The 57,450-nt window shown below is 59.9% G+C and carries 51 protein-coding genes and 2 pseudogenes (2 of these 53 running past the window's edge); 15 read left to right on the top strand and 38 right to left on the bottom strand.

The genetic code is table 11. The features are described from left to right. From tssI (AACY18_RS13915) to tssA, 21 genes are all read right to left on the bottom strand, one after another. Positions 1-784, bottom strand: part of the annotated coding region (gene tssI, locus AACY18_RS13915; RefSeq protein ID WP_339465181.1) for a type VI secretion system tip protein TssI/VgrG (this coding region is incomplete at its 3' end). 279 nt of the annotated region lie to the left of the window's left edge; 784 of its 1,063 annotated nt are in view. A 28-nt stretch (positions 785-812) separates the two neighbouring features. After that, complete coding sequence (locus AACY18_RS13910; RefSeq protein ID WP_339431530.1) at positions 813-1,814, bottom strand: serine/threonine-protein kinase; 1,002 nt, start codon at positions 1,812-1,814, stop codon at positions 813-815. After that, positions 1,811-2,539 carry a PP2C family protein-serine/threonine phosphatase gene (locus tag AACY18_RS13905; protein WP_339431529.1) on the bottom strand — a complete coding sequence of 243 codons (729 nt, stop codon included), beginning with the start codon at positions 2,537-2,539 and terminating at the stop codon, positions 1,811-1,813. The genes AACY18_RS13910 and AACY18_RS13905 overlap by 4 nt, the downstream gene beginning before the upstream one ends. After that, complete coding sequence (gene tssM / locus AACY18_RS13900; RefSeq protein ID WP_339465180.1) at positions 2,539-6,078, bottom strand: type VI secretion system membrane subunit TssM; 3,540 nt, start codon at positions 6,076-6,078, stop codon at positions 2,539-2,541. Before tssM ends, AACY18_RS13905 begins: the two co-directional genes overlap by 1 nt. A 13-nt stretch (positions 6,079-6,091) precedes the next feature. After that, a complete protein-coding gene (gene icmH, locus AACY18_RS13895; RefSeq protein ID WP_221734220.1) occupies positions 6,092-6,967 on the bottom strand; it encodes a type IVB secretion system protein IcmH/DotU in 876 nt (291 codons plus the stop codon). A gap of 5 nt (positions 6,968-6,972) precedes the next feature. Continuing rightward, the gene (tssK, locus tag AACY18_RS13890) at positions 6,973-8,304 is read right to left on the bottom strand and encodes a type VI secretion system baseplate subunit TssK (RefSeq protein WP_221734221.1); all 1,332 of its coding nucleotides are present in this window, start codon (positions 8,302-8,304) and stop codon (positions 6,973-6,975) included. A 2-nt stretch (positions 8,305-8,306) separates the two neighbouring features. Further along, positions 8,307-8,807, bottom strand: a complete 501-nt coding sequence (gene tssJ, locus AACY18_RS13885) for a type VI secretion system lipoprotein TssJ (protein WP_221734222.1) — start codon at positions 8,805-8,807, stop codon at positions 8,307-8,309. 5 nt (positions 8,808-8,812) lie between these two features. Then, positions 8,813-10,009 (bottom strand): type VI secretion system-associated FHA domain protein TagH, encoded by a 1,197-nt coding sequence (gene tagH / locus AACY18_RS13880; RefSeq protein WP_221734223.1) that lies wholly within the window; start codon positions 10,007-10,009, stop codon positions 8,813-8,815. An 18-nt stretch (positions 10,010-10,027) separates the two neighbouring features. Further along, complete coding sequence (locus AACY18_RS13875) at positions 10,028-10,168, bottom strand: hypothetical protein (protein WP_003229566.1); 141 nt, start codon at positions 10,166-10,168, stop codon at positions 10,028-10,030. Between the two features lie 93 nt (positions 10,169-10,261). Beyond that, positions 10,262-11,782 carry a sigma-54 interaction domain-containing protein gene (locus tag AACY18_RS13870; protein ID WP_339465179.1) on the bottom strand — a complete coding sequence of 507 codons (1,521 nt, stop codon included), beginning with the start codon at positions 11,780-11,782 and terminating at the stop codon, positions 10,262-10,264. Between the two features lie 10 nt (positions 11,783-11,792). Next, positions 11,793-14,450: a type VI secretion system ATPase TssH gene (gene tssH, locus AACY18_RS13865; RefSeq protein WP_339465178.1), complete on the bottom strand. Its 2,658-nt coding sequence runs from the start codon at positions 14,448-14,450 to the stop codon at positions 11,793-11,795. An 11-nt stretch (positions 14,451-14,461) separates the two neighbouring features. Next, entirely contained in the window at positions 14,462-15,469 is a 1,008-nt protein-coding gene (gene tssG, locus AACY18_RS13860; RefSeq protein WP_221734226.1) for a type VI secretion system baseplate subunit TssG, read from the bottom strand. After that, positions 15,433-17,220, bottom strand: a complete 1,788-nt coding sequence (gene tssF / locus AACY18_RS13855) for a type VI secretion system baseplate subunit TssF (protein ID WP_339465177.1) — start codon at positions 17,218-17,220, stop codon at positions 15,433-15,435. The genes tssG and tssF overlap by 37 nt, the downstream gene beginning before the upstream one ends. Before the next feature lie 144 nt (positions 17,221-17,364). After that, on the bottom strand, positions 17,365-17,742 hold the full coding sequence (locus tag AACY18_RS13850; RefSeq protein WP_336347569.1) for a hypothetical protein: 378 nt from the start codon (positions 17,740-17,742) through the stop codon (positions 17,365-17,367). A gap of 100 nt (positions 17,743-17,842) precedes the next feature. Further along, complete coding sequence (locus tag AACY18_RS13845) at positions 17,843-18,220, bottom strand: hypothetical protein (protein ID WP_336347657.1); 378 nt, start codon at positions 18,218-18,220, stop codon at positions 17,843-17,845. Then, complete coding sequence (locus AACY18_RS13840) at positions 18,217-19,068, bottom strand: hypothetical protein (protein ID WP_339465176.1); 852 nt, start codon at positions 19,066-19,068, stop codon at positions 18,217-18,219. The genes AACY18_RS13845 and AACY18_RS13840 overlap by 4 nt, the downstream gene beginning before the upstream one ends. A 4-nt stretch (positions 19,069-19,072) precedes the next feature. After that, complete coding sequence (locus AACY18_RS13835; RefSeq protein WP_095137725.1) at positions 19,073-19,579, bottom strand: PAAR domain-containing protein; 507 nt, start codon at positions 19,577-19,579, stop codon at positions 19,073-19,075. An 11-nt stretch (positions 19,580-19,590) separates the two neighbouring features. Further along, positions 19,591-19,998, bottom strand: coding sequence for a type VI secretion system baseplate subunit TssE (gene tssE / locus AACY18_RS13830; protein ID WP_339431523.1), 408 nt, complete (start codon positions 19,996-19,998; stop codon positions 19,591-19,593). A gap of 9 nt (positions 19,999-20,007) precedes the next feature. Then, positions 20,008-21,483 (bottom strand): type VI secretion system contractile sheath large subunit, encoded by a 1,476-nt coding sequence (gene tssC / locus AACY18_RS13825; RefSeq protein ID WP_025112673.1) that lies wholly within the window; start codon positions 21,481-21,483, stop codon positions 20,008-20,010. Between the two features lie 25 nt (positions 21,484-21,508). Beyond that, entirely contained in the window at positions 21,509-22,012 is a 504-nt protein-coding gene (gene tssB, locus AACY18_RS13820; RefSeq protein ID WP_003229587.1) for a type VI secretion system contractile sheath small subunit, read from the bottom strand. A 32-nt stretch (positions 22,013-22,044) separates the two neighbouring features. Next, entirely contained in the window at positions 22,045-23,607 is a 1,563-nt protein-coding gene (gene tssA, locus AACY18_RS13815) for a type VI secretion system protein TssA (RefSeq protein ID WP_339431522.1), read from the bottom strand. Between the two features lie 713 nt (positions 23,608-24,320). Between tssA and tssI (AACY18_RS13810) the strand changes: the two are divergent. The 3 genes and pseudogenes from tssI (AACY18_RS13810) to AACY18_RS13800 all read left to right on the top strand — a co-directional run. Beyond that, a pseudogene (gene tssI, locus AACY18_RS13810) lies at positions 24,321-25,063 on the top strand (type VI secretion system tip protein TssI/VgrG); the annotation flags it as partial. Further along, positions 25,054-25,419 (top strand): annotated as a pseudogene (locus tag AACY18_RS13805) (DUF2931 family protein); the annotation flags it as partial. The pseudogenes tssI (AACY18_RS13810) and AACY18_RS13805, both read left to right, overlap by 10 nt. Positions 25,420-25,432: 13 nt before the next feature. Then, on the top strand, positions 25,433-26,512 hold the full coding sequence (locus AACY18_RS13800; protein WP_339465174.1) for a hypothetical protein: 1,080 nt from the start codon (positions 25,433-25,435) through the stop codon (positions 26,510-26,512). Between the two features lie 94 nt (positions 26,513-26,606). Here the strand turns inward: AACY18_RS13800 and AACY18_RS13795 are convergent, their stop codons facing one another. The 3 genes from AACY18_RS13795 to AACY18_RS13785 form a co-directional block, all read right to left on the bottom strand. Next, positions 26,607-26,882 carry an HU family DNA-binding protein gene (locus AACY18_RS13795; RefSeq protein ID WP_003213368.1) on the bottom strand — a complete coding sequence of 92 codons (276 nt, stop codon included), beginning with the start codon at positions 26,880-26,882 and terminating at the stop codon, positions 26,607-26,609. 189 nt (positions 26,883-27,071) lie between these two features. Further along, a complete protein-coding gene (locus AACY18_RS13790) occupies positions 27,072-28,220 on the bottom strand; it encodes an NAD(P)/FAD-dependent oxidoreductase (protein WP_339431520.1) in 1,149 nt (382 codons plus the stop codon). 21 nt (positions 28,221-28,241) lie between these two features. Beyond that, the gene (locus tag AACY18_RS13785) at positions 28,242-28,409 is read right to left on the bottom strand and encodes a rubredoxin (protein ID WP_339431519.1); all 168 of its coding nucleotides are present in this window, start codon (positions 28,407-28,409) and stop codon (positions 28,242-28,244) included. A 201-nt stretch (positions 28,410-28,610) separates the two neighbouring features. On the opposite strand from AACY18_RS13785, the gene AACY18_RS13780 reads away from it, so the two are divergent. Beyond that, positions 28,611-29,171, top strand: a complete 561-nt coding sequence (locus AACY18_RS13780) for a chorismate--pyruvate lyase family protein (protein ID WP_339431518.1) — start codon at positions 28,611-28,613, stop codon at positions 29,169-29,171. After that, the gene (ubiA, locus tag AACY18_RS13775) at positions 29,171-30,061 is read left to right on the top strand and encodes a 4-hydroxybenzoate octaprenyltransferase (RefSeq protein ID WP_339431517.1); all 891 of its coding nucleotides are present in this window, start codon (positions 29,171-29,173) and stop codon (positions 30,059-30,061) included. Before AACY18_RS13780 ends, ubiA begins: the two co-directional genes overlap by 1 nt. A gap of 49 nt (positions 30,062-30,110) precedes the next feature. On the opposite strand, the gene AACY18_RS13770 is transcribed toward ubiA, so the two are convergent. Further along, positions 30,111-30,497: a COG4315 family predicted lipoprotein gene (locus tag AACY18_RS13770; RefSeq protein WP_339431516.1), complete on the bottom strand. Its 387-nt coding sequence runs from the start codon at positions 30,495-30,497 to the stop codon at positions 30,111-30,113. A 151-nt stretch (positions 30,498-30,648) separates the two neighbouring features. Here AACY18_RS13770 and phoB point away from each other — a divergent pair, with 151 nt between their 5' ends. From phoB to AACY18_RS13755, 3 genes are all read left to right on the top strand, one after another. Further along, a complete protein-coding gene (gene phoB / locus AACY18_RS13765) occupies positions 30,649-31,338 on the top strand; it encodes a phosphate regulon transcriptional regulator PhoB (RefSeq protein ID WP_007896474.1) in 690 nt (229 codons plus the stop codon). A gap of 74 nt (positions 31,339-31,412) precedes the next feature. Beyond that, positions 31,413-32,699 carry a phosphate regulon sensor histidine kinase PhoR gene (gene phoR / locus AACY18_RS13760; protein ID WP_260455826.1) on the top strand — a complete coding sequence of 429 codons (1,287 nt, stop codon included), beginning with the start codon at positions 31,413-31,415 and terminating at the stop codon, positions 32,697-32,699. A gap of 111 nt (positions 32,700-32,810) precedes the next feature. Further along, positions 32,811-34,151, top strand: coding sequence for a hemolysin family protein (locus AACY18_RS13755; RefSeq protein ID WP_339431515.1), 1,341 nt, complete (start codon positions 32,811-32,813; stop codon positions 34,149-34,151). Positions 34,152-34,187: 36 nt separating this feature from the next. Here AACY18_RS13755 and AACY18_RS13750 read toward each other — a convergent pair whose 3' ends face one another. From AACY18_RS13750 to AACY18_RS13715, 8 genes are all read right to left on the bottom strand, one after another. Continuing rightward, positions 34,188-35,084 carry a M23 family metallopeptidase gene (locus AACY18_RS13750; protein ID WP_339431514.1) on the bottom strand — a complete coding sequence of 299 codons (897 nt, stop codon included), beginning with the start codon at positions 35,082-35,084 and terminating at the stop codon, positions 34,188-34,190. A gap of 203 nt (positions 35,085-35,287) precedes the next feature. Next, the gene (locus AACY18_RS13745) at positions 35,288-36,244 is read right to left on the bottom strand and encodes a response regulator (RefSeq protein ID WP_339465173.1); all 957 of its coding nucleotides are present in this window, start codon (positions 36,242-36,244) and stop codon (positions 35,288-35,290) included. 164 nt (positions 36,245-36,408) lie between these two features. Beyond that, positions 36,409-37,170 carry a phosphate signaling complex protein PhoU gene (phoU, locus tag AACY18_RS13740; RefSeq protein WP_221731907.1) on the bottom strand — a complete coding sequence of 254 codons (762 nt, stop codon included), beginning with the start codon at positions 37,168-37,170 and terminating at the stop codon, positions 36,409-36,411. A 120-nt stretch (positions 37,171-37,290) separates the two neighbouring features. Then, a complete protein-coding gene (gene pstB / locus AACY18_RS13735) occupies positions 37,291-38,124 on the bottom strand; it encodes a phosphate ABC transporter ATP-binding protein PstB (protein ID WP_221731906.1) in 834 nt (277 codons plus the stop codon). Between the two features lie 161 nt (positions 38,125-38,285). Beyond that, complete coding sequence (pstA, locus tag AACY18_RS13730) at positions 38,286-39,956, bottom strand: phosphate ABC transporter permease PstA (protein WP_339431512.1); 1,671 nt, start codon at positions 39,954-39,956, stop codon at positions 38,286-38,288. Positions 39,957-39,972: 16 nt separating this feature from the next. Then, positions 39,973-42,258: an ABC transporter permease subunit gene (locus AACY18_RS13725; protein WP_339465172.1), complete on the bottom strand. Its 2,286-nt coding sequence runs from the start codon at positions 42,256-42,258 to the stop codon at positions 39,973-39,975. A gap of 174 nt (positions 42,259-42,432) precedes the next feature. Continuing rightward, positions 42,433-43,434 (bottom strand): phosphate ABC transporter substrate-binding protein PstS, encoded by a 1,002-nt coding sequence (locus tag AACY18_RS13720; RefSeq protein ID WP_221731903.1) that lies wholly within the window; start codon positions 43,432-43,434, stop codon positions 42,433-42,435. A gap of 240 nt (positions 43,435-43,674) precedes the next feature. Further along, positions 43,675-44,973, bottom strand: a complete 1,299-nt coding sequence (locus AACY18_RS13715; protein WP_339431511.1) for an MFS transporter — start codon at positions 44,971-44,973, stop codon at positions 43,675-43,677. Between the two features lie 378 nt (positions 44,974-45,351). Between AACY18_RS13715 and AACY18_RS13710 the strand changes: the two genes are divergently transcribed. Continuing rightward, entirely contained in the window at positions 45,352-45,756 is a 405-nt protein-coding gene (locus AACY18_RS13710) for an acyl-CoA thioesterase (RefSeq protein WP_003229628.1), read from the top strand. Positions 45,757-45,813: 57 nt separating this feature from the next. Beyond that, entirely contained in the window at positions 45,814-46,713 is a 900-nt protein-coding gene (locus AACY18_RS13705; RefSeq protein WP_339431510.1) for a D-hexose-6-phosphate mutarotase, read from the top strand. 111 nt (positions 46,714-46,824) lie between these two features. On the opposite strand, the gene AACY18_RS13700 is transcribed toward AACY18_RS13705, so the two are convergent. The 5 genes from AACY18_RS13700 to AACY18_RS13680 all read right to left on the bottom strand — a co-directional run bounded on the left by AACY18_RS13700 (position 46,825) and on the right by AACY18_RS13680 (position 50,544). After that, positions 46,825-47,361, bottom strand: a complete 537-nt coding sequence (locus tag AACY18_RS13700) for a DUF3299 domain-containing protein (RefSeq protein WP_221731900.1) — start codon at positions 47,359-47,361, stop codon at positions 46,825-46,827. An 86-nt stretch (positions 47,362-47,447) separates the two neighbouring features. Next, positions 47,448-47,693 (bottom strand): GlsB/YeaQ/YmgE family stress response membrane protein, encoded by a 246-nt coding sequence (locus AACY18_RS13695; RefSeq protein ID WP_217829170.1) that lies wholly within the window; start codon positions 47,691-47,693, stop codon positions 47,448-47,450. Positions 47,694-47,802: 109 nt separating this feature from the next. Next, positions 47,803-48,885, bottom strand: a complete 1,083-nt coding sequence (locus AACY18_RS13690) for a 5-(carboxyamino)imidazole ribonucleotide synthase (RefSeq protein ID WP_221731899.1) — start codon at positions 48,883-48,885, stop codon at positions 47,803-47,805. A gap of 10 nt (positions 48,886-48,895) precedes the next feature. Further along, positions 48,896-49,387, bottom strand: coding sequence for a 5-(carboxyamino)imidazole ribonucleotide mutase (gene purE / locus AACY18_RS13685; RefSeq protein WP_007920220.1), 492 nt, complete (start codon positions 49,385-49,387; stop codon positions 48,896-48,898). Between the two features lie 248 nt (positions 49,388-49,635). Next, positions 49,636-50,544: a LysR substrate-binding domain-containing protein gene (locus tag AACY18_RS13680; RefSeq protein ID WP_305440537.1), complete on the bottom strand. Its 909-nt coding sequence runs from the start codon at positions 50,542-50,544 to the stop codon at positions 49,636-49,638. 180 nt (positions 50,545-50,724) lie between these two features. On the opposite strand from AACY18_RS13680, the gene aspA reads away from it, so the two are divergent. The 5 genes from aspA to AACY18_RS13655 all read left to right on the top strand — a co-directional run. Next, positions 50,725-52,149: an aspartate ammonia-lyase gene (gene aspA / locus AACY18_RS13675; RefSeq protein ID WP_221731897.1), complete on the top strand. Its 1,425-nt coding sequence runs from the start codon at positions 50,725-50,727 to the stop codon at positions 52,147-52,149. Between the two features lie 531 nt (positions 52,150-52,680). Next, positions 52,681-54,132: an alanine/glycine:cation symporter family protein gene (locus tag AACY18_RS13670; RefSeq protein ID WP_339431509.1), complete on the top strand. Its 1,452-nt coding sequence runs from the start codon at positions 52,681-52,683 to the stop codon at positions 54,130-54,132. A 90-nt stretch (positions 54,133-54,222) separates the two neighbouring features. After that, a complete protein-coding gene (locus tag AACY18_RS13665; RefSeq protein WP_339465171.1) occupies positions 54,223-55,227 on the top strand; it encodes an asparaginase in 1,005 nt (334 codons plus the stop codon). Between the two features lie 122 nt (positions 55,228-55,349). Next, the gene (locus AACY18_RS13660; protein ID WP_339431507.1) at positions 55,350-56,345 is read left to right on the top strand and encodes an AraC family transcriptional regulator; all 996 of its coding nucleotides are present in this window, start codon (positions 55,350-55,352) and stop codon (positions 56,343-56,345) included. A 328-nt stretch (positions 56,346-56,673) separates the two neighbouring features. Next, a protein-coding gene (locus AACY18_RS13655) for a histone deacetylase family protein (RefSeq protein ID WP_339465170.1) crosses the window boundary here: on the top strand, positions 56,674-57,450 show its 5' portion. 249 nt of this gene lie beyond the right edge of the window; 777 of the gene's 1,026 nt are visible here — the first part of the coding sequence; it begins with the start codon at positions 56,674-56,676; its stop codon lies beyond the right edge, outside the window.

Below are 57,450 nucleotides of genomic sequence, written 5' to 3'. Positions count from 1 at the left end.
AGCGGCCGGGGTAGTCGTAGTCTTCCAGATCCGGCTCAGTGCTGTCGCCTTCAGGCTTATAAGCAGCTTCCATTTGCAGGCGCGGTTTTTCGAAGTCGTAGTCGCGGCGGGTGACGCGGCGGGTGCGGGTTTCCAGGCGCAGTTTGAAGCCTTTGATCACCGGTTCTTCGGCGACCATGCCGCTGCCCTGCACGTACGCCGTTGGCTGACCGAGTTTGCGGAACACGGTCTGGTCGTCGCCGAACACCAGCAGGTGGCCTCTGTCGCTGTGCTGGAAGTGGTAGTGAATGCCCTCCTCCTCGCACAGGCGCTGGACGAAGTGCAGGTCGGTTTCGTCGTACTGCACGCAATAGTCGCGATCCGGGCACGGCTGGCTCAGCTGGAAGCTGTAGGCGTTGCCCTTGATGCCGTGTTCTTCGAGGATCAGCGCGATGATTTTCGGCGCCGACATTTGCTGGTAGATGCGCTGGTTGGTGCGGTGATGCAGGTATTGCAGTTGCGGCACCATCGACACTTTGTAGCGGGTCAGGCGCTTGCCGGCATCGCCCTGGGCGACGCGGTAGATCTGGCCGTGGATGCCTGAGCCCTGCGGATCGAATGCGAGAAACGCCTGCTTGTGCAGAAGCTTTTCCAGGTCCAGATCCGGGTTCTCGCTGACCAGTTCGAGGTCGAAACGATACGGCTGGCTGATGCCTTCGGTGCCGACAAACGACAGCACTTGCAGGTCGCCCACGTAGTCTTCGACCTTGAGGCTGAAGTGGGTTTCGTTAGCTGAATTGAACATCGTGTGCTCCCTGTTCGAATGTCATCCGTTACGCCCGAAACCGCAGACGTTGTAGCCAGGACGAAGTGGCGCCCAAGGCGTCACGCAATTGGTCGGCAGTGATGGTGCGTGCTGCCGGATCAAAGCTCAGCGCGGTTCGCAGCGCTGGCCAGCCGTGTTTGGGTAAATTCGCCGGTGCTTGCAGTTCGCGCTCCAGGTGCTCGTCGCGGGCCTGGGTCGAGGGCAAGCGGCGGAACGGGTGTTTGCCGCTCGCCAGTTCATAAATCACACAGGCCACGCCGTACACGTCTGCGCTGGCCGACAAGGGTTGGCCCTCAAGCAGTTCGGGGGCGGCGTAGCCCGGGGTCCAGGCGTTGAAGCGTTCGCGGCTCAGGTGCGGCAGGCCGGGCAAGGTGCCCTCTTCTGCCTGGCCCAAACCGAAGTCGAAGAGGCGCAAGCCGTCTTCGCTGAGCATGACGTTGCTCGGTTTCATGTCGCCGTGCAGCACGCCGCGACGGTGGGCGTAGGCCAGCGTGTCGAGCAGCGGCAGGACGATGTCGCGCAGTTCTTTCCACGGCAGGCCCAGTGGCCGCTCGCAGAGCAATTTGTCCAGGGTCAGGCCACGCATGTATTCCATGGTGATGAAGGCCCGCTGGCAATCGGTGTCGACTTCAAAGGTGTGTGCGCGCACAACGTTGTCGTGGCGCAGGCGTCGGGTCAGGGCGAACTCGCCGTAGAGCAAGGCACTGGCGTCCGGCGATTCGGCAAATTCTTCGCTGAGGATTTTCAGCGCGATGTAAGGGTCGGGATCGCCGAACTGTTCGTGCAGCAGATCCCTGGCCCGGTAAACAGCGCCCATGCCGCCCGCCCCGAGCAGACGCTCGAGGTGGTAGCGACCGGCGAGTATGTCTGGCAGTGCACCGATGCTGGCCTTGGTTGGCGCTGGCAAAGGTTCTGCTTTGTGTTCCTTGGCGAAGGCAAAGTAGGTCAGGTTGTTGGCCTGTTCTTCGCTCATCAGCACGTCATCGATGGGTGATTCGATGTTGGTCATTGGCGGATCACCACGGCTGTCAGGTTGTCGCGAGCGGAGCCCCGCAGGGCGCCGTCGAACAAACGTTCCAGCGCCACATGTGGCGCGCTGAGGCTGAGGGCGTTGCCGAGGGCATCGCTGCTCAGGCCTTGGTACAAACCATCGCTGCACAGCAAAAACGCATCGCCCGGATACACCTCAAGTTCCAGTACATCCAGGGTCAGTGTTTCGGCGGCGCCGACGGCTCGGGTCAATGCCTGAGCCGCCGGGTGCGCTGCCGCCTGTTCGACGCTCATTTGCTGTTCGTCAATCAGTTGCTGTTGCAGCGAATGGTCTTTGGACAGTTGATACAAACGCTGCCCGCGCCACAGATAACAACGGCTGTCGCCAGCCCAAATGCAGGCCGCGCGATTGCCGTCCATCAGCAGCGCCACGACGGTGCTGCCCATGATGCTGTCGTGACGTCCGGCGGTGACGGTCAACTCTTGTCCCAAACGCCGATTCAACCAGTGCAGGCACTGGCGAATGGCTTTGAGGCGCTCGTCGAAGTCATCGTGTTGCGGCAAATCAGCCAGGCTGGCGACGATCAACTGGCTGGCGATGTCGCCACCCTGATGACCGCCCATGCCGTCCGCGACCACCCACAGCCCCTGCTGCGGATTGTCGAGGAAGGCATCTTCGTTGCGCGCCCGCACCTTGCCCGGGTCGGTACGCGCCGCGCTGCGCCAGGGACTGGCCACGAGCATCAGAGCTGCACCGGCATACGGAAGGTGCGCAGTACGCCCATGTCGAAAGGGTTCGGCGTGCGTTGGCTGGACAGCAGGTAGTTGGCACGCAGGCCACCCACATTGGCTTTGAGCACCAACACGTCACGACCGCTCAGGTACTCGGTCTGCATCAGGTCGAACAGACGGAACAGCGACCATGGGCCGGAGTTCTTCTCGATACCGATCGGGCGCCCCGCCATCTTGTCCATCACCAGGCTGGTGCGACCGTCTTCAGCATCGGTTGGCCATTTGAACGACATGGGCAGGATCGGGCCGTGACGGTATTCCATGGTCTGGTCGCCGAACTTGAATTCGGAACGGCTGACGGCAGGGTCGAGGGTGTACGGCTCCAGTTTGAACTGCACTTGCGGTTCGGCCGGGTTGATCGAGAAGAAGCTCTTGCGAATCGTCTGCGCAGCGGCCATCTGATCGAGGTAGACCTTGGACACCGGCAGGCTGTGGCCGTCGACGCTGCGCATCCGGTAGTTGCCCGGATCACCGCTGACAAACGGACGCATGTAGTTGTCGAAGAAGCGGTCAACAACGCCTTGCGCCTTGAAGAAATCGCGGAAGTCGCTGATCGCCACGTCGCTGGTGCTGCTGGCGCTGAACGGATAGCGCTTGCTGATGGTTTTGCCATACACGCTGTACAACTCGTTCTGATAACGGCCGTTCAGGTATTGGTAGGCATCGCTGAGCACCAGGCGCCAGGAGTCTTCGGCCAGCACGTTGAACCACACGCTGAGCGGACGCGGCAGACGACCGGAGGCATTGCGCAGGTTAGTCAGCGCATCACGCTGGCCGCCCATGCGGGTTTTCGCCAGTTCGAACGCGGCTTGTTCCGGCGTGCTGGAACGGGCCAGGCTGGCCAGTTGCAGTTGCAGGTCGTTGAGCGCGCTCAGTGCCGGGGTCAGATCAGCGGCCGGGCCGTTGTTGTCATCGAGCAAGCGATGCAGCGGTTCAAAGCGACGTTGCAGCGACTTCTTGGCAGTGTCCGGCAGGTTTTTCGCGACGTTCAGGGCCGAAGCCTTGTCGGCTACCGCCGACGCCAGTTTGCCGACTTTGCCCAGTTTGCCTTTCTGCCCAGCCAAGGCATCGGCAGCATCGCCGGCCTCGTCCACCGGATCAGCGGCCGCCGGGAAGCGGGTGTTTTCACGCACTTCAGTCAGCAATGCCAGCACCGGCGAGTTGGCCGAGGTCAGGCCCGCCTGTTGCTCGGCGCCTTCACCGGCGTCGTTGATTGGCGGCAATGCCACCTGGCCAACGGCTTCGCTCCAGTAGTTGGCGTAGTCGCGGAAGTACAGTTGCTCCAGTTCGACCATCAGGCGACGCAAGTCCATGTCGCTGATGCCCGCGCCTTCGCCCAGCACCCAGTTGTCACGCAGGATGTCGGTGACCAGTGCCGAGCCCTGCACCGAGAAGTACTGCTGATAACCCTGTTGAGTGTAGAACCCCGGGATCACGTAGTCGGTGCCGATGAACAGCGAGCCCTGCGGGCCGAGGTGTTGGCTGAAACGGTATTCCGGCAGGTTGCGCGCCTGCTCGCGGAGCATGCGGTAGACCACGGTGGCCAACGATTCGCTGCGCAAGACCTGACGCGCCTGAGCCACCAACTGATCGTTCAGCGGGTAGATGAAAGGCTGTTTCAGCAGGCGTTCGAGGTGGTGGTTCAGGCCGTTCTGCACCGCGGTGTTGCCGGTGTAGCGCTGCGACCAGTCGGTAGCCACCCAGTCCTTGAGCCATGCCGCATCGCGACGATCCTTCATGTTCAACATCAGGTACGCACGCAGGCTGTTGATCAGGCGTTCGCGGTCCTTCATGTTGGCGCGGATCTGGCCTTCGAGCAGGGTTGCGACGCGGGGCAGCAGTTGCGTTTCAAGCTCGCGCTCGTAAGCTTCCTTGACCACCGGATTAACGTCTTCGCCCTGATACAGGCCGCCACGCTCGTGGTACGACACGTCGCCCTTTTTCGGGAACGCCTGCGTTGCCGCGTAGCTGGTGTCGAGGGTTTTCAGCGCGCCCATCGCGTCATCACGCGGGGACAGCACCGAACGCTGCTGATTCCAGTTCTGCGCCAGATTGCGCAGGTTTTCCAGACGCTCGTAGTTGGCCGAGAAACCGCCCGCCCAGAGCATGCCGAACAACGCCAATGCCGCCAGTGCGCCGACGTACAGCGCACGTTGGCCCCAGTGGATGCGGCTGCGTTCGCGCTTGTCCAGACCGGCCAGATCGGCCTCGGGGAAAATCACCTGGCTGAACAAATGGTGGATGAATCGCGAGCGACCGCTGCGCAAGGTCGGCAATACACCGGCATTGATGCCCAGGTTGGCACCGATAGCGGCAGTGGTCGCATCCATCTCTTGGGTCAGGTGCGGTGCGCTGGTCAGGTAGAAACCGCGCAGTTGCGTGGCACGCTGGTAACGGTTGCCGGTGAACGCCATGTCGACGAACAGGCACAGGCGCTCGCCGATCTGCCCCAATTGATGCGGGAAGTCGAGGATGCGGCCACGGCGCTGAGTGTCGCGCTCGGAGTGCATGCGCATGATCACTTGGCTGTTGAGGCGACGCAGCAGTTCTTCGAACTCGTTGCGCAACACCGCCACGTCGGTGCCCTGTTGATCCTTGCGGAAACTGGTACCGAGCACTTGATCGCTTTCTTCGCGGGTCAATTGATCGAAGAACTCGTCAAAACCCAGCAGCTTGTCGGCCTTGCTCAGTACCAGATACACCGGCACGTCGACGTGCAGCTTCTGATAGATCTCTTGCAGGCGACCACGCACCTGGCGCGCCAGGGTGTCGATGTCTTGCTCGCTACCACCGGTGAGGGTTTCCACCGGGATGGTCACCAGCACGCCGTTCAACGGACGACCGCGACGACGTTTGCGCAGCAGTTCCAGCAAGGTGGTCCAGGCACTGCCGTCGACGTCTGCTTCGCCCTGGGTCATGTAACGCCCGGCGGTGTCGATCAGCACGCCGTGGTCGGCGAAGTACCAGTCGCAATGACGGGTGCCTTGGGTGTCGCGGGTCAGCTTGCGGTCGATCTTGTTGATCGGGAATTCCAGACCGGAGAAGTCCAGCAGGCTGGTCTTGCCGCTGGACTGCGGGCCGATCAACAGATACCACGGCAGTTCGTTGCGCCAGCGCTCGCTGCGGCCACGATACAGGCTCGAGGTTTTCAGGGTTTTCAGCGCGTCTTTGAAACGCGCCTTCAACTCTTTCTGTTCGTCGTCGATCAGCTCTTCGCGGCGGATGCGATCCTGGCCGTCTTCGGTGGCTTCGACTTCTTTCTTGCGTACACCGGCGCGCCAGCTGACGAAGACCATGGTCAGGCCCCAGATCAGGAACAGCACGGCGATGGTCAACAGGCGAGAGGTCGGGCTCTCCCAGAACTTGTAGTCATCAACCGCCAACAACGGGCCAACGAACCACACCAGCAGTGCCACGAACAGCACCAGCAGCAGGGTCCAGACCCAGGTCTGGCGCAGGAAGGCGCCGACTTTCTTGAAAAACTTTTTCATCACACGTCCCTGTTTACGGCTGCGACTGCGGTTGAACCGCGGCTGGATCAAGCGGCTGGTAAGGTTGCAGCACGGTGTCGCGCTGCTCACCCAAGACCCAGGCGAAGCCCGAATACATCACCACCAGACAGACGAAAGTGAACAACACCACCATCCATGCCGGCACGATGCGCACCAGGTTGCGGCGCTGATCGTTCAAGCCTTCCCAATGCGGCGACAACTCACGCGGCACGTCGCCACGCAACTGACGGATCTGCCGGTACAAGGCGTCGCGGATGCCTTCAAGCTCGAGCATGCCGCGTGCCTGTACGCGGTACTTGCCCTCGAAACCGAGGGACAGGCACAGGTACATCAGCTCCAGCATTGGCAGGTGTTTGACCGGGTTCTTCGAGAGCCGATCGAGCAGTTGGAAGAACTTCTCGCCCCCGAAGGTTTCGTTGTGGAAGCTGCTGAGCAGGCTCATCTGCGACCATTCGCTTTCGTTGCCCCACGGCGTGGTCACGACGGCTTCGTCGACCACGGTGCAGAGCACGTAACGCGCCGCCATCACCTGGCTGCTTTCGGCGCCGTTGTGCAGGGCGCTCACTTCAAACAGCTTGAGCCCGGCGGTCAGGCGCGCGTTGAGCGCATAAAGGTCTTCGCGGGTTTCGCTGTGCTTGAGGCGCACCACTTCCGAGAGCAACTCGGACGACGCGGCGACCAGCGAATTGAGGCTGATGTTGAACGCTTCCGCCGGGCGCACGCGTGCGGCGTAGATCATGCGTTCTTCCAGTTGCTCGAAACGCGGCGGCGCGGCGAAGTCGGTCAGTGGACTCGACGCCGGTCCGTGGCCCTGACGGTCGAGCAAGACTGTTTTGTCGTCCTGGCTGTATTCCGTTTCCGTGTTCATGTCGGTCAGTTCCTGATGGCCCAGAATTTCAGTTCAAGCTCGGCGAATTCGCCGGACACATGGAACGCGAAGCCGCCGGAGCGCTCGAGTTGTGCCAGATCTTCGGAACTGAGTTCGAGGATGAAATAGGTTTTGTTCGAGTGGAACGCGATCTGCCGTGGAGCGACGGGCAAAGGTTTGACCTTGATCCCCGGCAGGTGCAGGTTGACCAGTTGGCGGATACGCTCCACCGGGCCCACCTTGAGGTGCGCCGGCAAGCGGTGGCGCAGTTCTTCGGAGTCGCAGTTGGCACTGGCCGCCAGCACGAACGACGCCGAGCCCAGCAGTTTGTGGTCGTGCAACGGCGACACGATGATCCCGTACTGCCGCGCTTGCAGGATCAGTTCGATGGCGTGCTGCTCAAGCACCATCGACAGCACCTGACGGATCGCGTCCATCAGTTTGCGAAAGCTCGCGCCCTGGTCGGCGTGGGAGTAGCGGCTGTCCAGGCGCGGGCGTTTGCTCTCGCCGGAGAAGGTCGCCAGATCGCCGAGCATGGTCAGCAACGTGCGGTACAACTCTTCCGGGTGCACTTGCTCCAGGCCGAGGTAGTGGCGCAGCAGCAGTTCGGTGCGGTTGATCAGTTGCAGCATCATGAAGTCACCGACTTCGGCACCGCCGACCTTGCCGTTGGAGCGAATCCGCTCGGCAATGGTGTCGCCACGGTGGCTGAGCATGCTGATGACTTCTTTCAGGCACGACAGCAAGTAGCTGGAAGCGTGAGCCTGAATGTAGGTCGGCACGAAGTCCGGATCGAGGCTGATCACGCCGTCGGGCGTGGTGTCGAGTACGTCGCAGATCTTCAGCTTCACGTAGGCCTGATCGCTCTGCTGCTCGCCGAGCAACAGTTTGAAATCGGGGCGGCCACAGCTGACCTGGCTGGCCGAGTCGTCGCCGGCGTTGGAATCAGCGACTTCGGCGTCGTACGCGGTGTAACGCGCCAGCACGTCGGATTGCTCCGGACGGCGCGATTCGATGTGGTTGCCGGTGACCAGTGGCAGCGCCAGGTAGATCGGCGTGTTGCCGGTGTTTGGCGGTACGTCCAGCGCCAGCGGTTCGGTGTTGCCACCGAGTTCGAACAGGCTGCCGTCCGGCAGAATCCCCGAGGCTTCACTGATCACCAGTTTGCCCATGTTGAGGAACTGCAAGTCGATCTCCAGATTGAGGAAACCCCAGGTGTAACCGCCCAGCAACTGGGTACGGGTTTTCATCTGGTGATCGTAATAGCGATCGTTGTGCTGGAAGTGCTGCGGACGCAGCAACATGCCTTCCTGCCAAATGACTTTATGGGTATTCATGTTCAGTCATCCGCCTTGGCGAGCACTTGATGGGTGTTGCGAATACCGGCCTGGTCGAGGGTCAGGTCCGCCTCGGTGATTTCCAGCGGGGTGATCTGCACCGTGTAGCGCCACTGGGTTTCCGGCAGGTCACGGTAGGCGGCGAGAACGCCAACATAGCGGCTGCCCTCCTCCACGCTGAGTTTCATTTCCACGGTTTCACCCGGGCGCAGTTCGAGTTCTTCGCTGGCCACCAGATCCGGGTTGAGGGATTCCTTGGCTCGCTCGTAGAGGCTGAAGAAGTCAGCGTTCTCGAAGGTCACCGGGTGCTTGAGTTCGAACAGGCGCACCACGATCGGCGACGGGCGGCCGTTGAGGTCAGGGTTCAACTGATCGCTGCCGGTCAGTTTCAGGTTGATCTTGGTCACTTTCGAGTACGGCGACAGCGACGAGCAACCGGCGAGCAGCACCAGCACGGTGAGCGCAGTCAGCGTCTTGAAAAAAGCGGTCGAGCGGCGAGACATGCGCATCATCCTTGGTGGTCGGTGTGGAGGGTGGAGATCAGGCGGATCTGTTCTTCGTAGGCCTGGGCGAAGTCGCGGGCCAGCAGACGCTCGCTCCAGTCATCGTCCTGACGCAGGGCCTGGTGGTAACGGCCGAACGCTCTCCAGCGCCCGCCCGACGTGGCGATCAACGGCTTGTTGTCGCGCTCGAAACGCAGGGTCAGTTGCTCGGGCGAGAAGTGTTCCAGCGTGCCGCGCACGGCGGCACGGCTGGCGGTCAGCAAAGCCACCTGATGCGCCTGCAAATCCCGGAACGCACGGGAAATCGCCTGTTCGGCCGGCAAATGCCCGGGTTTGCTTGGCTGCAACAGAATCTGCAGCGCTTCGCTCGGGTCGACGGCGAATTTCAGCGGGTTCTTGTTGGTGCCTTGCACGGTGGTCTGGGCCAGACGCAGCTCGTTTTTCAACTCCGAACGGGTGCGCAGGCTCTGCTGCAAACCACCGACACTTTGACGCAACAGACGCGCGGCGTTCAGCGCCAGGGCTTCGCGTTCGTCGTGGCTGACGCCTTTGAGATCCACACCCAGCGCGGCGCCGAAATGCTCCCAGAAACCTTCGCTTTGGCGCTCAACGGCTTTGGGTGCCGGAGCAGGCTCAGGTTCGGCGGGCGCGGCGATCAGCTCCGGCACCATCAGGCTTTCCATGTCGATGCGAGCGTAGTCGGCACGCTGACGGGAGTCTTCAGGTTTGGTGTTGGGCGCCAGCAGTTCGTCGATTTCCGAATAGACGCGCTCTTGCTGTTCGAGGGCGTTGAGCGGGTCGAGGTCGAGGAACGCGTCGTCCGGGATGATACTGCCAGCGGCGCGTGGACGGCCGACTTCGCCGTCGAAGGTCGCCGGGTCACGCACCAGTCGCGCACGGATCTCGAAGTCGCCCAGCACGTAGGTGCTGCCGTGTTCGATGCGGACCGGTTCGCCCTTGTGCAGGCGTGCGCCGCTTGCGCCATCCTGGACACCATTGCTGCTGGTGTCGGTCAGGAAAAACGTGCCCTCACGGTAACTGACAATCACATGATGATTGGACAGATGACGCTTGCGGTCAGGGATGATCCAGTCGCAGTCCTCGCCTCGCCCGATGACGCCGCCAGCCTGTTTGAAGGTCTTCTGGCACAACTCGGTGGGCACGAACTGCTTGGTGTTCAGCATTTCGAAAACCAATTCCATGTTTGATGCTCCTTGCGGTCACTTGCCGCGATTGACCGCTTGCGGATCACCCAACGGGCGATAGTCGTTGTCGTTGAATTTGTAATTGCCGCTACAGCCGCCAAGGCCGCATAGAACGACGAGGGTCAGCAGGACAGCGTGCCAGTGACGAACAGACATCAGAGGGTCTCCAGGGGTAGACAAAGCACAAAGCGCCGACCCTTGCGGGCGGCGCTGAAATAGTTTTTTTGCGGCGAAATCGATGATCGTGGCCTATCCATCGAAATCTCCAAGATTGATATTCAGGCGCCCGAGGCGGTACAGCAGCGTGCGCCGAGGCAGGCCCAACTCACGGGCGGCGAGGGTCTGGTTGCCGTCGTTCTTGCGCAGGCAATCGAGCAACAACGAGCGCTCGACCTGCTCCATACGCTCGCGCAGATTCAGGCCGCTGTTGTCTTCGAACATGGGTTCCATGCGCAGGGAGAAATGCTCGGCCAGCAACTCGCCGCCCTCGCACAGCAGTACCGCACGCTCGACCAGGGCCTTGAGTTCACGGACGTTGCCGGGGAAGGTATAACCGCACAGGTGTTCAAGTGCTTCTTCGGACCAGCACACCGGGTCACGCTGCAAGAAAGAGCAGGTCTTCTCGGCAAAATGGCGGGCCAGATCAAGAATGTCGCCTTCGCGCTGACGCAGGGCCGGCAGCACAATCGGAAATTGCGCGAGGCGGTAGTACAAGTCTTCGCGGAATTTGCCTTCGCTGACCAGCACCGCCAGATCACGGTGAGTCGCGGCAATGATGCGCACGTCGATCTTGTGCGTATCGTTGGAGCCTAGCGGACGAATCTCGCCTTCTTGCAACACGCGCAGGATTTTCGCCTGCAACGACAGCGGCATGTCGCCGATTTCGTCGAGCAACAGCGTGCCGCCATTGGCCGCGTCGAACAGCCCGGCGCGGTCGCGATCGGCACCGGTGAATGCACCTTTGCGATAGCCGAACAGCTCGCTTTCCAGCAGGCTCTCCGGGAATGCCGCGCAGTTCTGCACAATGAACGCTTGCGAACGGCGCGGGCCGCAATCGTGAATCGCTCGCGCAACCACTTCCTTGCCGGTGCCGGTTTCGCCGCGCAGCAGCACCGTGTAAGGGCTGTGCAGGACTTTGCTGATCAACGAGTAGGTCTGGCGCATCGCCGCGCTTTTGCCGATCAGCCCATAACCACTGATGCTCGGCACACTGCGCAACACCGGTGCCGAGACGTCCTGAGGTTGACGCAGGCGTTGCAGCAAGTGCAATTGGCCGAGTACGAACGAGCCGAGTTGGCCGAGCGAGTCGGCAAAGCCTTGCAGGTCGGTGCGATGGCGGCTGGCACACAACAGCAAGCCTTCGACAGCCTTGTGCTGGTTGACCAGCGGCACGCACAGCAGCGACTGCCACGGTACTGCCACGGCCGGCAGAAAACTGGTTTCGTGCAGGCTGGCGCTCAAATCGTCGAGGCACACCACGCGGTTCTGGCACAGCGCAAATTGCAGCAGTTGCTCACCGTTGTAGTCCGCCGGCAGGCTCGCCGCTTGACGCGGTTGCAGCGCGCCGTCGAGGTATTCGGCGTTCATGCCCAGGCAGGTGTGGGTGGCGTCGAGCAGATACAGTTGCGTCAGTTCGCAACCACTCAGCCCGGCCAGCCCACGCACAAAGTCACTCAATAGCGCAGCACCGTCCGCCGCCCGCGAAAGGCTGGCGAACTGCGCCAGCAACGCTTCGGCATAGACCAGCGGCTGCGGCACTTGAGTGAACATCACGCCCACCTCAGGCAAACTCGCACGTCACGCTGGCGTCGCCGTCGAGCGTGGCATGCACACGCTTGAGGCTTTCACCGGTGGCCATCGCATCGAGCAGACGATCCGCCACCAACGGCAGGACGTGCTGATCAAGCAAGTGGTCGATCAGACGCGCGCCGCTGTCGCTTTGAGTGCAGCGCTCGGACAGGTGATCGACGAGGTTCTGGCACCAGCTGAAATCCAGCTGACGACGGTTGAGGCGCTCGCCAAGACGACCGAGTTTGATCTCGATCAGCTCGCGCAGCACAGGGCCGCCGACCGGGTAGTACGGCACCACTTTCATCCGTGCCAGCAGCGCCGGTTTGAAGTGCTTGCTGAGTACCGGGCGAATGGTTTCTTCGAGCTGTTCGGCGGTTGGCCGCGCGCCGTCTTCGCAGAGGTCGCTGATACGGTCGCTGCCCAGGTTCGACGTCATCAGGATCAGCGTGTTACGGAAGTCGATCTCGCGTCCTTCGCCGTCATTGGCCACGCCTTTGTCGAAGATTTGGTAGAACAGGTTGAGCACGTCCGGGTCAGCCTTTTCGACTTCATCGAGCAGCACCACCGAGTACGGCTTCTGGCGCACGGCCTCGGTGAGCATGCCGCCTTCGCCGTAACCGACGTAGCCCGGTGGCGCACCGATCAGGCGCGAAACGGTGTGTTTCTCCTGGAACTCGGACATGTTGATGGTGGTGATAAAACGATCACCGCCGTACAACAGGTCGGCGAGGGCCAGCGCGGTTTCGGTTTTGCCGACGCCGCTCGGGCCGACCAGCAGGAACACGCCGACCGGTGCATCAGGTTTGTTCAGGCCAGCCGCGGTGGCACGCATCGAGCGATCCAGTGCGTGGACGGCTTGTTCCTGACCCCGGATGCGCGTGCGCAGGTCGGTGACGAAACTGGCGACTTTGGCGTTGTGCTCACGGGCCAGTTGCGCCAAAGGTACGCCGGTCCAGGCGCTGATCACTTCAGCCACCAGACGCGGGCAGACTTCGAAGCTGACCAGACGCTCTTTGACCTGAGCGGCGGTCAATGCGCTGTGGGTTTCGTTGAGCTGGGCTTCCAGCGCTTCGACGCTTTGACCTTCCTCGACTTCAGCGACGAGGGTTTCAATCACGGTGCCTTCGGCGTCTTCTTCGATGTTGACGGTCGGCTCGACGGCTGCGGCTTCACGGGCCTTGGCCAGTTGCTGACGCAGTTCCAGCAGGCGTTCGGCCAGTTGCTTCTGTTCAGTCCACAGGGCTTCCAGTGCAACCATTTCGTTTTCGGCTTCGTCCAGCCGCGCTTCCAGTGCCTCCAGCGCTTCGTGGTCGATCAGCAGACCGGCCTCGGCGTCGCGACGCAGGGCCTGGCGCTGACGGCCACCTTCAGCCAGTTCGCCACGCAGGCGCTCAAGGCTTTCCGGGGCGGCGGCGAGGCTGATGCGCACGCGGGCGCAAGCGGTGTCGAGAACATCGACGGCTTTGTCCGGCAGTTGCCGACCGGCCAGATAACGCGCGGACAACTCAGCAGCAGACACCACCGCGTCATCACGCAGGTAAATGCCGTGGCTCTTCTCGTAGACCTGAGCCAGACCACGAAGGATGGTCACCGCTTCGCTGACGGTCGGTTCGTGCAGTTGTACCGGTTGGAAACGACGGGCCAGCGCCGGGTCTTTCTCGAAGTATTTCTTGTACTCGGCCCAAGTGGTCGCGGCGATGGTGCGCAACTCGCCACGCGCCAGCGCCGGTTTCAACAGGTTGGCCGCGTCGGAACCGCCGGCATTGCCGCCCGCGCCGATCAGCGTGTGAGCTTCATCGATGAACAGAATGATCGGCTTGGGCGAGGCTTTGACTTCGTCGATCACGCCTTTGAGGCGACGCTCGAATTCACCTTTGACGCTGGCGCCGGCCTGCAACAGGCCCATGTCCAGCGACAGTAGCTCAACGCCTTTGAGCACTTGCGGCACTTCACCGGCAGCGATGCGCGAGGCCAGGCCTTCGACGATGGCGGTTTTACCGACACCGGCCTCACCCACCACGATCGGGTTGTTCTTGCGGCGACGGGCGAGGATGTCGACCATCTGACGGATCGCGCCGTCACGGCACAGCACCGGGTCGAGTTTGCCGTCGCGGGCCTGTTGGGTCAGGTTGTGGGTGAAGCGCTGCAACAGCGATTCGCCCTGAGCGGCCGGTTTGCCGTTGGCCGCCGGTTGCTCCTGTTGCGACAGGGCAAATTCTTTCAGGCGATCGATGTTCAATTTGGCGAGCAGCGGCTGATAACGGCTGCCGGCATAACGCATCGGGTTGCGCAGCAGCGCGAGGATCAGCGCGGCGTCTTCGACCTGGGTCTGGCCCAGTTCGAGGTTGGCCACGAGCAAGGCGTCTTGCAGCCATTGCACCAGTTCCGGGGCAAACACCGGGTTGCGCGAAGCGCTGTGTTCAACACGCGATTGCAGCGCGGCGCTGAGCTCACCGGCATCGACATCCGCGTCTTGCAACGCGCGGGCGAGCAACCCGTTCGGACGTTCCAGCAGGCCGAGCATCAAGTCTTCGACGAGGATCTTGCTGCCGCCACGGGCGACGCAACGCTCGGCCGAACGCTCCAGGTCACGACGGGTTTCGGCGTCCAGCGCCTGGATGAGTTGTTGCAGGTCTACGTTGATCATGGCTCACGTCCTTAATGAATTTTGCTGCCCAGGGTCACCACGCCGTCCGCTTTCTCGCGGCCCAGCCAACTGGTCCAACCGAGGCGACAGGCGTTCTGCTCACCGATGCGCAGTTCGCGGATTTCTTCCTGGCGCAAAACCAGGCGAATGTCGTAATCGAGCGGGTCACGCAGGGTGAACCGCACCAGCGCGCAGAGCGGCTGGTAACCGAAGCCGATCGGCAGGAATTCATGGAATCGCTGCCAATCGAGTTGGGTGATGTGAATGCGGAATTTGCCGCTGCGGTCGCGTACGTGTTCGCCGAGCACCAGGTCTTCGCCGAGCATGCTGTTGGCGCGCCCCAGACGGTTGCGCTGCTCTTCGAGAATTTCCACGCGGCGTTCGATGCACTGCTCAATGACCAGGTCTTCGTGCTTGAAGTAGTAACGCAGCACGGCTTCGATCAGTGCCGCCGAGTGCGCCCGCAAGCTGAGCAGGCCAAGGTACGGCAGCAGGCGTTTCCAGTTGAGTTCCTTGGCTTTGCGGATTTCTTCGCCGCCCAGACCGATCAACGCAAACAACTGCGACGAGAACGGGTCGATCGCGCCGCTCTGGAAACTCGCGCGGTAGCGGTACTTGCGCCAGATCGGCAGCATCAGCCGTTGCAGGCGATGGTGGAACAGATCGAGGAAGTTGCGTGTCGGGTTGCCGTCTTCACTGTCGCCCAGTGCCTGTTCGCCGTAGAACGCCGGCAGCGGCGAACCGGAGCCGACCAGGCCGATCAGGTTGAAACGTACGCGCGCGCGCATCTGCCCGTGCTCTTCGAAAAACTCCACGCGATCGACATCGCTGCGCGGGAATCCGAGGCTCGGGTTGGCCTGGAATTCCACCTGATCGTACAAATCGTCTTCGCTCAGGTGCGGGTGTGCATCGCGCAGTCGGTCGATCACCAGCAGCACGGCCTGAAACAGCGAGTATTCGCGTATTACCCGGGTCAACCCGCTTAAAGCAGGGGTTGCAGACCCATACGTGGTGTCCATTGGTACACCTCTCCCTGTGTGCTTTTTACCCGCAGTTCATGGAATGAATTGAGACTGGCGTAAAGCGCGAAAAACTCGTTAAGAACGGAGGCGAAAACGAACAGGTCGCCTTCACCGATATACCCTTCCGGGTCGATGGTCAGTTCGGTGCGCAAACCGCGCACCGGCAGGCCACGGTGCAGCCGATCGACGTGGTGGTGCTTGATGTGCTTGAGACCACCGAGCAGGCGTTTGCTGACCTTCTCCGCGTGCTGGTCGTAGTAGCGCGGCAGGTCGTAGGTTTCCAGAATCACCTTCAACGCATTGACGTCGGCCAGCGACAGATAGTTAAGCGACATGTTGCTGATCAGCTTCCACAGGAAGTCACGGTTCAGCGGCGGCGCGAAACTCGAGGTGGCCGGGGTGATGTTGCGGAAACTCAAGAACTCCGGCGTCTCCTCGCAAGCCATGCAGATGTCGCCGAGCTTGAGCTTCTTCGGCAGGTTCTGGTTGGTGCACATCAGCTCGATCGACAGCGTTTCGTGGGCCTCGGTGTGGCGGATGCCGAAGCTCAGGTAAGTGTCGAGGCCGTCGTGCAGCAAGGATGAACGCTGGCGGATGCTGTAGTGCGGACGGCTGTTGGGCACGTCGAAACTCGGGTCGTGCTCGAAGGATTCGAACGGCACGTACTCCTGATAACCGAGGCCGCCGGGCTTCCAGCCGGTCACGGTTTCCACCGAGAACACGCCGCAGTTTTCCAGATCGTATTCCGCCGGCAGCAGCAGGTACTCGTCCTGCTTGCCATCGAGGCGGATCGGCAGCGCGTCGTGTTCGAACAGGTTGACGATCGGCGTGCAGAACAGCTTCACGTTATCCAGCGTCGGGCGCATGCGCATGATCCCGCTCTTGCGGATATCAAAGCGCAGCTCCAGGCCGCGCATCTGCTTGAGGGTGTCTTCCGGCAACGCTTTGAGAATGTCCAGACCGTTGACGTCGACGAACAGGAACTTGTCCTGGAAGGCGAAATATTCCTGCAGGTAGCGATAGCCACGGAAGGTGTTCAGCGGATACGGGATCAACGCTTCTTCTTCGGCAAAGCCCACCGGTTTGACCCGGTCACCCGGAATCTTGAACGCCATCGGCTTGCCGCTGACACCATCGATCGGCTTGCCTGCACCGTCGAGCGGGATCAGCTCGATGCCTTCCAGGTTGCGCAGCAGACTCAGGTAGAGCATCTGGCTGATGTAGCGCTCACCGGCAAAGTGCAGGCGCAGCTTGCTCAGTTCCAGCTCACCGAGGTGGCCGTCGGCGCTCATCTCCAGACGCAGGCTGAGCAGCGAACCGTCGCCCTTTACCGAGTAGTTCAGCGCAGCCAGATCCAGCGGCAACACTTCGGTCGGGTAGCAAGTGCGGAAGCGGCAGCGCACGTCTTCGATCGGCTTGCTTTCCACCGGCGTATCGCGCTCGACCACCAGCGCCGGGCCCGAACGTTGAAGCGGATCAAACTGCAAAATGCTGAATGCCGGTAGCGGGCGCATGTAGTTCGGCCACAGCAGTTGCATCAGCGAATGGCTGAGCTCCGGCAGTTCGTCATCAAGCTTCTGCCGCAGACGCCCAGTCAGAAACGCAAAGCCTTCGAGCAACCGCTCCACGTCCGGATCCCGCCCAGCCTGCCCCAGATACGGAGCCAGCGCCGGACTACGCTCGGCGAAACGGCGACCGAGTTGGCGCAGTGCGGTGAGTTCGCTTTGGTAGTAGTGGTTAAAGGACACGGGTTACCTGCCTGGTAGTGGATCGCATGAAAAACATCCTTTGGAGCACGATTGTCGTTGCGGACATACAGCGTCTCCTGGCGATGCGCTTCCGGGTGTTGATGGCCGAATGAAGGATCGTTTGCGCGACGCGCACGTAGATATTCATCGCTGTGCGGCTCCTTGTTTTTGCGGAGTGATCTCGACGCCCGTATACACATAGAGCTCTTCGCCGCCGTAGCCACCAATTGCTGCAGCGCTGAGTGGATGGCTATCCCGGGTGCCATATCGAACCCAGCCTTCTGTCCACATCTGACCATTTTCGTGACGAATCTCCACGTAATAGTCGGGCGCTTCGTGCTTGGTGACCTCGACAAAAACCCCGCCATCCTCGGCGCCAATCCACAACGCATGGGGATGAGCGAAGAGCTTTGGTTCGGTCGAGCTTTCCATTCGCAACAGCAACGCGAAGCCGACCAGAATCGTCAGCAAACCGACCGAGCAGAGGAAAGCGGCAAGGCATTGCCACGCTCTTGATTTCATTGAGCCGTTCCCGCACAAAAACTTCATGGGCAGAAAGAACCATCAGTAATGACCCAAGCAATATTAGGGACCGCCCCCTTTTTCCAGAAAGCAAAAAACTTCATGTCATGACCCGAGCCAACAAAAACTTTTCAAACTTGCCAGCCAGCCATATCGCCAAAATAGTTAGCCCACCCGTTAAAACGCTGTAAGCGGCCGCGCGAACAGGATAAAGCGGCAACAGATAAACCAATATCAATGCAACCATTAGAAAAACAATGCTAACTTTCACCATTCGCTTTGGAATTACAGCAACAACTAAATTTACAAAAATAAACAGATAAAACACCATATACATGGCAATCCCGATGGAAGCACCACGCGAGGTAAGCCCACCAAATAAAACCTTGTACAGCGAAACACCATAGTAATTAACCACGACATAAATGACGCAGGCAAAAAAATGTACCAATAAACCCGCCGCTAGCCTCACCATCATCTTTTCCACTCTCCATACTTATCTACAGAGCCTTGCGTGATGGAGCTTCTTAACTTCTGATCGTATGTGCCAAGATAAACAGTACTGGTCACCACTTTCTCGCGATAGCCCATTCGCCCAGCAAATACTCTTACCGTTTCAGTGCGTAGTTCAAAATTTTCCGAAGCCCATAAAGCCCCACGTAGCACCATATAATTATCGTACTCATTGGTCTTGTCCTCCTTTGGGAATATAGGAATACCATCACCATATTTCATACCGGTTTCAACGGTTTTCTTAATGGCAGCTTCCAAAGACTTGGTTTCTTCCAGATATAAACGATATGTATCGGTCGCGAACGGTATTTGCCCAACCCCGTCAGCCCAATAGGGCTCACCATCAATCATGACCATTAAAAATTCGGCACCACCCTCAGAACTATTTTTCCAATCACCGGGCATTGTCGGGGCAAAGCTAATTGACATCCGGTCAATAATTGCAAATTTAATAATTTGCGACCAACTAAACTGCTTATAGGCATTGTAGGCATCTGTACCGGCAGTTTTAGACTCGGGGTTCACCCAAATTTTCTTCCGATAATTATCAGCCAACGGCTCAAACCACTGAATTGCTTCCGCATACAGTTTCTCAGCTTTCATGATCCTGAACTGAACATCTGGTGCATTCGGTTTTAGAGCAAAAAGAGGCACCCCATTTCCTCTGGTTATTAACCAGACGTGAGGCAATGGAAGCTGTTTCGGTTTTTTATCTTCACTCGGCGTAGTTTCGGCTTTGATTTTCAGTTCCGTTTTTCCATCGGAAGTCTCGAAAATGTGTGCAACGCCGTCGATGACAATAGAGGTTTCCACGCGATTACTCCGACGACACGTAGATGGTAACCATCTCGGCTTGTTTTCCAGTGGAGAAACACCCTGTGCCTCCAGCCGCCGATGAACATCCTGCTTTCTCTAAGCCACTGTCAGAAACCATTCTGTAATTGAGGTTTGCTACTGGTTGTCCGTCCGCTGTATGGAATGAAAAAACACGGTTGAAGACTCCAGGAATGACTAACGGCTCCGGCGGCACAAACGGCGCCGGCGAATGCGAATTGCCGATAATCACCGTGCCAGAACCGGCGGTGACCTTATTGCCATGAGAACCAACCGAACCTACCGTGGCCGCCGGTTTGCCATTGATCAGAACCGTGGTCGCCAGATCGCCAACCATCGCACCACCACACGCCGAGGCATCGCCTTGGCGGGCGGCCGCGAGGCCGTCGAAGAACACGTCACCGGAACCGGCGGCGATCGGGTTGGTGCCGTGGCCGGGGAGCGGGCAAGCGGTGGGGTCGGATACGCGTGCTGCGGGTTTGCCAGACATCGGGGATCTCCTTAGGTGACCTTGACTTGACCGCTGCCATCCAGGCGCGCGGAAAAACTGACCTGACGCTTGAAACCTTCAACTTCCAGCAGGCCTTCGATGCTGAAGGCCAGGCGCAGTTGATCGTGGTCACGCGGCAGGGAAATGACACGCACGTTGCTCAGGCGTGGCTCGTAGGCTTCGATGAAGCTTTCGATGGCCAGACGGGCCTGACTCAGGGAGTCGTGCAGGCTCAGACGCATGTCATTGAGATCGGGCAACCCGTAGTCGGACAGCGTTTGCACGCTGCCGGCCCGGGTGCTGAGCATTTTGGCCAGATGGGCAGCCACTGACGCCATGGCACAAGCCTCAAGGCTGTTGCCCTTGCGTAGTTGCGCATCGCCGTTGAGGCGTTCGAAAAGGCTGCCGTATCCGTCCATGAGTCGCTCTTACTCTTTGTCCAGCTTGCCAACCAGCGACAGGGTGAAATCGGCACCCATGTACTTGAAGTGCGGACGCACGTTCAAGCTCACGCGGTACCAGCCCGGCTCGCCTTCAACGTCGCTGACGATCACTTGCGCAGCGCGCAGCGGACGACGGCCACGCACTTCGGCGCTCGGGTTTTCCTGGTCGGCCACGTACTGACGGATCCACTTGTTGAGTTCCAGCTCGAGGTCGGTACGTTCTTTCCACGAACCGAGTTGCTCGCGCTGCAGCACTTTCAGGTAGTGAGCCAGGCGGTTGACGATCATCATGTATGGCAGTTGGGTGCCGAGCTTGTAGTTCAGCTCTGCAGCCTTGCCTTCTGCGCTGATGCCGAAGAACTTCGGCTTCTGCACCGAGCTTGCGGAGAAGAACGCCGCGTTGTCGGAGCCCTTGCGCATGGTCAGGGAGATGAAGCCTTCCTCGGCCAGTTCGTATTCACGACGGTCGGAAACCAGAACTTCCGTAGGAATCTTGGTTTCGATTTCGCCCATGCTTTCGAAATGGTGCAGAGGCAGGTCTTCAACAGCACCACCGCTCTGTGGGCCGATGATGTTCGGGCACCAGCGGAATTTGGCGAAGCTGTCGGTCAGCTTGGTGCCAAACGCGTAGGCCGTGTTGCCCCACAGGTAGTGCTCGTGGCTGTTGGCAACGGTTTCCTTGTACACGAACGATTTGACCGGGTTTTCTTCCGGGTCGTACGGGTTACGCAGCAGGAAACGCGGCACGGTCAGGCCAACGTAGCGGGAGTCTTCCGAAGTACGGAAGCTCTGCCATTTGGCGAATTGCGGGCCTTCGAAGTGGTCTTTCAGATCTTTCAGATCCGGCAGGCCGGTGAAGCTTTCCAGGCCGAAGAATTTCGGGCCGGCCGCAGCGATGAACGGCGCGTGGGACATGCACGAAACGCTGGCCACGTACTGCATCAGCTTCACGTCTGGCGAGCTTGGCGACATGTAGTAGTTGGCGATGATCGCGCCAACCGGCTGACCACCGAACTGGCCGTATTCTGCGGTGTAGATGTGCTTGTACAGGCCCGACTGCATGACTTCCGGCGAATCTTCGAAATCGTCCAGCAGGTCTTCTTTGGAGACGTTGAGGATTTCGATCTTGATGTTTTCGCGGAAGTTGGTGCGGTCGACCAGCAGTTGCAGACCACGCCACGACGATTCCAGAGCCTGGAAGTCCGGGTGGTGCAGGATTTCGTCCATCTGACGGCTGAGCTTGGCATCGATCTCGGCGATCATGCGGTCAACCATGGCCTTCTTGACTGGCTCACCGTTGTTCTGCGGCTTGAGCAGTTCTTCGATGAACGCCGACACGCCGCGTTTGGCGATGTCGTAGGCTTCGTCGTCCGGCGTCAGACGGGTTTCGGCGATGATGCTGTCGAGAATGCTGTATTCGCCGTTCTCGGCGCTCTTCTCTTGTGCTGCGCTAGTGCTCATTGTGTTGGCTTCCTTGGCTTGAGTCTCAGGCGTCCGGGGCTGCGGCGTTCAAGCCCAGCTCACCGAGTACGCGACCGCGGGATTCGTCGTCGGCGAGCACGCCTTCGATGGCTTTACGGAACGCAGGTGCGTTACCCAGCGGGCCCTTGAGGGCCACCAGCGCATCGCGCAGTTCCATCAGTTTTTTCAGCTCAGGCACTTGCTCGACCAGGCTGGCCGGGTTGAAGTCCTTCATCGAATTGACGCGCAGTTGCACAGCCAGCTCGTCGGCTTCGCCATCTTCCTGAAGACGGTTCGGCACGCTCAGCGTCAGACCCAGTTCTTGCTTGGCCAACACTTCGTCGAAGGTCATCTTGTCGATGCTGATCGGCTTGCGATCTTCGATTTTGCGATCGTCCTTGCGGTGGGTGTAGTCACCGATTGCCAGCAGTTTCAGCGGCAGTTCAATCTCTTCCTGAGCACCGCCGGTGGCGGGTTTGAAGGTGACGTTGATGCGTTCCTTGGGGGCTACCGAGCCTTCTTTGGCCATGGCTTTTCTCCTTGCGGTTGTGGCCCTGGGGCCTATTCGAGTACCACTTCGAGATCGAGGTGGCACAGCCTGCGATAAATCTCTTCCTTGCGTTCACGCACTGCATGGTTCTGCGGTAACAACTCGCAGCAACTGTGCAGCAGGTGCAGCACTTCCAATGCAAGATCGGGCTCCCAGGCGTGCAGGCCTGAGTCCTGTAATGTCTGATCGAGGGTTTCGAGCTGGTTCTTGGCCAGTTCGTATTTCTTGGCCATGAAGCACAGGCGGGCGAGCGCGAACTGCCAGAAGAAGCGCTCGCGTCCGCCGTGGGCCGATTGCAGTCCTTGCTTGAGGATCTGCACGGCAGGCTTCAAGCCTTCCTTGCGCAGCAGTGGCAGCACCTCTTCGAGGGCTTTTTCCCAGGCTGGCTGGGTTTCGACGTTCTCGCTCTCGACCTTGCGCGGTGCACTGGCGCTTTGCAGATGCGGCATGACATTGGCGGCGATCCACGCCCGGGTGGACGGATCGGCAAACGGCGCACCGTCATGGAAACGCAACTCGACAATGCCAGGCAGACGCTGAACCAAAAGCGCGAAGTGGATTTCCACTTCGCGCATTGCCAACTCGGCGTTGAGGTTCTGGAGACATTCCCAGACCATTCGCTGGCCATCGAACCAGAACGGTGCCTTCGCCAGGCTCGCCTCCAGTTCCACCAGCAAGTCGGCGTATTTGCCCTGATCGAAACGGTCCTGGTAGAGCTTGAGTTTTTCCAGTGGCAGACCACGCAACACGGTGATCTGTTCGGCGTTGCGCTCCGGTACCGCGTCGATGGTCATCCACAGCAGCGTGCGATTCAGGCGCAAGGCGCGCAGGTCAGTGGCCTTCTGTTTGAGCCACCAGGCGCACAGTGGCCGCGCGCTGTCCTGCTGGGCGCGCAAGGCTTTGTGAGCGTCTCTTTCGTTGTCAATCGGTGCGCCGGGCGTGAGCAACTGGCTCGCGGCCTGTTTGACCTGTGCCACCGCAGCGCCCACCACACCAGGGGCTGGCTGGTTGTCCGCGGCACGCTGGATCATGGTTTTCAGGCGGCGGGAGAGCGGCAGCAGCAGCGGCGCATCATCACCCAGATGTTCGGTGCAGGCAGCGTCGAGGCCAGCCAGATGCTCGGAGAGCTGCCGGAACATCGGCAATTGCTCTTTGATCGCGATGTTTTCGGTGATGACCTGCTCAAGACGCGGCACCAGCCAGCCAATGGCGGCGGCACGGGTGCGGGGTTTGAGCGGGTGAACGTCGGCCCAGTTGTTTTCCGACAGATGGTGCAGAAGACCGAGGCCGGCCAGCAGCCCGGGGAAGGATTCGCGCTGATACAGCGACCAGGTGAGCCAGGCGCCGACACGCAAATCCTTGGATTGGGTACGCAGAAGGTTTTCGCTGTTTTCGCGAATTTTCAGCCAGTCGATCTGCCCGCTTTCGTGCATCGACGAGGCTTTGGCCAGCTCGCTTTCCAGTGCCTCGAATTCGCTCGAAAAACGAACGTCTTCGCCCGCGAAATTCTCTTTGGAAACAGAGACTTTAGCGAGTTCGAGGTAATGGGCGGAAAGTTTGCTTGAGTAGGACATCCATGGCCTTTAATTGGGATTACAGTCGTGCGCCTATTGGAGTTTCAGGAGCGCTGGACAGTATCGAAGAGCAGTGACATGACTCATCCTATTGAGTGTGTGCTCTTTCAAGTGGGCGCATCGTACTCACGATGATGGCCACTAGCAAGCATCTGATTAAACAACAAGACGAAGTGTTCATTGGTGCTTGTAAGAGATCGCCCTATATGGGACAGGGGATTCCCTGATACCGCTTTAAATTCTCCGCGTTTGCCCAGCACCCTCCAAACCATTGATCCAGAGCATCCAGTGAAGTCAGGCCGTTTCATTTCGAACGAGCGTCCCAATAAGCGGCGTAAAGCATGACAAAATTTTTAAAAAATAAAAGTAGGATTCTTCCGAAATCCAATCGACCTCTATAAACAATTTACCGCCGACAACATCCATCAATAAAAGTGCCATTAATTTGATGGCATTTCACTTTCTGAAAGTTTCACAGGGGCGGCAATACTGTACATCAGTGCCAACTCAATAATTATCGAAGCTCCCTCCTAAGTCTTCTCCTTCAATTTACCCCGCACTTTCACACCCGGAATGCTCTGACAAATGTCAGAGATACTTCTTACATCAATTTATTTCCCGCGTTGCTAGCGTGCCTTGGCAAATTCTCTTCGCGTGGCGATGAAGGATGATCGGACACCGCGCCAAGACTCCCATTGCTTAAGGACAAGCGTATGTTCAGTACGGGCAACTGCGCGCCTTTTACCCTGCAAATCCCAGCCGTTCGTCACGATTTCAAGGTGCTTGCCTTTAACAGCACCGAGGCCATCAGCCAGCTTTACTCCGTCCGAATCGAACTGGTCAGCGAGTATCCGGACTTCGATCTGGAGAGCCTGCTCAGCCAACCCGCGTTTCTACAATTCGGCCTCAACGGCGAAGGTATTCACGGGCGCATCGAAGATGTAATGGTCGCAGAGTCCGGTAAACGCCTGACCCGCTATGAGCTGACGCTGGTGCCAGCGTTGCACTATCTGCAGTTCAGCCAGGATCAGCGAATTTTTCAGCAGCGTACGGTGCCGCAGATCATCGCGCAGGTGCTCGAAAGGCACGGCTTTCAAAGCGATGCATTCACCTTTCACATCAACCCGAATCCGCCGCGTGAGTACTGTACGCAGTACGGCGAAAGCGACTTCATGTTCCTCCAGCGTTTGTGCGCCGAAGATGGAATTGCCTGGCATCACCAGCATTCGGTCGACGGGCATTTACTGGTGCTCACTGACAGCCCAGTGTTCGCCCCCAGTCTGGGTACAGCGCACTTTCAGGCCGACAGCGGCATGGTCGCAATCAGCTGACCATGGGCTTCAACACGCGCACCAGCACGGTGACCCGTCGTGACTACGATCTTCAACGCCCAAGTCTGCTACTGGAGAGCCGCTTCACCGCCGAATTCAGTCCCGATCTCAAGGACTACCGATACTGATCTATATACGATGGCAATCCCTGGCTGAACCCCAAACCTATGAGGCTTACATCACCATTTGCGAATCGGCTCGGGAAATCATGCGTAAGCCGGAAAAAGCTTTCTGCAGGGCTGATGGCAAATGGATCACGGACTACCGCGATGACATGGGTATTGGCTTGGCTCCCGGCGGTATTGCAAAGGTCTGGCTAAGGGGCGCTTGCCTCAAGTCTGTCGAGATTACTCGGTTCAAAGGGAGTGTAATGAAGGAAGGCCCGTATCAAGGAAAAAACGAGGGGCGGTACGCACTGTCTCTATCACCTGAATCTAAAGCCTACATCGAAAAATTCGGCATTCCCTTCGGGAGCTGGTAAGGAGCATTACCTCATGGAATTGAAACCGCTGTTGTTCGCAGCGCTGATGTGGCTTCCCGTTACCCAGGCGTTTGCAGACACCTCGCCACTGGACGGCCATTACTACCTGACGGGCGCAATGGAAATGGGCGCCGAGTTGCTGTTGCGTAAGGACGGCACCTTTTCTGCTGGTATCGCCTACGGATCGGCTGGCGGTGTCGCCAAGGGAAACTGGTATGTCGAGGAAAACACTCTCATGCTGGAGCAAGAGCCTGCTGCCCAACCAGCAAAGAAGCTTTCCTACAATCTCTCACACGAGAGAACGCTGATCGAACTAAAGGAATATGCCGACAAAGAAAAAAATGAGTTGGCTAAAGAGAGCTACGTTTTAGAGCTACGGTACGATCACCAACCTGCGCCGCCGCCCCTGAAACCCGTGATGGTCAGTCTCGAGTTCGATTCAGGTCCACCGGGTCAATTGCTCTTGAACTCGAATCAACAAACAGACCTCTGGTTTCCTTACGATCACCAGAGAACTCTGAAAAAAATTGGCTTTGGCACAGATCATAATCGTGGAACTTATCAATGGTTCGATGTCGCGGGGGATAGCCGAGCCTTCAATATTGGCTGGAAGAAACGAAAAAACCAGCCCTTAACATTCGAACAACCAATCGGATTTGATCTGGCGACCACCCGCCAATATCTGGCTCCAGATGAGCGAGAACGAGTTGACCATAACTATTGGTTGACGTTTTATCACTTCGATCCGGTCTCACCACCCGCGATCCATCCAGTGGACGTTCATTGGCAATTCGAAGACGGTTCGACATTGAAGGAGGTTTGGACAGACTCGCAGCGAAACACGCTGACACTGCCGTTCTCCCCAAATAAAGCATTGGCGAAAATCGGTTTGCATACACAAAATTCTCCTGATGAAATCGAGTGGTTCACCGTCATGCCGGAAACTCGATGGGCGACGCTGGACTGGCAAGCCTATCCTGACCCTGCCAACGGCGATCTTTCTGTGTTGTTCAAAGATCTGCAATTAGCCATCGAACCCAACTGCTTGGCCGTCAATTTTGGCAACGGCAAGGCCTGCTTCCGGCGTCAATAAGCCGATTTACAGCCACAAAAAATGGGCACCCGACCGCAATCGGTGTGCCCATTTTTTATTGCGGTTCTCCCCGTGTTCAGGGACTTCGCCGCAATTATGGATTAACGCTGTCTTTCAACGATTTGCCTGGCTTGAAGGCAACGGTGTTGCTGGCCTTGATTTTCACCGGCTCGCCGGTTTGCGGGTTTTTACCGGTGCGGGCGCCGCGGTGGCGTTGCAGGAAGGTGCCGAAGCCCACCAGCGTGACGCTGTCCTTGCGGTGCAGAGCGCCAGTGATTTCTTCGAGAACGGCGTTGAGCACGCGGTTGGCCTGTTCTTTGGTCAGATCTGCTTTTTCAGCGATTGCAGCGGCGAGTTCTGGTTTACGCATTAGTGAAGCCCCTTTGACGGTTTTTTGTTGTTATGTCCGTGCTGTTCTCGTTGGAACAGCGCCCAAGGCGCCGCAGGCTCTACTCTGCGGCAGACGGAGTGAGGATGGCACGCGGATACCGGCGGCGCCAGCCTCCACGCGACCTTTGTAGGGGCAAAAGCGGGGTGATTCCGACAGAACGACCGGTATTTACGCCAGCAAGGGCGGAAGTTGTTTGTTCAGTGCGAGTTTTTCCATCACCGCCGCGCCGGTCAGGGCATAACCGAGCAACTGGCCGTCAGCGCTGTGACACAGGGCCTTGATGTCGGCGCCCTGCCCTTCGACCGCCCACACGCCTTCGCTGCCCCGTGGCGGGGGCGAAACCACCAGTGGGCACACCGGGGTTTTCACGGTGATCGGCATGGGACCATAGCTCACTGCCGTCGGGTTTCCCGCCAGGGTTTGTGCCAGCGCTCGCGCACAACTCATCAGGGGCATGACGTACAGCAGATTCAGCCCGTCGACCTCGGCGCAGTCGCCCAAGGCGTAGATATTGGCGTGAGACGTTTGCAAATGGCGGTTGACCACGACGCCGCGATTGACCTGTACACCGGCAGCCGCGGCCAGATCAATGCGTGGACGCAGACCGATGGCCGAGACCACCACATCGCACGCAATGACCTGACCGTCGGACAGGTGCGCCTCCAGACCGTCAGCCACTTTTTGCAGACGGGTCAGCACCGGCCCCAGGTGGAAGCGTGCACCGAGGCTTTCCAGCCCCGCCTGCACGGCTGCCGCAGCGGCCCGGTGCAGCAGCGTCGGCATGACCTGTTCGCACGGGGCGACCAGTTGCACTTCGTAGCCGCCGAGGATCAGGTCATTGGCGAACTCGCAGCCGATCAGGCCGGCCCCGAGTAGCAATACCCGACGCTTACCGGCCGCTGCGGCACGGAAGCGTGCGTAGTCTTCGAGATCGTTGATCGGGAAGACCCGATCCGCACCATCGCCTTCAATCGGCACGCGCACGGTCTCTGCACCCCAGGCGAGGATCAGGTCGCGGTAGGCCACGGCCTCTTCGCCGATCCACAAGCGCTTGTGGCCGGCGTCGATACCGCTGATGCGCGTATGGGTGCGCACTTCGGCCTTCAACTGCTCGGCCATGGCGCCCGGCTCGGCCATACTCAGGCCGTCGGCGTCCTTGTTCTTGCCAAAACCGGTGGAGAGCATCGGTTTGGAGTAGGAACGACCGTCATCGGCGGTAATCAGCAGCAACGGGGTTTCGCTGTCGAGCTTGCGAAACTCACGGGCCAGGTTGTAGCCCGCAAGCCCGGTGCCAACGATGACGACTGGTGCGCTCATGCCTTACTCCTTGGGTTGTGCTTAGTTGATTTCGATCATTTCGAAGTCCATCTTGCCGACGCCGCAGTCAGGGCACAGCCAGTCTTCCGGTACGTCCTGCCAAAGGGTGCCCGGCGCGATGCCGTCATCCGGCCAGCCGTCGGCTTCGTTATAGACCAGGCCGCAAACCACACATTGCCACTTTTTCATTCAGGTACTTCCTCAGGATTCAGGCGTTTTGCCGGCGCGGACGGTCGATGGGTGCTGCGCTGCCATCCGGCTCAGGGCGTTTTGTACTGAGGGTGCCGGGCAGATGCAAGCCTGTTCGGCGCAACGGCGACCCGGTTCCATCAATCTCGCGGCCTGCCATGGTAAGCTCGCCGCCTCATTTGCGGCCAATAATGACTCATTGTGCAACATTCAAATTCCTCTCCGGCCCCGCTCTGGCTGACTCAGAGCCAACTGACGCCCCTCCCCGATTCGTTGACCCTGAACTGGTTGTTCGACGAAGGTTCGCTGACTCGCCGCCTGACCCGTCTGTCGAACGACGGCTTCAGCGTAACGCCGCTGTTTGAAGGCTGGGACACTTTGCGAACCGACGAATGCACCGCGCTGGATCTGGCCGAAGGCAGTGAAGGCTGGGTGCGTGAGGTGTATCTGCGCGGCCATGGCGAAGCCTGGGTGTTTGCCCGCAGCGTGGCTTCGCGCCGCGCGTTGCAGGGCGATGGTTTGCACATGGACGAACTGGGCAGCCGCTCGCTGGGCGAGTTGCTGTTTTGCGATCATGCCTTCCAGCGCCGCGCCATCGAAGTCTGTGAGTACCCGGAACATTGGCTGCCACAAGCGTCCCGCTCGCCCGACCTGTGGGGCCGTCGCTCGCGTTTCGACCGTGGCGCACTGAGCGTGCTGGTAGCGGAAATTTTCCTGCCGAGCCTGTGGAACGCTGCCCGCGCCCATCCGGAGACCTGCTGATGTATCAGAGCCTGCTCAAGTCCCTGAACCGTTTGAATCCGCGCGCCTGGGATTTCATTCAGTTGACCCGCATGGATAAGCCGATCGGCATTTACTTGCTGCTGTGGCCAACGCTGTGGGCGCTGTGGATTGCCGGCAAGGGCTCGCCATCGCTGGCCAACGTGGTGATTTTTGTCCTCGGCGTGGTGCTGACCCGCGCCGGTGGCTGCGTGATCAACGACTGGGCCGACCGCAAGGTCGACGGCCATGTCAAACGCACGGCGCAACGACCGTTGGCCAGCGGCAAGATCAGCTCGAAAGAGGCGCTGGTGTTCTTCGCGCTGCTGATGGGCGTGAGTTTCCTGCTCGTACTGTGCACCAATGCGCCGACGATCTGGCTGTCGCTGGGTGGTTTGGCGCTGGCGTTCACGTATCCGTTCATGAAGCGCTACACCTATTACCCGCAGGTGGTGCTGGGTGCGGCGTTTTCCTGGGGCATGCCGATGGCGTTCACCGCCGAAACCGGCGAAGTGCCCGCTGCGGCGTGGTTGCTGTGGATCGCCAACCTGCTGTGGACGGTGGGTTACGACACCTATTACGCGATGACCGATCGGGATGACGACCTGAAGATCGGGGTGAAATCCACGGCGATCCTGTTTGGCGAGGCGGACCGGGTGATCATCCTGACGTTGCAGGCGCTGTCGCTGGGCTGCCTGTTGCTGGCCGGGTCGAGATTCGAGCTGGGGGGCTGGTTCCATCTCGGTCTGCTGGCGGCTGCCGGCTGTTATGCGTGGCAATTCTGGTACACCCGCAGCAAGGACCGGTTGCGCTGCTTCCAGGCGTTTTTACACAACCACTGGGCCGGTCTGGCGATTTTTGTCGGGATCGTGCTGGATTACGCGTTGCGTTGAGACAATACGGCCCCGCAGACCGGGGCCGATGTTCAAGCACTCAAGCCCGTTATTTCTGTGACATGTGGACGACATGCCACATGTTATTCATCATGTCGCCTTTCATTTCTCCAGGTTTTTCGTCCTTCATGAACGTGTACAGCGGTTTGCCGTCGTAGGCGTATTGCATCATGCCGTCATCGCGCTTGATGACACTCCATTTGCCCTCAGCCTTGGCGTCCGCTGGCGCCATCATCGGTGGCCAGTTCTTGGCGCAATCGGCGTTGCACATCGACTTGCCGTCGGCGTCCTTGTCGAACGTGTAAACGGTCATGCCTTTGTGATCGACCATCATGCCGTCCTTCATCATGGCCGGCTCGGCCGCCATCGCTAATCCAGGCAGAGTCAGAGCAGCAGCCATCAGCAGGGCTTTAAAGGAAAAATTCATTTGAGTCATGGAAACCTTCTTTTGTGGTTGTCAGGATTCGGACTTAGAGCGTAGTTCAGGATCCGCACAACCGCTGGCGGACTAAAATACTGTCACACGACTGCAATAATTCCGTTATCTAATGCGGCGCAAGACAGTTAAATGACAAGAGGATTAAGGCATGGTTGGCAGGAGCATTCTGATCGTTGACGACGAAGCGCCCATTCGCGAAATGATCGCCGTTGCGTTGGAAATGGCCGGCTATGACTGCCTCGAGGCGGAGAACTCGCAGCAGGCGCACGCCATCATCGTCGACCGCAAGCCGGACCTGATCCTGCTCGACTGGATGCTGCCCGGCACCTCCGGCATCGAACTGGCCCGCCGCCTCAAGCGTGACGAACTGACCGGGGACATCCCGATCATCATGCTCACCGCCAAGGGCGAAGAAGACAACAAGATCCAGGGTCTGGAAGTCGGCGCTGACGACTACATCACCAAACCGTTTTCCCCACGCGAGCTGGTGGCGCGCCTCAAGGCTGTGCTGCGTCGCGCCGGTCCGACGGACGGCGAAGCACCGATCGAAGTCGGTGGGCTGCTGCTCGACCCGATCAGCCACCGCGTGACCATCGATGGCAAGCCGGCCGAGATGGGCCCGACCGAATATCGCCTGCTGCAATTCTTCATGACCCACCAGGAACGCGCCTACACCCGTGGCCAATTGTTGGATCAGGTCTGGGGCGGCAACGTCTATGTTGAAGAGCGCACCGTCGACGTGCACATACGTCGTCTGCGCAAGGCCCTCGGCGACGCCTACGAAAATCTGGTACAAACCGTGCGCGGCACTGGCTACCGGTTTTCCACCAAGGCCTGACCCGACCGCCAGACTCGCTGACAAGGACCGTACTTCCCGTGAATCAAAACTGGCATGGCACCCTGATTCGCCACATGCTGCTGCTGGTCACCGCTTGTCTGGTGATCGGCCTGATCACCGGCTATTACGGCTGGAGCCTTGCCGCGGGCCTGGGTATTTATCTGGCCTGGACGCTCAAGCAATTGCTGCGTCTGCACGAATGGCTACGCCTGCACCAACCCGATGAAGCACCGCCCGACGGCTACGGCCTGTGGGGCGAGGTGTTCGACAGCATCTATCACCTGCAACGCCGCGACCAACGGGTGCGCGGGCGCCTGCAAGCGGTGATCGACCGGGTGCAGGAATCCACCGCCGCGCTGAAAGACGCGGTGATCATGCTCGACAGCGATGGCAACCTGGAATGGTGGAACCGCGCCGCCGAAACCCTGCTCGGCCTCAAGACCCCGCAAGACAGCGGCCAACCGGTGACCAACCTGGTCCGCCATCCGCGCTTCAAGGAATACTTCGAGCAGGAAAGCTATGCCGAGCCGCTGGAAATCCCATCGCCGACCAATGATCGCGTGCGCATTCAGCTGTACCTGACCCGCTACGGCAACAACGAACACTTGATGCTGGTGCGCGACGTCACGCGCATCCATCAGTTGGAGCAGATGCGCAAAGATTTCGTCGCCAACGTTTCCCACGAGTTGCGCACGCCGCTGACGGTGATCTGCGGCTATCTGGAAACCCTGCTCGACAACGTCGAGGAAGTGAACCCGCGCTGGAGCCGTGCCCTGCAGCAGATGCAGCAACAGGGCGGGCGCATGCAGACGTTGCTCAACGACCTGCTGTTGCTGGCCAAACTGGAAGCCACCGACTATCCGTCCGACAACCATCCGGTGCCCGTCGACACGCTGCTGCAATCGATCAAGAGCGACGCGCAGCAACTGTCCGGATCAAAAAACCAGCACATCACGCTGGAAGCCGACACCAGCCTCATGCTCAAGGGCAGCGAGGCAGAACTGCGCAGCGCGTTCTCCAATCTGGTGTTCAACGCGGTGAAATACACGCCGGCCGAGGGCAACATTCGCATTCGCTGGTGGAGTGATGAGCAAGGCGCACACCTGAGCGTGCAGGACTCGGGCATGGGGATCGACAGCAAACACCTGCCGCGCCTGACCGAACGCTTCTACCGCGTCGACTCCAGCCGCAATTCCAACACGGGCGGCACCGGACTGGGGCTGGCGATCGTCAAACATGTGTTGCTGCGCCACCGCGCGCGCATGGAAATCAGCAGCGTGCCCGGTCATGGCAGCACGTTCACCTGCCATTTCGCCCCGGCTCAAGTGGCTCAAGTACGGGCAATTAGCGCCGCTGAGTAATGCCGGACTAGGCAATCGCCAGGTCAGCCGCTACATTGGCTGACTTGCGCCTGCCTTTCAGGCGCGACTTATTCTCTCTTACGAATTACACGGAACCCGCAAAACTCCATCATGGACCCTTCCCCTGGCTTGTCCCTCGCTACAATATTTGCCGATTTCGGCATGATTCTTTTTGCTTTGATCCTGGTGTTGCTCAACGGCTTTTTCGTTGCAGCGGAATTCGCCATGGTCAAACTGCGCTCGACCCGGGTCGAGGCCATCGCTGACAAGAACGGCTGGCGCGGGCACATCCTGCGCACCGTACACAGTCAGCTCGATGCGTATCTCTCGGCGTGCCAGCTAGGTATCACCCTCGCCTCCCTCGGCCTGGGCTGGGTGGGTGAGCCGGCGTTTGCGCACATTCTCGAGCCCTTGCTGGAAAGCGTTGGCGTGCAGTCGCCGGAAGTGATCAAGGGCGTGTCGTTCTTCGCTGCGTTCTTCGTTATTTCGTACCTGCACATCGTCGTTGGCGAACTGGCACCCAAGTCGTGGGCAATCCGCAAACCCGAACTGCTGTCACTGTGGACTGCGGTGCCGCTGTACCTGTTCTACTGGGCGATGTACCCGGCGATCTACCTGCTCAATGCCAGCGCCAACGCAATTCTGCGGATCGCCGGACAAGGCGAACCCGGCCCGCACCACGAACACCACTACAGCCGCGAAGAACTGAAACTGATCCTGCACTCCAGCCGTGGGCAGGATCCGAGCGACCAAGGCATGCGCGTATTGGCGTCTGCGGTGGAAATGGGCGAACTGGAAGTGGTCGACTGGGCCAACTCGCGGGAAGACCTGGTCACGCTGGAATTCAACGCGCCGCTGAAGGAAATCCTGGCGATGTTCCGTCGCCATAAGTTCAGCCGTTATCCGGTGTACGACAGTGAGCGCCAGGAGTTCGTCGGCCTGCTGCACATCAAGGATCTGCTGCTGGAACTGGCGGCGCTGGATCACATTCCCGAGTCGTTCAACCTGGCTGAACTGACCCGTCCGCTGGAACGCGTGTCGCGGCACATGCCGCTGTCGCAACTGCTGGAGCAGTTCCGCAAGGGCGGCTCGCACTTCGCTGTGGTCGAGGAGGCTGACGGCAACATCATCGGTTACCTGACCATGGAAGACGTGCTGGAAGTGCTGGTCGGCGACATTCAGGACGAACACCGCAAGGCCGAGCGCGGGATTCTCGCGTATCAGCCGGGCAAGTTGCTGGTGCGCGGCGATACGCCGTTGTTCAAGGTCGAGCGCCTGCTGGGCATCGATCTGGACCACATCGAAGCCGAAACCCTCGCCGGCCTGGTCTACGAAACGCTCAAACGCGTGCCGGAAGAGGAAGAGGCGCTGGAAGTCGAAGGTCTGCGGATCATCATCAAGAAGATGAAAGGGCCGAAGATTGTGCTGGCCAAGGTGTTGATGCTGGATTGATGGACTGATCCCGAAGGTGTCAGATCAGACACCTCATCACTGCTTGCCCAACGCAAAGTTGGGCAATGCCCCCAGCGGCTGGTTGAACTGATACGGAATCGACACCAGCCCCGCCCCGCTATTGCGTTGCACCACAAAGTGCAGGTGCGGGCCGCTGCTGTTACCGGTGTTGCCCGACAGCGCCAACGGACTGCCCACCGTCACTCGTTGCCCTTCGCGTACCCTCACCGAGCCTTGCTTGAGATGCAGGTACACGCCCATCGTGCCGTCATCGTGCAGCACACGCACGAAATTGCCGGAAGGATCAGTGCCACGTCCACTCTGGGAGTTCTCGGTTTTCACCACCACGCCAGCCCGCGCGGCGATGATCGGTGTACCCACCGGCATGGCGATGTCCATCGCGTACTTGTTCTTCGGCCCATAGTGGCTGTATTGGCCATTGGCGCCCTGACTCAAGCGAAACGGCCCGCCACGCCACGGCAGCGGATAGCGATAGCCCTGCGCCGTCCCGGCAGGGTCGCCAAGGGCGTAATGGAACTGCGGCGTATACACCAGAGGCCTGGCGCCGGAAACCGCCGTCAGCAACGCCAAGCGCGTATTGCTGCGTGCCGGCAGTACCCGGCGGATCGTTTGAGCGGGCGCGCCACGCACATTGCTCATCCCGGTAAACGCCAGTGCAACCTCGACCGGCGCATACAGATCATTGCGCACGAATACCACGTCGACACCCTTGTGCTTCTTGATGTCGAGGTACACCTGCCGCTCAAGGCGTTCGACCATGCGATCCTGAAACACGAACACCTGCGAGCCTTTGCTCGGCCGGTCGCTGTAGGAGACCACGCCGTTGGCATCGGTGGATTTGTAAATAGTCATGGCCACAGCCGAGGTGGAGGCCATGAAGAGACCACAGAAAAACAGCAGGCGCGCGAGCATGGGCAAAGGTTCTGTCGAGTAAGGCCTGGAAATGAGCCTAGCAGGTCAAGCAGACCAGGCTAGTCGACAGATGTTTCAAATTGGGCAGTCTGGAAAATCGCTGTCGTGCGTGATGCCCCCTCCGCGAGCAAGCTCGCTCCACATTTGAAATACATTCCAATGTGCGGGCTTGCTCGCGAAGTCGGACGGTCAGGCGATGAAGATCAGGCGCCGGGTACGAAGTGCTTCTGCGCCGTGCCGCGGGCGATCAGGCGGGAGATGTAGTCGAGTTTCTGCGCGTCCTGGTCGACGAAGCGAAAGGTCAGTTGCAGCCAGTCGCTGTCGGCTTTCTGCTCAAAGGCAACGATGGCATGCAGGTAGCCATTGAGGCGGGCGATTTCGGCGTTGTCGCCCTGTTCCAGGTCGAGCACGGCGCTGTCGAGGATCTGCGGCAGGGTGTCGGTGCGCTTCACCACCAACAGCGCTTCCTTGATGCTCAGGGCCTTGATCACGCATTGCTGGTTGCCGCTCGGCAGGCGCAACTGGCCCTGACCCCGACCGCCAGCCGGCGCTGCCGAGGCGGCGGGCGCTTTGACCGGCGGGCTGTTGAGCAAACCACGGGATGGCGCGGCGGCTGGCGCGGGTGCAGCAGCGGCGGGTTTGGCAAACGGGTTGACCGCAGCGGCCGCCGGAGCACTGCCAACCACGGCAGGCTTGCCGCCGGTCAATGCGCTCAGGGAGTCGTTGCCGAACGCCGAGTTCATCTTGGTCGGTGCGCTGTTCATCAGGGTATCGAGCTTGCCGACCTTGTTCAGCGCCTGCTTGACCTTGGTCAGCAGTTGCTCGTTGGTGAACGGCTTGCTGACATAGCCGGAAACGCCAGCCTGAATCGCCTGCACCACGTTCTCTTTGTCGCCACGGCTGGTCACCATGACAAACGGCATGGTCTTGAGATTGTCCTGTTGACGGCACCAGGTCAGCAGTTCTAGACCGGACATTTCCGGCATTTCCCAGTCGCACAGAACCAGGTCGAAGGCTTCCTTGGCCAGCATGGCCTGAGCCTTTTTACCGTTGACGGCATCCTCGGTGCGGATCCCGGGGAAGTAATTACGCAGGCACTTTTTCACCAGGTCACGAATGAACGACGCATCGTCCACGACCAACACACTGATTTTGCTCATCCAACACCCCTATAAAAATCCCGGCAAGCATAACGCTGGCTGATGGCACATTGCCAAAACTCTTCAGTCACGCCGGGACTTTTCGTTCGCGGGTGCTGCTTTTTTATCCGAACCCCTAAATAAAAACGCCCGGCCAAAGGGCCGGGCGCTTTTCTCAGGCAATCTTACTTATCGTCAGCAACGCCCGGAACATTAGCGGTTTCGCCGCTTGTGCCCTGAACTTCTTCCTTCATGCGCTTGAGGCCCATGTGGCGAACGTCGGTGCCGCGCACCAGATAGATCACCAGTTCCGAGATGTTGCGCGCGTGGTCACCGATACGCTCCAGCGAACGCAGCACCCAGATGATGCTCAAGACCCGCGAGATAGAGCGTGGGTCTTCCATCATGTAGGTTGCCAGTTCGCGCAGTGCCGTTTTGTATTCGCGGTCGATGACTTTGTCGTACTGCGCCACCGACAACGCCAGATCGGCGTCGAAACGAGCAAACGCATCCAGGGCATCACGCACCATGTTGCGCACCTGGTCACCGATGTGGCGTACCTCGACGTAACCGCGCGGCGCCTCGCCCTCTTCGCACAGCTGGATGGCGCGGCGGGCAATCTTGGTGGCCTCGTCGCCGATGCGCTCCAGGTCGATCACCGACTTGGAGATGCTGATGATCAGACGCAGGTCGGAGGCCGCTGGCTGACGACGGGCCAGAATGCGCAGGCATTCTTCGTCGATGTTGCGCTCCATCTGGTTGATCTGATCGTCGATTTCACGCACCTGCTGGGCCAGGCCGGAGTCGGCTTCGATCAGCGCCGTGACGGCGTCGTTGACCTGTTTCTCGACCAGTCCGCCCATGGCCAGGAGGTGGCTGCGCACTTCCTCCAGTTCAGCGTTGAACTGCGCGGAAATGTGATGAGTGAGGCCTTCCTTAGAAATCATTGTGTTCGCTCCGCAAAAGCTTTTACCAAGAGCTGCAAGCTACAAGCTGCAAGCTGATTTGTGTCGTACTCGAACCGCTCTCGCTTGCCGCTTGAAGCTCGCGGCTCGCAGCTACCTCAATCAACCATAACGACCGGTAATGTAGTCTTCGGTCTGCTTCTTCGCCGGGTTGGTGAACAGCGTATCGGTGTCGCCGAATTCCACCAGTTTGCCCATGTACATGAAGGCCGTGTAGTCGGACACCCGCGCCGCCTGCTGCATGTTGTGGGTCACGATGACGATGGTGAATTTGGATTTCAATTCGTAGATCAGCTCTTCGACTTTGAGGGTCGAGATCGGATCCAGAGCCGAGCACGGTTCGTCGAGCAGCAGTACTTCGGGCTCAACCGCGATGGTGCGGGCAATCACCAGACGCTGCTGCTGACCACCGGACAGGCCCAGTGCCGATTCGTGCAGACGGTCTTTGACTTCGTCCCACAGCGCCGCGCCTTTCAACGCCCACTCAACGGCTTCGTCGAGGATGCGCTTCTTGTTGATCCCTTGAATGCGCAGGCCGTAAACCACGTTTTCATAGATGGTTTTCGGGAACGGGTTCGGCTTCTGGAACACCATGCCGACGCGACGACGCAGTTCGGCAACGTCTTCGCCCTTGCGATAGATGTTGTTGCCGTACAGGTTGATCGCGCCTTCTACGCGGCAACCGTCAACCAGGTCGTTCATGCGATTGAAGGTACGCAGCAACGTCGACTTGCCACAGCCGGACGGGCCGATGAAGGCCGTCACGCGCTGTTTCGGGATGTTCATGCTGACGTCGAACAATGCTTGTTTGTCGCCGTAGTACAGGCTCAGGCCCGGCACTTCGATGGCAACGGTTTCCTGCTCGAGGCTCAGGCTCTGCTTGTCGCGGCCCAGGGCAGACATGTTGATGCCGTGGGTATGTGTTTCGTGCTGCATGGGAGGCTCCCTGTGCTAACAAATTCGGTTCGGTTAGCCGCTGGGTGCGGCTGTACTCAATCTTGGGTGGCAGCGTGCTTGCTCGCGAAGAGGTCGGCACATTCAACATCAATGTCGCCTGACCCACCGCTTTCGCGAGCAAGCCCGCTCCCACAGGAATATCAACTGTCCAACGCTTTGTACTTTTCGCGCAGGTGGTTACGAATCCACACCGCCGACAGGTTCAAAGTGGCGATCACCAACACCAGCAACAGCGCCGTGGCGTACACCAGCGGGCGGGCCGCTTCGACGTTCGGGCTCTGGAAGCCGACGTCATAAATGTGGAAGCCCAAGTGCATGATCTTCTGATCCAGGTGCAGGTACGGGTAGTTGCCGTCCACCGGCAGCGACGGCGCCAGTTTCACCACACCCACCAGCATCAGCGGCGCCACTTCACCAGCGGCGCGAGCCACGGCGAGGATCATGCCGGTCATCATGGCCGGGCTGGCCATTGGCAGGACGATCTTCCACAAGGTTTCAGCCTTGGTCGCGCCAAGCGCCAGCGAGCCTTCGCGCACCGTGCGTGGAATCCGCGCCAGCCCTTCTTCGGTCGCCACGATCACCACCGGCACTGCCAGCAGCGCCAGAGTCAACGAAGCCCAGAGCAGGCCCGGCGTACCGAAGGTCGGTGCCGGCAGCGCTTCGGGGAAGAACAAGCGGTCAACCGAGCCACCCAGTACATAAACAAAGAAGCCCAGACCAAACACGCCGTAAACGATCGCCGGTACGCCGGCGAGGTTGTTCACCGCGATACGGATGATCCGCGTCAGGGCGTTCTGCTTGGCGTATTCACGCAGGTACACCGCCGCCAACACGCCGAACGGGGTCACGATCATCGCCATGATGAGGGTCATCATCACGGTGCCGAAAATCGCCGGGAAAATCCCGCCTTCGGTGTTCGCTTCACGCGGGTCTTCCGACAGGAATTCCCAGACCTTGGCGAAGTAGAAGCGGATTTTGGTGAACGTACCCATCGCGTTCGGCTGGTAGGCATGAACCACTTTGCCCAGACCGATTTCAATCTCTTTGCCGTTGGCATCGCGAGCGGTCAAGGCATCACGGTTGAACTGGGCATGCAGATCGGACAGGCGTGCTTCAACGTCCTGATAACGAGCGTTAAGTTCGGCGCGCTCGGATTCCATGTCCGCTTGTGCGGTGGCGTCGAGTTTGCCTTCCAGTTCCAGTTTGCGGCCGTGCAGACGGATGCGCTCCAACCCTGCGTTGATCGCGCCGATGTCAGTCTTTTCCAGCGACTTCAGTTGCTTGGCAAGCCCGCTCACGCGGTCGATCCGCGCCTGCAGCTCAGGCCATGCAGCCTCGCCCTCGGCGATCACCTTGCCGTCCTGTTTGACGTTGACCAGGTAGCCGTAGAAATTGCCCCACTCACGACGCTCGATCGCCATCAGCTCCGGCGGCGACGTCTGGTTAGTCAGCCACTCGCCGACGATCCAGGTGAAGTCGTTGCCGTTCAGATCACGGTTACCGACCTTGATCAGCTCACGGGTCATGAACTCCGGGCCCTGATCAGGCACCGGCAAACCAGCGCTCTTGAGGCGGGCTCGCGGCACTTCTTCTTTCTGCACCACTTCGCCGATGACCAGGTGATTGGCCTGGCCCGGCACGTCGTAGTTGGCACGGATCAAATCCGCCGGCCAGAAGTGACCCAGACCGCGCACGGCAATCACCGCCAGCAGGCCAATGGTCATGATGACCGCGATGGACACCGCGCCACCGCTGATCCAGACGCCAGGGGCGCCGCTCTTGAACCATCCATTCAGGGAGTTCTGTTTCACAGACTTCTACCTTTGCTTAAAGCGACGAGTATTTCTTGCGCAGACGCTGACGAATCAGTTCTGCCAGGGTGTTCATGATGAAGGTGAACAACAGCAGCACCAGCGCCGAGAGGAACAGCACGCGGTAGTGGCTGCCGCCGACTTCCGACTCCGGCATTTCCACTGCCACGTTGGCCGCCAGCGTACGCAGACCTTCGAACAGGTTCAGTTCCATGACCGGGGTGTTACCGGTGGCCATCAGCACGATCATGGTTTCCCCGACCGCACGGCCCATGCCGATCATCAATGCCGAGAAGATGCCCGGGCTTGCGGTGAGGATCACTACACGGGTCATGGTCTGCCACGGTGTGGCACCCAGCGCCAGCGAGCCAAGGGTCAAGCCGCGCGGCACGCTGAACACGGCGTCTTCAGCAATCGAGTAAATGTTCGGGATCACCGCGAACCCCATGGCCAGACCAACCACCAGTGCGTTGCGCTGGTCGTAGGTGATGCCCAGGTCGTGGGAGATCCACATGCGCATGTCACCGCCAAAGAACCAGTTCTCCATGAACGGGCTCATGTACAGCGACAGCCAGCCCACAAACAGGATCACCGGAATCAGCAGCGCACTTTCCCAGCCGTCCGGCACTTTCAGGCGGATGGCTTCAGGCAGACGGCTGAAGGTGAACCCGGCCACCAGAATGCCGATCGGTAGCAGCATCAGCAGGCTGAAGATGCCCGGTAAATGCCCTTCCACATAAGGTGCGAGAAACAGACCGGCGAAGAAACCGAGGATCACCGTCGGCATCGCTTCCATCAGCTCGATCACCGGCTTGACCTTGCGGCGCAAGCTCGGGGCCATGAAGTACGCGGTGTAGATCGCAGCAGCAACGGCCAGCGGTGCCGCCAGCAGCATGGCGTAGAACGCCGCCTTGAGCGTACCGAAGGTCAGTGGCGCCAGGCTCATCTTGGGTTCGAAATCAGTGTTGGCGGCGGTCGATTGCCAGACGTATTTAGGCTCGTCGTAGTTTTCGTACCAGACCTTGCTCCACAACGCGCTCCAGGACACCTCCGGGTGCGGGTTGTCGAGCAGCAGCGGTTGCAGCTTGCCGCCCGCTTCGACCATCACACGGTTGGCGCGAGGCGACAGACCGAACAGGCCCTGGCCGTCGACCACCTGATCGACCAGCAGAGTGCGGTGTGCGGTGCTGTGGAACACGCCGAGCTTGCCGCTGGCATCCAGGGCGAGAAAGCCCTTGCGACGCTCTTCAGCGGTGATTTCAACGATCGGTGCAGTGCCCATCTGGAAGGTGCGAATCTGCTTAAGGCGCAGTTCACCGTCGGTGTCGCGAGCCATGAACCACTGGGCCAGACCACCATTGGAATCACCGACGATCAGCGAAATACCGCCCACCAACTGGGCCGTCGCAGTCACTTGCGCATCGCCGTTTTCCAGCAGTTTGTAACGACCATTGAGACTCTTGTCGCGCAGGCTGAACACGTCGGCCTGGGCACGCCCGTTGACCACGTACAGCCACTGCTGGCGCGGGTCGACGAAAATGTTTTTCACCGGCTCAGTCATCTGCGGCAGATCGATACGCTTCTGCTCGTTGGTGACTTCGCCGGTCATCATGTTTTCTTCGCTGGTCAGCGACAGCACATTGAGTTGCGAACCGGTGGAGCCGACCAGCATCAAGGTCGAATCGGAGGCATTGAGGCTGACGTGCTCCAGCGCACCGCCGCTTTCGTTCAGCGCGATCGGCGTGTCGCCATAGGGATATTCGATGGCTGGGGTGATGGTTTTCTTGCCATCGGGGTAGCTGACTTTATAGGTGTGGCGGAACACCAGCACCTGGCCGTTGGACAGGCCCACGGCGACCAGCGGATGACCTGGCTGGTCTTTGGCGATGGACGTCACCGTTGCACCTGCCGGCACCGGCAGATCGACACGCTTCAACTCAGCGCCACTGTCGATATCGAAGAACAGCGCCTGACCTTTGTCGGAAACGCGCATGGCCACCTTATTCTGCTCTTCGAGCGAAATCATCAGTGGCTTGCCAGCGTCCTGCATCCAGGCTGGGGTGATTGCATCTTTCGCGGTCAGGTCGGCACCTTTGAACAGCGGGGCAACCACATAGGCGAGGAAGAAGAAAATCAGCGTGATGGCCGCCAGCACTGCCAGGCCGCCAATCAGGACGTACCAGCGAGTGAGGCGATCCTTGAGTGCGCGAATACGGCGCTTGCGTTGCAGCTCAGGCGTATTGAAATCAATGCGCTTGGGAGGGGAAGTCGTAGTCATTGTGGAGTTGGCCAGATCATTCATGCGCTCACCCTAGCGATCCTGTATGACAGAAAGATGACAATGCAGTGACGCACCAAATCCACCCCCAGCGGGTACTGGAGGCGGATCGAAAATTTGAGGTGTGTAAAAGGCCGGTCTGCGGGCAGATCCGGCCTTTCACTTGAGCCCGGTGGGGTTCACCCCGGGCTCAATTTGTTACTTCTTGGCGACAGCGCCGCCTTCTTGCAGACCCAGGTCAGCCAGTGCTTTTGCAGCAACCTTGGCCGGCAGCGGGATGTAACCGTCTTTCACAACCACTTCCTGGCCTTGTTTGGACAGCACCAGTTTCACGAACTCAGCTTCCAGCGGGGCCAAAGGCTTGTTCGGGGCTTTGTTGACGTAAACGTAGAGGAAACGCGACAGCGGATACTTGCCGTTCAGGGCGTTTTCTTCACTGTCTTCGATGAAGTCAGTGCTGCCTTTCTTGGCCAGGGCTACGGTTTTCACGCTAGCGGTTTTGTAGCCGATGCCCGAGTAACCGATGCCGTTCAGCGAGGAGCTGATCGACTGCACGACCGAAGCCGAGCCTGGTTGTTCGTTGACGTTTGGCTTGTAGTCGCCTTTGCACAGGGCTTCTTCTTTGAAGTAGCCGTAGGTGCCGGATACCGAGTTACGACCGAACAGTTGCACTGGCTTGTTGGCCAGGTCGCCGGTCACGCCCAGGTCGCCCCAGGTTTTGACGTCGGCTTTGGCGCCGCACAGACGGGTAGACGAGAAGATCGCGTCAACCTGTTCCATGGTCAGGTGCTGGATCGGGTTGTCCTTGTGAACGAAGACCGCCAGGGCATCCACAGCAACCGGGATAGCGGTTGGCTTGTAGCCGTACTTCTGCTCGAAGGCAGCCAGTTCGGTGTCCTTCATCTTGCGGCTCATAGGGCCCAGGTTCGAAGTCCCTTCAGTCAGCGCAGGTGGCGCTGTAGCGGAACCGGCAGCCTGAATCTGGATGTTGACGTTCGGGTATTCTTTTTTGTAGTTCTCAGCCCAGAGGGTCATGAGGTTAGCCAGGGTATCGGAGCCAACGCTGGACAGGTTGCCCGAGACACCGGTGACTTTGCTGTACGCCGGAATTGCCGGGTCAACGCCAGCGGCTACCGCGTGGGCAGTCGCTACGCCAGCAGCGACAAAAGTCATTGCCGCCATCAAACGCTTCAGTTTCATGCCTTACTCCTAGCAGATAGGGGGTGTTAAGTCGGGGCCAAGTATCAGCAGGCCGTGTGAACACTCTATGGCTGAAATATGACAATTGGATGAAAGGCCAGCATTGGTTTTTTAGTGAGTGATTCGCGGCGCCCCCTTGGCGAGCAAGCCCGCCCCCACACGTTGAAATGCATTCCAAATGTGGGAGCGGCGGTGCGACTTGCTCGCGAAGGCGTCAGAACAATCGATGAGGTGTCGGGATCAGCGGCCCTTCTTCCAGAGCCACGCGCCCACCACAATCCCCACCGCGCAGAGCACCACCACATAATAAGCCGGGCCCATCGCGCTTTCTTTCAGCAGCAGGCTGACCACCATCGGCGTCAGACCACCGAAGATCGCGTACGCCACGTTGTACGAGAACGACAGGCCACTGAAGCGCACCGCCGGCGGGAACGCTTTGACCATCACATAGGGCACCGCACCGATGGTGCCGACCAGCAATCCGGTCAACGCGTACAGCGGGAACAACCAGTCAGGGTGATCCGCGAGGCTGTGATAGAAGGTCCAGGAGCTGACCAACAAGCCCAGACAACCGAAGACAAACACACGGCCGGCGCCAAAACGATCCGCCAGGGCGCCGGAAATGATGCAACCGATGCTCAGGAACACGATGGCCAGGCTGTTCGATTGCAACGCTGTGGTCGGCGAGAAGTGATAGACCGTTTGCAGTACGGTCGGGGTCATCAGGATCACCACGACGACCCCGGCGGACAACAGCCAGGTCAGCAGCATCGAGATTGCAATCGCCCCGCGATGATCACGCAGCACCGCACGCAACGGCACTTCTTCGGCCAGCGCCTTGCGCAGTTGCAGCTCGGCGAACACCGGGGTCTCGTGCAGCCAGCGGCGCAGGTAAACCGAGAACAGGCCGAACACGCCACCGAGCAGGAACGGAATCCGCCAGGCGTAATCCGCGACTTCCACGGGCGTATAAAGGCTGTTGATCGCGGTGGCGACCAGCGAACCGAGCAGGATGCCGGCGGTCAAGCCGCTGGTCAGGGTGCCGCAGGCATAGCCGATGTGCTTTTGCGGCACGTGTTCGGAAACGAAGACCCACGCCCCAGGCACCTCACCGCCAATCGCCGCGCCTTGAATCACGCGCATCAGCAGCAACAGGATCGGCGCCCACAATCCGATTTGCGCGTAGGTTGGCAGGAGGCCCATGATCAGGGTCGGCACAGCCATCATGAATATGCTCAGGGTGAACATCTTCTTGCGACCCAACAGATCGCCGAAATGCGCCATGACGATGCCGCCCAACGGCCGCGCCAGGTAGCCGGCGGCGAAGATGCCGAAGGTCTGCATCAGGCGCAGCCACTCTGGCATGTCGGCGGGGAAGAACAGTTTGCCGACCACGGTGGCAAAGAAAACGAAGATGATGAAATCGTAGAACTCCAGCGCGCCCCCCAGGGCAGACAGCGACAGAGTCTTGTAATCATTGCGGGTCAACGGTCGTGCGGGTTGCTCGGACTGCGCGAGGCTCGAAGGCGCTGTGGTCATGGCAAGGGCTTCTCTTATTAGGCGGATCTACCGCCACAACAACGCTGGCTGTGGCTTGAGCAGGTTCGGCACCATAGCAAATTGTTCGAAAAAGCACATAGAGGTGCGTATTTGGCGGTCAAAATCAGAACCGGATGGTCGTCGCGGAGTCTACCGACCGATATACTCGCAACCTTGCTCCGGTTTGTAGGGGGTTGCTGTGCGAAAACGTCGTTGGTCCGCCCTTTGCCTGGGAGCAGCCGATTTCGCAGAGTTTCCCTTTTAGTTGCCTGATGGAAAACGTGACGAACGCAATATGTTCGGTGCTGAATCGTTTTTCCTGAAGACGGCTACCACCCGCAATACCCACAAAGAGTCACGGGTCAGAGGCCCCTCGGCATGATAGAGCTCGAACAAGAAGATCCGATCCCGCAGGGCGATCTGGCCCTGCAAATCACCGCGCTACCGCGTGAAACCAATGGCTTTGGCGATATTTTCGGCGGCTGGCTGGTCGCGCAAATGGACCTGGCCGGCACCGCAATGGCCAGCCGTGTGGCCGGAGGCCGCGTCGCGACCGTCGCCATTGATCGCATGGCGTTCCTGGTGCCAGTGGCCGTTGGCGCGCAATTGTCCTTTTATACACAGACCCTGGAAATCGGCCGCAGCTCGATCCAGATGATGGTCGAAGTGTGGAGCGACGATCCGCTGTCCAGCGAATGGCGTAAAGTCACCGAAGCGGTGTTCGTCTTCGTCGCTATCGACGGCAGCGGTCGCACCCGTTCGGTACCTCCACGCGCACGCTAAACCTCACGGCCGTTTTACGGTCGATAGTTGTCCCTGTTTCTGATCGAGAGCTGTCCCATGAACCCGCCCAACGTTGAAGCCGTGAAACTGGATGAACTGAACTGCTGGCGCATTCGCCACGGTCAGGCCGAAGTGCTGGTGGCCCAGCAAGGCGCGCACATCCTCAGTTATCAGATCGACGGCCAGCCGCCGATCATCTGGCTCAACGACAAGGCCGATTTCAAGACCGGCAAGAGCATCCGCGCAGGTGTGCCGGTGTGCTGGCCGTGGTTCGGCAAGTTCGAACGCAATCCGCAGAGCGTAAAAGCCATGCGCATCAGTGACGAACCGGCGCCGGCGCATGGTTTGGTAAGGGCGATGGATTGGGCGCTGGGCGGTATCGAAGCCGAGGCCAACGGCCTCAAGGTCGAGTTCAAGCTGCCCTGCCCCGAAGGCGGATTGCCGGGCTGGCCCCATGAAGTGGATCTGACCCTGACCCTGCGCCTGGATGATCAATTGCACTTCAGCCTGACCAGCCACAACCGGGGTGCCGAGACCGTCAGCCTCAGCCAGGCCCTGCACACGTACTTCGCCGTCAGCGATGTGCGCAATGTGCACGTCGACGGTGTCGATGGCCTGAATTACATCGAGACGCTGGATGACTGGAAGACCGTCACCCAGCAAGGTGATCTGCACTTTGCCGGCGAAACCGACCGCATCTACCTCGACGCCCCGCCACAGCTAAGCATCATCGACCCGACGTGGGAGCGGCGTATCGTGCTGACCGCGACGGGTTCGCGCACCGCGGTAATCTGGAACCCGTGGATCGACCGCGCGGCAGCGCTCAGCGATATGGATAACGATGGCTGGCAGCGCATGCTGTGCATCGAGACCGCGAATGTGATGGATGACGTGGTGACTTTAGCGTCGGGTGCGAGCCACACCATGGGCGTCAGCGTCGGCAGCAAACCGCTCTAGACCCTGGCGCAAAGGCTTGCTCGCGAAAGCGTCGTATCAGGCAACATCAATGTGACTGAGAGACCACATTCGCGAGCAAGCCCGCCCCTACCTTGGGTTCTGCGCCAACTCTTAGAGATCGGACTCCTGCACCACCCGCACCTTGTCCGCTTCCAGCGCATACGCGGCGTCAGCCAGATCATTGCTGACCTTCTCGATCTTCAGCGTGCCGGTCACCCACAGCGGCGTATAGATGTCATCGAGCTTCAGACCTTTGGGGTAGCGCACCAGCAACAGTTGATTCGGCGGCGGTGGCGGCACATGGATGCAGGCGCCCGGATATGGCACAAGGAAGAACAGCGTACTGCGACCCTTGGCGTCGGACTCAAGCGGCACCGGGTATCCGCCAATGCGGATGTGTTTGCCATTCATCGCCGCCACAGTCTTGGTCGAATACATCACCGCCGGCAGACCCTTGGCCTGTTTCATGCCGCCCTTCTCGGTGAAGGTGCCAGTGGCTTCGGGGGAGTTATGGTCGATTTCGGGCATGGCCTCAAGGGCCTTTTGATCCGACTTGGGCATCAGTTCCAGCCAGTCGGTTTCCGGCAGTTCGCCGGCGTGGGCCAAGCCACTGCCCAGGAAAAGGAGAGTCAACAGAAGACGGCGCATGAAGGTGCTCGGAAAAAGAAAGGAATGAATCGCCGAGCATTCTAGCCCTCCCTGCCGGTTTGGCAGAGAGGGCTTTGTCGCCTGGATCAGTTCTTTTTGATCAGGCCGTAGATCACCAGCAACACGATCGCGCCGACCAGCGCGCCGAAGAACCCTGCGCCCTGACCTGCCTGATAGATGCCCAAAGCCTGGCCGCCGTAGGTGGCTGCCAGCGAACCGCCGATACCGAGCAGGATGGTCATGATCCAGCCCATGCTGTCATCGCCCGGTTTCAGGAACCGCGCCAGCAGGCCGACGATCAAGCCGATAAAGATGGTTCCGATAATTCCCATGGCACTTCCCTCTTGATGGTCAATATGCGAAGCCTAGTCAGACTTGCGCATCCTGCCATGAGAGAACGGCGGCCCCTGAATGGTTCCGCCGCTGCCACATGAAACTGTTTTACTCGGCGATCAGCGCTTGGACCTTGACGATCTGTGCCTGGAGCGTGGCCATGTCGGCGCAACGCAGGTTGGCGTGACCGACCTTGCGCCCAGCCTTGAACGCCTTGCCGTAGTGATGCAGGTGGCAATCTTCGATGGCGATGACTTTCTCCACCGGCGGTACGACACCGATGAAGTTGAGCATCGCGCTCTCGCCGACTTTAGCGGTCGACCCCAGCGGCAGGCCGGCAACGGCGCGCAGGTGGTTTTCGAACTGGCTGCACTCGGCGCCTTCGGTGGTCCAGTGCCCGGAGTTGTGCACGCGCGGGGCGATTTCGTTGGCCTTCAGGCCACCGTCGACTTCAAAGAACTCGAACGCCATCACGCCGACGTAATCCAGTTGCTTGAGCACGCGGCTGGAATAGTCTTCGGCCAGCGCTTGCAACGGGTGATCGGTGCTGGCAACGGACAGCTTGAGGATGCCGCTGTCGTGGGTGTTGTGCACCAACGGGTAGAACCTGGTTTCGCCATCGCGAGCGCGCACGGCGATCAGCGAGACTTCACCGGTGAACGGCACGAAGCCTTCCAGCAAACAGGCGACGCTACCGAGTTCGGCGAAAGTGCCGACCACATCTTCAGGCTTGCGCAGGACTTTCTGGCCCTTGCCGTCGTAACCCAGCGTGCGGGTTTTCAGCACGGCCGGCAGACCGATGGACGCCACGGCGGCGTCCAGATCGGCTTGCGATTGGATGTCGGCGAAGGCTGGGGTTGGAATCCCCAGATCCTTGAACATGCTCTTCTCGAACCAGCGGTCGCGAGCAATGCGCAGGGCTTCAGCGCTCGGGTAGACCGGCACGAATTGCGAGAGGAACGCTACGGTTTCAGCCGGGACGCTTTCGAACTCGAAGGTCACCAGATCGACTTCATCGGCCAACTGGCGCAGATGATCCTGATCGCCGTAATCGGCCCGCAGGTGTTCACCCAACGCCGCGGCGCAAGCGTCCGGCGCAGGGTCGAGAAAAGCGAAGTTCATGCCCAGCGGAGTCCCCGCCAGGGCCAACATGCGACCCAACTGGCCGCCACCGATTACACCGATCTTCATCTCAACAACCTCAGGCAATACGTGGGTCTGGATTGTCCAGGACGCTGTCTGTCTGCTCGGCACGGAAGGTTTTCAGTACCGCGTGGAACTGTGGATGCTTGGCGCCAAGGATGCTCGCCGAGAGCAGGGCCGCGTTGATCGCGCCTGCTTTGCCGATGGCCAGAGTGGCGACCGGAATACCGGCGGGCATCTGCACGATCGACAGCAGCGAATCGACGCCCGAGAGCATGGCCGACTGCACCGGAACGCCCAGTACCGGCAGGTGGGTCTTGGCCGCACACATGCCTGGCAAGTGAGCTGCGCCACCGGCACCGGCGATAATCACCTCGATGCCGCGGCTTTCAGCCTCTTCGGCGTACTGGAACAGCAAATCCGGGGTGCGGTGGGCAGAGACCACTTTGACCTCGTACGGGATGCCGAGCTTTTCCAGCATATCGGCGGTGTGGCTAAGGGTGGACCAATCGGACTTGGAGCCCATGATCACGCCAACCAGTGCACTCATCGTCGCGCCTCTTCTCTCTGGGCGCCCGCAGGCGCGTCAAAAACAACAAGCCACGCAGAATGCGTGGCTTGTTGTAGGAAAAATGACCGGACGTACCGGCCGAAGGCCGCGCAGTATACCGCAAAGAAGCCAATAAACAGCCCCCAGGGCGACCATCTGTCAAATGACGCAAAGGCCCGTTTTTATTGACTTGAAGGTCAGCGCCGCAACACCACAAATCCCCCTCCCACCATTGGATCGGCGGTGAGTCAGGACGCTTGTGCAGCGCCGCCTTCGAGCTTGCGCCAGAGCAACCGCACATTGGCCTTGCGCACCAGTGCGCAGCGATACAGGCGAATCTCCAGCGGTACATGCCACTGCGCACCGCCGCAAACGACGAGTTCCCCCCGGGCCAGTTCGGCCCGCACGCTCAGTTGCGGCACCCAGGCGATTCCCAGACCTTCCAGGGCCATGCTTTTCAGGCTGTCGGCCATGGCCGTTTCGTAAATAGTGGTGAAACGTAGTTGGCGCTGGCGCAACAAGCCGTTTACCGAACGCCCGAGAAACGCCCCGGCGCTATAAGCGAGCAACGGTACGCTGGCATCGCCTTCCAGATCGAACAACGGTTTGCCATCGGCATCCGCCGCGCACACCGGGAGCATCTCCGTCTGGCCCAGATGCAGCGACGGGAAGATTTCCGGGTCCATCTGCATCGCCGCGTCCGGGTCGTAGAACGCCAGCATCAAATCGCAGCCCCCTTCACGCAACGCATGCACAGCGTCGCCGACGTTGGTCGCCACCAACCGCGTGGCAATGTTCAGCCCTTCGTTGCGTAACTGCGCGATCCAGCGCGGAAAGAAGCCCAACGCCAGCGAGTGAGCGGCAGCAACCTGCATCACCTCGCCCTGCCCGCCTTCCAGGTGATGCAAATGGCGCAGCACTTCGCCGAGTTGTTCAACCACGGTACGCGCGGTCACCAGAAACAACTGCCCCGCCGCTGTCAGCTCGACCGGCGTGCGCGAGCGATTGACCAACGTCAGCCCCAGCGCCGCCTCGAGGCTGCGGATCCGTCGACTGAAGGCCGGCTGGGTCACGAAGCGCCGCTCGGCGGCCTGCGAGAAGCTGCGGGTGGCGGCCAGAGCACTGAAGTCCTCAAGCCATTTGCTTTCCAGATTCATCACGTCCTCCCGGACACGCACCAAAACAGGTCACACGTCTGCCGCGCACGCGGCGTCACACCGGCATTATGCCGAATGTGCATAGGCCAGTGCTGAACAGCATTGGCCCAAAATTTCCCACAAGCCTAGCATTCGCAGCGTTCCGGCACAGACCGGGTCCATATTGAGATGATTTCTATCATGTCCTCCGCTGCATCTTTCCGCACAGAAAACGACCTGCTTGGCGCCCTCGAAGTACCGGCTCAAGCGTATTACGGCATCCAGACCCTGCGAGCGGTGAACAACTTCCGCCTCTCGGGCGTTCCGATTTCGCATTACCCGAAACTGGTTGTCGGTCTGGCGATGGTCAAACAGGCCGCCGCTGACGCCAACCGTGAACTGGGTCATCTGAGCGAAGCCAAGCACGCTGCCATCAGCGAAGCCTGTGCCCGATTGATCCGCGGTGATTTCCACGAAGAGTTCGTGGTCGACATGATTCAAGGTGGCGCCGGCACTTCCACCAACATGAACGCCAACGAAGTGATCGCCAACATTGCGCTCGAAGCAATGGGTCACCAGAAAGGCGAGTACCAGTACCTGCACCCCAACGATGACGTGAACATGGCGCAGTCGACCAACGACGCCTACCCGACCGCGATCCGTCTGGGTCTGCTGCTGGGCCACGACTCGCTGCTGGCCAGCCTCGACAGCCTGATCAAGGCATTCGCAGCCAAGGGTGAAGAATTCAACCACGTCCTGAAAATGGGCCGCACCCAACTGCAAGACGCCGTGCCGATGACCCTCGGCCAGGAATTCCGTGCCTTCGCCACCACCATGGGCGAAGACCTGGCCCGTCTGAAGACGCTGGCCCCGGAACTGCTGACTGAAGTGAACCTGGGCGGTACCGCCATTGGTACCGGCATCAACGCCGACCCACGCTATCAGGCCCTGGCTGTCCAGCGTCTGGCGCTGATCAGCGGTCAACCGCTGGTGCCCGCCGCCGACCTGATCGAAGCCACCTCCGACATGGGCGCCTTCGTGCTGTTCTCCGGCATGCTCAAGCGTACCGCGGTCAAGCTGTCGAAGATCTGCAACGACCTGCGCCTGCTGTCCAGCGGCCCGCGTACCGGCATCAATGAAATCAACCTGCCGGCGCGTCAGCCAGGCAGTTCGATCATGCCCGGCAAGGTCAACCCGGTGATTCCGGAAGCCGTTAACCAGGTTGCTTTCCAGGTCATCGGTAACGACTTGGCGCTGACCATGGCAGCCGAAGGCGGCCAACTGCAACTGAACGTGATGGAGCCGCTGATCGCTTTCAAGATCCTCGACTCGATCCGCCTGCTGCAGCGCGCCATGGACATGCTCCGCGAGCACTGCATCGTCGGCATCACCGCCAACGAAGCGCGCTGCCGCGAACTGGTCGAACACTCGATCGGTCTGGTCACCGCACTGAACCCGTACATCGGCTACAAAAACGCCACCCGCATTGCCCGTATCGCCCTTGAAAGCGGCCGCGGCGTGCTGGAACTGGTGCGCGAGGAAGGTCTGCTCGACGAAGCCATGCTCGCCGACATCCTGCGCCCGGAAAACATGATTGCTCCACGTCTGGTTCCGCTGAAGGGCTGAACCAACAGGTTGTTTGTAGCACCGCTCACCAGGTCGAGGGACTAGACACCTCTCACCTTTTGAGGGCCTGGGGATCAGTCCCCAGGCCCTTTTTTTTAACGCTCTGACCCTGAGACCCGTATGTCTGGGGGTTGCTTCATGGGGGAACGGGCTTGCTCGCGCAGGCGTCGTGTCAGTCGACCAAAATGAACCTGACACACCGCATTCGCGAGCAAGCCCGCCCCCACAGACAGCAGTCCCTGCACAAGCCCGGCGCCGGTAACGTCGGGTGTTTCAAAGCTTCGTTTCGTCGCTTGCACCACAACCGTGCAGACGGGCGCCGCACTGATAGGTATAGTGCCGCCCCTCTTCGCGTGAGCGGTCGTCGGTAACGAGGCCATAACCCATGCGAAACCCGAACTAATAACAAACCCGCGAAATGGATCCGGGACGAAATCATCGCCTCACCCGTCGTGCCGTATGCACGCCGGTGTAACACGATGTTTCTACCATCCAGTATTTGCTTACACAAAAAACAGCGAGGATAAATCCATGCTCGAAGTCATCAACGACTTCCTCTCAGGGAAAGTACTGATCGTGCTCATTGTCGGGCTCGGTAGCTACTTCACGATTCGCTCGCGTTTCGTTCAATTTCGTCACTTCTTCCACATGTTCGCGGTGTTCCGCGACAGCCTGAAAAGCAGCGCCGGGCAACTCAGCTCGTTCCAGGCCCTGATGCTCAGCCTCGCCGGCCGCGTCGGTGCAGGCAACATCGCGGGTGTCGGCATCGCCGTGACCCTGGGTGGGCCGGGTGCGGTGTTCTGGATGTGGGTCACCGCCCTGGTCGGCATGTCCAGCAGCTTCTTTGAATGCTCGCTCGGTCAGCTCTACAAACGTACCGACTCCGATGGCACCTACCGTGGCGGCCCGTCCTACTACATCCAGCACGGTCTGCAGAAGCGCTGGCTGGGTATGGTCATGGCGTTCCTGTTGCTGGTGACCTTCGGTTTCGCCTTCAACGGCCTGCAAGCCCACGCCGTGACCCACTCGCTGAACAATGCCTTCGGCTTCGACACCACCTACACAGGCATCGGCCTGGCGGTGTTGCTGGGCCTGGTGTTCATCGGTGGGATCAAACGCATCGCCAAGGTCGCTGACCTGCTGGTGCCGGTGAAAACCCTGATCTACATCGGCGTGACCATCTACGTGATCGTGCTGCAAATCGACCAAGTACCCGCCATGCTGATGACCATCGTCAAGAGCGCCTTCGGTCTCGACCAGGCCTTCGGCGGCCTGATCGGCACCGCGATCGTGATGGGCGTGAAGCGTGGTGTGTTCGCCAACGAAGCCGGTCTGGGCAGTGCACCGAACGTGGCGGCTGTGGCGTCGGTCGAGCACCCGGTGGCACAAGGTGTGGTGCAAGCGTTCAGCGTGTTCCTCGATACCTTCGTGATCTGCACCTGCACCGCGCTGCTGATCCTGCTCTCGGGTTTCTACACCCCGGGCTTCGAAGGCGACGGCATTGCCCTGACCCAGAACTCGCTGGCCGCCGTGGTCGGTGACTGGGGCCGGATGTTCATCTCGGTGGCCCTGGCGCTGTTCGTGTTCACCTCGATTCTCTACAACTACTACCTGGGCGAAAGCAATCTGCGCTTCCTGATCGGTGAAAACCGCAAGGCGCTGATCGGCTACCGCGCGCTGGTACTGGTGTTGATCTTCTGGGGTGCCATCGAGAACCTCAGCACCGTGTTCGCCTTCGCAGACATCACCATGACCCTGCTGGCGTTCGTGAACCTGATCGCGCTGTTCCTGCTGTTCAAGGTCGGCATGCGCATCCTGCGGGACTACGATGACCAGCGTTCGGCCGGCATCAAGACCCCGGTATTCGATTCGAGCAAGTTCCCGGATCTGGACCTGGACCGCAAAGCCTGGCCGGCCAACCCGTCTGCCGCTACCGGCAAGACGCAAGCCGAGCCGCAAGGCGTCCCTGCAGCGCAACGCTGATAGGTGAATGACGGGCGCATCCTCTGCGCCCGTCAGTTATTGTGATGCAATGCCTGCTCCCACAAGGAACTCATCGTTTCGGAGAATCCTATGAACCCTTCGACTTATCCTGCCGCCCAGCACGTCATGGTGTTGTACACCGGTGGCACCATCGGCATGCAGGCCAGCGCCAATGGCCTGGCCCCGGCGTCCGGTTTCGAAGCGCGGATGCGCGAGTACCTGCACAGCCAGCCTGAACTGGTCGTGCCGCAGTGGCGCTTTCGCGAGATGTCGCCGCTGATCGACAGCGCCAACATGACCCCGGCCTATTGGCAGCAACTGCGTGAAGCGGTGGTCGACGCCGTTGATGGGCAAGGCTGCGACAGCGTGCTGATCCTGCACGGCACCGACACTCTGGCTTACAGCGCGGCGGCGATGAGCTTCCAGTTGCTCGGCCTGCACGCTCGCGTGTGCTTCACCGGCTCGATGCTGCCGGCCGGCGTTACTGACAGCGATGCCTGGGAAAACCTCAGCGGCGCACTGGTTGTCCTCGGCCAAGGCCTGGCGCCGGGTGTGCACTTGTACTTCCACGGCGAACGGCTGGCACCGACCCGTTGCGCAAAAGTGCGCAGCTTCGGCCGTCATCCATTCAAGCGTCTGGAGCGTCAGGGCGGCGGCGTGAAAGCCACCTCGATTCCAGCGGCGTTGAATTACAACCAGCCAAAACAACTGGCGAATGTTGCCGTGTTGCCACTGTTCCCCGGCATCGGTGCGCAAATCCTCGATGGCCTGCTCGACAGCGGCATTCAGGGCTTGGTGCTGGAGTGCTACGGCAGCGGTACCGGGCCGAGCGACAATCCGGCGTTCCTCGCCAGCCTCGCCCGCGCGCGGGACAACGGCGTGGTCGTGGTGGCGGTCACGCAGTGCCATGAAGGCGGCGTCGAACTGGACGTTTACGAGGCGGGCAGTCGCTTGCGGGGCGTTGGTGTGTTGTCCGGTGGCGGCATGACCCGTGAGGCCGCGTTCGGCAAGTTGAACGGATTGCTCGGTGCAGGCCTGGAAACCGCTGAAGTCCGCCGACTGGTCGAACTCGACCTGTGTGGTGAGCTGGTCTGAGCATGGCGTTGGACCGCCCCTCACCCTCTCCCAGAGGGTGAGGGCTGGACCGGACTGACACCACAAGCGTCGCGGCACACAACTTGCTCTCTTTTCCAGCATCCCCTGGCTGGAAGACACTGATGCTCCACTCCCACCTCACCACCCTCAACGCCGTCTCCCTGATACTCAACACCTTCAACGCCGAAGGCTTGTCGAGCCAGGCGCTGCTGGCCGGCAGCGGCATCAGTGCGGCGGATCTGAGCCGAGCCGATACGCGCATCACCACCAATCAGGAGATGCAGGTCTGCGCCAACGCGGTCGCACTCAAGCACGACATCGGCCTGGAACTGGGCCGGCGCATGCACGTTTCCTGCTACGGCATGCTTGGTTACGCACTCCTGACCTGTGCCACCTTCGGTGACGCTTTGCATTTGGCGATCCGTTATCCGGCGTTGCTGGGAACACTTTTCGAGCTGAACCTTGAGGACGACGGCGAGCGCGTCTGGTTCGTTGCGGCCGATTATCGCGAGAGTCCGGCGATGGCCGCGTTCAATGCCGAATTCTGTCTGGTGTCACTGAAAGTCATCTGTGACGACTTGCTCGGTCATCCGCTACCGCTGCTCGCCACACGCTTTGAACACGCGGCGCCGGATTACCGTGACAGCTACGCCGAGCATTTCGCCAGCCCGTTGCACTTCGCCGCCAAGGACAACGCCTTTGCGTTCGAAAAGCACTGGCTCGATCAACCGTTACCCCTGGCCGACAGCATTACTCATCAGGCCATGGCCGAACGCTGCCGCAAACAGAATCTCGAGTTCACAGGGCGTCAGGCATGGCTGGGAAGAATTCGCCAATTGCTCAGCGCCCAGTTGAACGCCGCGCCTGGGCTTGAGGGGCTGGCGCAGCAAATGAAGTGCTCACCGCGCACCTTGCGTCGGCACCTCAAAGACATGGGCAGCAGCTATCAGGAACTGCTCGACGAATTGCGTTTCGAACGAGCCAAACAAATGCTCTGTGAAGATCAACTGCCGATCTACCGCATCGCTGAACACCTGGGTTTCAGCGAGACCGCGAGTTTCCGCCATGCGTTCGTCCGCTGGAGCGGCGTGGCGCCGAGTCAGTTCAGGCCGCACTGAGATTCCAGTGTGCAGGCTTGCTCGCGAAGAGGCCGTGTCAGTCACCTGATGCATAAACTGACACCCCGCCTTCGCGAGCAAGCCCGCTCCCACAGGTTTTTCGCCATGCTCAGTGAACCGGCGAGCAACCGTGTGCTGGACAACCTCGTCCCTACCGCTTGAACACAAATCTCTGTGGGATCGCATTTTTCTGATGCAGGCTTGAGGGGCCAATTGCGGTCATGATTTTTGGCCATATCAATCCCCTTTTGGCCTTTCCTGCCGTTCTCCGAATCGTTGTACGCCGCAACACTTGAGGCCACCGAACCAGCCCTGCGGAGAACAACAAATGCTGACGATCTACTCGGACGATCACCACCTGCACCATGGCCGCTGCGAACTGATCGATGGCCAGCTCAAGCCTTGCTTCGAGATGCCCTCGCGCGCCGACCACGTGCTGCAACGCGTGCAGAACCAACACCTGGGCCCGGTCCGAGCCCCCCAGGATTTCGGCCTTGAACCCATCGCACGCATCCACAGCCGCGATTACCTCGAGTTTTTCAAGGGTGCGTGGGCGCGCTGGACCGAGTTCAACACCGACGGCGATCTGCTGCCCTACACCTGGCCTGCCCGCACATTGCGCGCAATCAAACCGACCAGCCTGCACGGCCAACTCGGCTATTACAGCTTCGACGGCGGCGCGCCGATCACCGCCGGCACCTGGCAGGCCGCCTATAGCGCAGCGCAAGTGGCACTGACCGCGCAAGCGGCGATTCAGGGGGGTGCGCGCGGTGCCTTTGCCCTGTGCCGCCCACCGGGACACCACGCCGCCAGCGACTTGATGGGCGGTTATTGCTACCTCAACAACGCCGCCATCGCCGCGCAGGCGTTCCTCGATCAGGGCCACGAAAAAGTCGCGATCCTCGACGTCGACTATCACCACGGCAACGGCACCCAGTCGATTTTCTACGAGCGCAGCGACGTACTGTTCACCTCGATCCACGGCCACCCGGAAGCGGAGTTTCCGTTTTTCCTCGGCTACGATGATGAACGCGGCGAAGGCCCCGGTGAGGGTTTCAACTTCAACTACCCGCTGCCCGCCGGTTCAGGCTGGGACATGTGGAGC

The sequence above is a fragment of the Pseudomonas sp. EA_65y_Pfl2_P74 genome (genome assembly GCF_963970575.1).
In the GTDB taxonomy this organism is placed as follows: Bacteria; Pseudomonadota; Gammaproteobacteria; order Pseudomonadales; family Pseudomonadaceae; genus Aquipseudomonas; species Aquipseudomonas baetica_A.
This window is presented reverse-complemented; position numbering and strand designations above follow the sequence as displayed.

Excerpts from the sequence above, each read along its gene's own strand:
- AACY18_RS13910 (WP_339431530.1), bottom strand. The coding sequence starts at position 1,814 with ATGACCAACATCGAATCACCCATCGATGACGTGCTGATGAGCGAAGAA.
- AACY18_RS13905 (WP_339431529.1), bottom strand. The coding sequence starts at position 2,539 with ATGCTCGTGGCCAGTCCCTGGCGCAGCGCGGCGCGTACCGACCCGGGC.
- tssM (WP_339465180.1), bottom strand. The coding sequence starts at position 6,078 with ATGAAAAAGTTTTTCAAGAAAGTCGGCGCCTTCCTGCGCCAGACCTGG.
- icmH (WP_221734220.1), bottom strand. The coding sequence starts at position 6,967 with ATGAACACGGAAACGGAATACAGCCAGGACGACAAAACAGTCTTGCTC.
- tssK (WP_221734221.1), bottom strand. The coding sequence starts at position 8,304 with ATGAATACCCATAAAGTCATTTGGCAGGAAGGCATGTTGCTGCGTCCG.
- tssJ (WP_221734222.1), bottom strand. The coding sequence starts at position 8,807 with ATGTCTCGCCGCTCGACCGCTTTTTTCAAGACGCTGACTGCGCTCACC.
- tagH (WP_221734223.1), bottom strand. The coding sequence starts at position 10,009 with ATGGAATTGGTTTTCGAAATGCTGAACACCAAGCAGTTCGTGCCCACC.
- AACY18_RS13875 (WP_003229566.1), bottom strand. The coding sequence starts at position 10,168 with ATGTCTGTTCGTCACTGGCACGCTGTCCTGCTGACCCTCGTCGTTCTA.
- AACY18_RS13870 (WP_339465179.1), bottom strand. The coding sequence starts at position 11,782 with ATGTTCACTCAAGTGCCGCAGCCGCTGGTCTATGCCGAAGCGTTGCTG.
- tssH (WP_339465178.1), bottom strand. The coding sequence starts at position 14,450 with ATGATCAACGTAGACCTGCAACAACTCATCCAGGCGCTGGACGCCGAA.
- tssG (WP_221734226.1), bottom strand. The coding sequence starts at position 15,469 with ATGGACACCACGTATGGGTCTGCAACCCCTGCTTTAAGCGGGTTGACC.
- AACY18_RS13850 (WP_336347569.1), bottom strand. The coding sequence starts at position 17,742 with ATGAAATCAAGAGCGTGGCAATGCCTTGCCGCTTTCCTCTGCTCGGTC.
- AACY18_RS13845 (WP_336347657.1), bottom strand. The coding sequence starts at position 18,220 with ATGATGGTGAGGCTAGCGGCGGGTTTATTGGTACATTTTTTTGCCTGC.
- AACY18_RS13835 (WP_095137725.1), bottom strand. The coding sequence starts at position 19,579 with ATGTCTGGCAAACCCGCAGCACGCGTATCCGACCCCACCGCTTGCCCG.
- tssE (WP_339431523.1), bottom strand. The coding sequence starts at position 19,998 with ATGGACGGATACGGCAGCCTTTTCGAACGCCTCAACGGCGATGCGCAA.
- tssC (WP_025112673.1), bottom strand. The coding sequence starts at position 21,483 with ATGAGCACTAGCGCAGCACAAGAGAAGAGCGCCGAGAACGGCGAATAC.
- tssB (WP_003229587.1), bottom strand. The coding sequence starts at position 22,012 with ATGGCCAAAGAAGGCTCGGTAGCCCCCAAGGAACGCATCAACGTCACC.
- tssA (WP_339431522.1), bottom strand. The coding sequence starts at position 23,607 with ATGTCCTACTCAAGCAAACTTTCCGCCCATTACCTCGAACTCGCTAAA.
- AACY18_RS13800 (WP_339465174.1), top strand. The coding sequence starts at position 25,433 with ATGGAATTGAAACCGCTGTTGTTCGCAGCGCTGATGTGGCTTCCCGTT.
- AACY18_RS13795 (WP_003213368.1), bottom strand. The coding sequence starts at position 26,882 with ATGCGTAAACCAGAACTCGCCGCTGCAATCGCTGAAAAAGCAGATCTG.
- AACY18_RS13790 (WP_339431520.1), bottom strand. The coding sequence starts at position 28,220 with ATGAGCGCACCAGTCGTCATCGTTGGCACCGGGCTTGCGGGCTACAAC.
- AACY18_RS13785 (WP_339431519.1), bottom strand. The coding sequence starts at position 28,409 with ATGAAAAAGTGGCAATGTGTGGTTTGCGGCCTGGTCTATAACGAAGCC.
- ubiA (WP_339431517.1), top strand. The coding sequence starts at position 29,171 with ATGTATCAGAGCCTGCTCAAGTCCCTGAACCGTTTGAATCCGCGCGCC.
- AACY18_RS13770 (WP_339431516.1), bottom strand. The coding sequence starts at position 30,497 with ATGACTCAAATGAATTTTTCCTTTAAAGCCCTGCTGATGGCTGCTGCT.
- phoB (WP_007896474.1), top strand. The coding sequence starts at position 30,649 with ATGGTTGGCAGGAGCATTCTGATCGTTGACGACGAAGCGCCCATTCGC.
- phoR (WP_260455826.1), top strand. The coding sequence starts at position 31,413 with ATGCTGCTGCTGGTCACCGCTTGTCTGGTGATCGGCCTGATCACCGGC.
- AACY18_RS13755 (WP_339431515.1), top strand. The coding sequence starts at position 32,811 with ATGGACCCTTCCCCTGGCTTGTCCCTCGCTACAATATTTGCCGATTTC.
- AACY18_RS13750 (WP_339431514.1), bottom strand. The coding sequence starts at position 35,084 with ATGCTCGCGCGCCTGCTGTTTTTCTGTGGTCTCTTCATGGCCTCCACC.
- AACY18_RS13745 (WP_339465173.1), bottom strand. The coding sequence starts at position 36,244 with ATGAGCAAAATCAGTGTGTTGGTCGTGGACGATGCGTCGTTCATTCGT.
- phoU (WP_221731907.1), bottom strand. The coding sequence starts at position 37,170 with ATGATTTCTAAGGAAGGCCTCACTCATCACATTTCCGCGCAGTTCAAC.
- pstB (WP_221731906.1), bottom strand. The coding sequence starts at position 38,124 with ATGCAGCACGAAACACATACCCACGGCATCAACATGTCTGCCCTGGGC.
- AACY18_RS13725 (WP_339465172.1), bottom strand. The coding sequence starts at position 42,258 with ATGAATGATCTGGCCAACTCCACAATGACTACGACTTCCCCTCCCAAG.
- AACY18_RS13720 (WP_221731903.1), bottom strand. The coding sequence starts at position 43,434 with ATGAAACTGAAGCGTTTGATGGCGGCAATGACTTTTGTCGCTGCTGGC.
- AACY18_RS13715 (WP_339431511.1), bottom strand. The coding sequence starts at position 44,973 with ATGACCACAGCGCCTTCGAGCCTCGCGCAGTCCGAGCAACCCGCACGA.
- AACY18_RS13710 (WP_003229628.1), top strand. The coding sequence starts at position 45,352 with ATGATAGAGCTCGAACAAGAAGATCCGATCCCGCAGGGCGATCTGGCC.
- AACY18_RS13705 (WP_339431510.1), top strand. The coding sequence starts at position 45,814 with ATGAACCCGCCCAACGTTGAAGCCGTGAAACTGGATGAACTGAACTGC.
- AACY18_RS13700 (WP_221731900.1), bottom strand. The coding sequence starts at position 47,361 with ATGCGCCGTCTTCTGTTGACTCTCCTTTTCCTGGGCAGTGGCTTGGCC.
- AACY18_RS13695 (WP_217829170.1), bottom strand. The coding sequence starts at position 47,693 with ATGGGAATTATCGGAACCATCTTTATCGGCTTGATCGTCGGCCTGCTG.
- AACY18_RS13690 (WP_221731899.1), bottom strand. The coding sequence starts at position 48,885 with ATGAAGATCGGTGTAATCGGTGGCGGCCAGTTGGGTCGCATGTTGGCC.
- purE (WP_007920220.1), bottom strand. The coding sequence starts at position 49,387 with ATGAGTGCACTGGTTGGCGTGATCATGGGCTCCAAGTCCGATTGGTCC.
- AACY18_RS13680 (WP_305440537.1), bottom strand. The coding sequence starts at position 50,544 with ATGAATCTGGAAAGCAAATGGCTTGAGGACTTCAGTGCTCTGGCCGCC.
- aspA (WP_221731897.1), top strand. The coding sequence starts at position 50,725 with ATGTCCTCCGCTGCATCTTTCCGCACAGAAAACGACCTGCTTGGCGCC.
- AACY18_RS13670 (WP_339431509.1), top strand. The coding sequence starts at position 52,681 with ATGCTCGAAGTCATCAACGACTTCCTCTCAGGGAAAGTACTGATCGTG.
- AACY18_RS13665 (WP_339465171.1), top strand. The coding sequence starts at position 54,223 with ATGAACCCTTCGACTTATCCTGCCGCCCAGCACGTCATGGTGTTGTAC.
- AACY18_RS13660 (WP_339431507.1), top strand. The coding sequence starts at position 55,350 with ATGCTCCACTCCCACCTCACCACCCTCAACGCCGTCTCCCTGATACTC.